The organism is Methylobacterium sp. GXS13, from assembly GCF_001455965.1.
Lineage (GTDB): Bacteria > Pseudomonadota > Alphaproteobacteria > Rhizobiales > Beijerinckiaceae > Methylobacterium.
On the sequence record NZ_LKKO01000019.1, the window covers coordinates 56,459 to 111,533 of the forward strand.

The following is a 55,075-nucleotide window of genomic DNA, read 5'->3' on the forward strand; positions in this document are numbered from 1 at the left end:
CTGGCCGCCCTCGTCACGCGCGACGCGATGATCGGCACGGGCCTGCCGGATTCCATGCCGCCGACCGCGCCCGAGATGCCGCTATGAATGGCGCCCAGGACCTCGGCGGCGCGCACGGCTTCGGGCCGGTGGTGCCCGAGCCGAATGAGCCGGTGTTCCATGCCGAATGGGAGCGTCGGGTCTTCGCGATGGCGATGGCCATGGGCTACACCGGCGCCTGGAACCTCGACGGCAGTCGTGCCACCCGGGAATCACTGCCGCCCGCCCAGTATCTCGGGTCTAGCTACTACGAAATCTGGCTGGCTGCCCTGGAGAAGCAGGTCGCCGCCACGGGTCTCGCGACGCCCGACGAACTCGCCGCAGGCCACGCTCTCGAGCCGTCCAAGCCAGTGATGCGGGTCCTGGCGCATGACGGTCTGGAGGCACGCTTCAGGGCCGGCTTCCCGAGCAGTCGCGAACCGGCCGCTGCGGCCCGCTTCGCGGTTGGCGATCCCGTCATCGCCAGGAATGTCCACCCGACCGGGCATACCCGACTGCCACGCTACGTCCGTGGGCGGCGGGGCCGGGTCGAGCGCGTTGATGGCACCTTCGTCTTTCCGGACACCAACGCCTACGGGGCGGGCGAGAACCCGACTTGGTTGTACACCGTCAGCTTCACGGCTCAGGAATTATGGGGCCCCAGCGGCGATCCGGGCGGGACCGTCACGGTGGCGGCCTTCGAACCCTATCTGGAGCCGGCGTGAGCACTCCATCACCCAAAGCCTTCGCGGCGCCCTGGGAGGCGCAGGTCTTCGCCCTCGTGGTGGCCCTGCAGGAGGCCGAGTTGTTCACCTGGTCCGAGTGGGCCGAGGCGCTCGGCCGGGAGATCCGGCCGGATGACGGGCCTGAGCGGGCGGCGGATTACGGCGCGTGGCTCGCGACGCTGGAGAAGATCCTCACCGAGCGTGGGGTTACGGCCACCGAAAGCGTCGCCACGCGAACCGACGCGTTTCTCCGCGCCGCGGCTGCGACGCCGCACGGCCAACCGATCCGCCTGGAAAACGATCCGCTCTACCGGGCCTGAACCCGGAGGCTGTCGAGCGGTACCGGGGCGGCGTGCGGGCGACCGCTCAGCAATTGTTCGAGCAGCGCCAGGACCTCGGGCCGGCCGCAATTGCGGGTGGGCTCGAACGGTGTCCAGGTCTGGGTAAAGTCGAGGCGCTCGAACACATCGCGGTAGCGGCGCAACTCGCTCGGGGTGAGTGGCACGCCGCGTACGAAGGCCTTGTGCGCCGAGATCGTGGTGGCCCGGCGCGGATCGGCCGGATCCAGTTCGAACTTCAATGCGTCGCCGCAGAAACAGATCTTTCGCCCTCGGTCGTACAGAACGGCATGACCGTCGAAATGCCCTGCGGTGCGGTGCAGCTCCAGGCCCGGCAGGGGTTCCAGGAAATCGTCGTAGGGCCAGCTCACTTGAAGCGCGGCGCTCCAGGTGAAGTCGGCGGCCGGCAAGCAGAGCTCCGGGTCGAACCGGTCCTGAAGTTGCGTCAACGCCCCGTAGGCGTGCGGGTGCGAGGACGAGAGGACCTGCATGCCGCCGAGCGCCGCGATCTGGTCGAGGGCGGCCTCGCTGAAGACCGGGCAGCCCTCGAAGCCCATATTGCCGTGCTCGGTCCGGATCAGATAGGCGGAGGGCCCGATGCCGGAGACCGGCTCGTTCCAGAACCGCCAGACGCCGGGTTCCAGCTCCTGCCAGTGGCACGGGAAGGCGTCCTGCGCCTCCCGGGTCGTGCGGAAGCGCCAGCCGTCCTGCGGGACCACGTGACGGGCGTCAAGGCACATCGGGCAGGACGGGGGCGCCTCGAAATGGCGCTGCCAGAACCCGCAATTGTCGCAGGTATAGGCCGGCAGCTTCAGGGCGCCCGCGAAGGGTAGATAGCCGGGCATCGTCTCGGATCCCTTTGTCTTGGATCTCTTTCGGGGAATGGTCCCCGAGGCTCCCAAAGGGCTCAGCCCCTTCGCAGAGTTCGGGGCAGAGCCCCTGAGACCTGCAGGACTTCTCTAGCGCATGCGATCGGGCAGCGCAGCGCGCCGCGGGCGGGTAGCCGCCACCGCAGCGGCGGCGAGCCCGAGAAGCGCGAGCCCGGCAAGGCCGCCGACCGCCACGTCGCGGGTCCGGCTGGTGACAAACTCGCCCCGTGTGGATTTCATCCGGTCGTTGAACCGCCCATCGATGCCGACCTCGCCGGGCACTGGATCGTACAGGTTGCCCTGCATCTCGGGGATGGTCGTGTCGGACAGCTGGGCCGACCACATCGAGGCCGCCTTACGGTCGGCCAGCGCGGGGGCGAGCGCCTGCGCGGCGGCCATCATCATCGACGAACGCCCGACCCAGACCTCCCGGCGCGGATGCTCGACGGCGTAGACGATCGCCTCGGCGCAGAGACGCGGATCGAAGACCGGGTCCGGGGCATACTGGCGATGGCCGGTGTGGTTGCGCGCCCAGTTGAATTGCGGCGTGTTCACCGCCGGCAGATAGACCACGCTGAGGCTGACGGCGACGTTGTCGTGGAGCAGCTCGCAGCGCAGGGCGTCGGTGAAGCCGGAGACGGCGAACTTGGCCGCGCAATAGGGCGCCTGGAGCGGCGCCGCCCGGATCGCCAGGCCGGAGGAGACCTGGATGATCGCACCGCGATTGCGCCGCTTCATGTAGCGGAGCGCCGCCAGGGTGCCGTAGACCTGGCTGAGATAGGTGGTCTCGGTGACCCGCCGGTACTCGTCCGGGGTGATCTGGTCGGCCGGGCTCACCACGGTCGACATGGCGTTGTTCACCCAGGCGCGGATCGGGCCGAGCGCGGCCTCGATCCGGGCGGCGGCGGCGTCTACGGCCTGAGGATCGGCGACGTCGGCGGCGATCGCCAGGACCGGCTGGCCGTAAGCGGCGAGCGCCCGCTCGGCCGCGGCGAGCCGTCCGGGATCGCGGGCCACCACAGCGACAGACCAGCCGCCGGCGGCGAAGCGGTGCGCGGTCGCGAGCCCGATTCCGGCGGTCCCTCCGGTAACGACTGCAACCCGTGCCATCCTGGCCTCACGCGAACGGTTAAGAATCGCTGCGGCAACGGGTGTGGCCGCCTCCGGTTGCGCCGCACCACCGTGCCGCAACGTCACGGCCGCCGCTCATTTTGGAACCGTTGCGCAACGACCAACGACGAACGCTGTTGATTCTGCGTAGTCGCGCGCCACCCAAACGCGGCCGGCCTCAAGGATCGCAGCCATGCGCTCTGGACGACGGTTCTCCCTGCCGATCGATCCCTGGCCGCAAGCCTCGCTGGGCGAGCGGATGTCGGTCGGCCTGGTTCTGACCCTGCTACTTGTCGTGCCGCTCTGCGCGGCCAGCGCGGTGATGGTCGTGAGCGCGGCGATCGGGGCCTACATCACCTGGTCGTACGATCTCGGCGCGTCCTTGCGGGACGCCCTCGAGCGCCGGATCGGCCGGATGGCCGGCGCGCACGGACGCACGTTCCGGAAGGTCTGAGGGGCGGCTCGCGTCCAAGCCGGACCGGCAAGCAACTGTTGAAATCGTTCGCTGAACCGTCACAGCGAGCGCAGCGAAGCAACCCAGGGTGACGCGCGATCCCCGAACCGTGGCGCGTCACTGGATTGCTTCGCTGCGCTCGCAATGACGCTGTCGTTCGAATGCAGGCTGAACCGGTGTATGGCGACCCCGCAGCCGCCGCCTGACGCAAGGCCGATTTGACCTCGAAGCATCGGCTGGGCCAGTCAGGTTCGGAACCGAGAGATCGCCATGTTCCGTTCCCTGATGAGTGCCCGGCGCTTCGCGCCACTGTTCTGGTGCCAGTTCTTCTCGGCGTTCAACGACAATTTCCTGAAGAACGCTCTGGCCTTCCTGATCCTGTTCGGGATCGGCGGGCAGGCGGATGCGCATGCGGGCGTGCTCGTCACCCTGGCGAGCGCGGTGTTCATCGGGCCGTTCTTCATCCTGTCGGGCCTGGGCGGCCAATGGGCCGACCGGTACGACAAGGCGCTGATGGCTCGGCGGCTCAAATTCGCAGAGATCTTCGCCGCCGGGACCGCGGTGCTCGGTTTCCTGCTGCATTCGGTGCCGGTGCTGTTCGTGGCGCTCGGCCTGTTCGGGACGATCGCGGCCCTGTTCGGCCCGATCAAGTATGGGATCCTGCCGGACCACCTGCGCCGCGAGGAACTGCCGGCCGGCAACGCGCTGGTCGAGGCCGCGACCTTCCTGGCGATCCTGCTGGGCACGATCGCGGCGGGCGCGGCCTCGGCGATGGGCGGCTCCGGTTTGGTGTTCGGCGCGCTGGTGATGGGCTTCGCGGTTTTGTGCTGGCTCTCGGCCCGGATGATCCCACCCACCGGGGAGGGAGCGCCGGACCTGAAGGTCGACCGCAACGTCGCGCGCTCCACCGCCTCCCTGCTGCGCGACCTCTGGGCCGACACACGGCTGTGGCGCGGCTCCCTGACGGTGAGCTGGTTCTGGCTTGTCGGCGTCGTCGTCCTCTCGCTTCTGCCAGTTCTGGTGCGCGACGCCTTCAACGGCACCGAGACCGTGATCACCCTGCTGCTCGCGCTATTCTCCATCGGCATCGCCGTGGGTTCGGGACTGGCCTCGTGGCTCGCCAGCGGCCGGATCGTGCTGCTGCCGACGCCGGTCGGGGCGGTGCTGATGGGTCTCTTCGGCCTCGACCTCGCCTGGACGATCGGACATCTGCCGCCGCCACCCGCTGAAGCGATCGGCCCGCTCGCATTCCTGCAGACCGCAGAGGGCCTGCGCACCGCCATCGGCTTCCTCGGCCTCGCCGTCTCGGGCGGACTCTATATCGTCCCGTCCTTTGCGGCCGTGCAAGCCTGGACCGACAAGGCGATGCGCGCCCGCATCATCGGCGCGGTCAACGTCGTGACCGCGGCCTTCATGGTCGCCGGCACCCTGGCGCTGGCGGCCCTGCAGGGCGCCGGCCTGTCGATCGCCAGCCTCCTCGCCCTGGTGGGGGTGCTGAACCTGATCGTCGGCGCCGTCGTGTTCGCGACCCTGCCGACCAGCCCGTTCCGGGACGCGCTCTCGATCCTGTTCCGGGCCTTCTACCGCTTGGAGGTCCGCGGGCTCGACAACGTCGCGGCGGCCGGGCCGAACTGCATCCTGGCGCTCAACCACGTCTCGTTCCTCGACGCGCCGCTGGCCCTGTCGCTGCTCGACCAGGAGCCGGTCTTCGCAGTCGACAGCGGCATCGCCCAGCGCTGGTGGGTGCGGCCGTTCCTGCGGGTCACCAAGGCGATGCCGCTCGACCCGACCCGTCCGCTCGCGACGCGGACGCTGATCAACGCGGTCAAGAGCGGCGAGACGCTGATCATCTTCCCCGAGGGCCGGCTCACCGTCACGGGCAGCCTGATGAAGGTCTATGACGGCGCCGGGCTCATCGCCGACAAGTCGGGCGCCATGGTGGTGCCCGTGAAGATCGACGGGCTGGAGCGCACCGCCTTCTCGCGCCTGTCCCGCGGGCAGGTCCGCCGCCGCTGGTGGCCCAAGGTGACCGTGACGGTGCTGCCGCCGGTGCGGCTGAGGGTGGACGACACCCTGCGGGGCAAGGCCCGGCGCCGCGCCGCCGGCGCGGCCCTCTACGGCATCATGTCGGACCTGCTGTTCCGCACCGCCGACACGAACCGCGGCCTGATGGCGGCGCTGATCGATGCCGGCGACCGCCACGGCTGGCGCCGCACCGCGCTCGAGGACCCGGTCACCGGTCGCATGAGCTACAGCCGGCTGGTGCTCGGCGCGAACGTGCTCGGCCGCAAGCTGATGCCGCTTGTGCCGGAGGGCGGCCGGATCGGTGTGATGCTGCCCAACGCCAACGGCGCGGCCGTGACCCTGTTCGCCCTCGCCTCGGCGGGCCGGGTGCCGGCGATGATCAACTTCTCCGCCGGGGCGGCCAACGTGCTTTCGGCGTGCCGGGCGGCGCAGGTCGACAGGATCCTGACTTCCCGGGCCTTCATCGAGAAGGGACGGCTCGGCACCCTGATCGAGGCCATCAAGGGATCGGTGGAGCTGGTCTACCTGGAGGACGTGCGCGCCACCGTCACGACGCCGGACAAGATCCGCGCCCTGCTGGCCGGGCGCAAACCCCTGGTGAAGCGCAAAGGTGAGGATCCGGCCGCGGTGCTGTTCACCTCGGGCAGCGAGGGCACGCCCAAGGGCGTGGTGCTCGCCAACCGCTGCATGCTCGCCAACGTGGCCCAGGTGGCGGCCCGGATCGATTTCGGCCCGACCGACAAGGTGTTCAACGTCCTGCCGGTCTTCCACGCCTTCGGGCTGACCGCCGGCCTGGTCCTGCCCTTGGTCTCGGGGGTGCCGGTCTATCTCTACCCGTCGCCGCTGCACTACCGGATCGTCCCGGAGCTGATCTACGGCTCAAACAGCACGGTCCTGTTCGGCACCGACACGTTCCTCACCGGCTATGCCCGGGCCGCGCATTCCTACGACCTGCGCTCGCTCCGCTACGTGGTGGCCGGCGCCGAAGCCGTGAAGGAATCCACCCGCAAGACCTGGGGCGAGAAATTCGGGCTGCGGATCCTCGAGGGCTACGGCGTGACCGAGTGCGGGCCCGTGGTGGCCCTGAACACGCCGATGTTCAACCGCTTCGGTACGGTCGGCCGGATCCTGCCCGGCATTGAGACCCGCCTGGAGCCGGTACCCGGGATCGCAGAGGGCGGACGCCTCTCCCTCCGGGGACCGAACATCATGCTGGGCTATCTGCGGGCGGAGAAGCCCGGCGTGCTGGAGCCGCCGCCGGACGGCTGGCACGACACCGGCGACATCGTGGCGATCGACGCCATGGACTTCGTCACGATCAAGGGCCGGGCCAAGCGCTTCGCCAAGATCGCCGGCGAAATGGTGTCGCTGGCCGGCATCGAAGCGCTCGCAGCCGAACTCTGGCCGAACCATCCGAGCGCGGTGGCGGCCGTGCCGGATGTGCGCAAGGGCGAGCGGCTGGTGCTGTTCACCCAGGAGACGGGCGCGACGCGCGCCGCCTACCAGAGTTTCGCCAAGGAGCGCGGCGCCTCGGACGTGGCGATCCCCGCCGAGGTGGTGGTGCTGGACGCGATCCCGATGCTCGGCAGCGGCAAGGTCGATCAGGTCTCCGTCGTCAAACTCGCGCTGGAGCGCGCTCGGGAATCGGCCGCCGCCTGAGCGGCCGTCTTGTCCGCCCGACCCGCGTCCCCCAAACAGGGGATGCGGGCGCCGGCGCGATCGCATGGTATCGGGAATACAGTCATGATTCGATCAATCCTCAGTGATTGAGATTCGTCGACTGGATTTCGCGATTCGTGCACGTGTCGACGAGGAGTTGAACATGCTCAAAGGCAGGCGATTTCCGATCTGGCTGACCCGGCGGGCCTATTTCAAGCGGATCGAGCGCTGGGCAAAACCCGTCAAGACCCGCAAGCCCGCGCCGCAGAACCTCGAAGCCGAGCCCGCAATTCTATCCTCCAACGTCGTCCCTTTCCCGATCCGGCTGGGGCCGGTGAGCCGGCCGACCTTCCCGGGCATGCGCGGCGTCGGCATCGGCTGAGCCGAAACCCCGGGACTTGCCGGCGCCGGCAGATCGGTGAATCTGTGGTCCCCGGGAGACTCCGGACCAGGAGGATGCGTGCCGGACCACAGGGTTGATCCGAGCGCCGCAGCATCGTCCCGGTGCCGCCAGCACCGCGTCACTGGGGTGAGCCTCGGGATCGCGGCGCTCGTGCTGGGGCTCCTGGCCGGCGGTGCCGGGATGCTCTGGCCCTACGCCGCGGCTTTGCCACCCCTCGACCTCGCGGCGGCCTCGGCGCGCTCGACCGTGGTGCTCGACCGGTCCGACACGCTGCTGCGCCCCTTCGCCACCGCGGACGGCCGATGGCGCCTGCCGGTCACCGCCGCGACCGTCGATCCACGCTACCGGGCGATGCTGCTCGCCTACGAGGACCGTCGCTTCGGATCCCATCCGGGCGTCGACCCGGTGGCGATTCTGCGCGCCGCCGGGCAATGGCTGGCCCATGGGCGGATCCTCTCCGGCGGCTCGACCCTGTCGATGCAGGTCGCCCGCCTGGTCGAGCCGCGCCACGGGCGCTCGCTGGAGGCCAAGCTCCGCCAGATCGTGCGGGCGCTGGCGCTGGAGCGCCAGCTCGGCAAGGCGGCGCTCCTCGATCTCTACCTGGCGCTCGCCCCCTATGGCGGCCCGCTCGAAGGCGTGCGGGCAGCGAGCCTTTCCTATTTCGGGCGGGAGCCGGCGCATCTCACGGCGGGGCAGGCGGCTCTGATGGTCGCCCTGCCGCAATCCCCAGAGACCCGCCGGCCGGACCGGTTCCCCGGCCGCGCCCGGGCCGCCCGCGACCGGGTGCTCGACCTGACGGCGCGCCGGGGCGTCCTCACCCCGGCGGAGGCCGCGGCCGCCAAGGCGGAGCCGGTGCCGACCGAACGCAAGCCGTTCCCGATGCTCGCCGCCCACGCCGCCGAGGAGGCGGTGGCAGCCGGGCCCGGGGCGCCGGTGATCCGCTTGTCCATCGACGGCCGCCTCCAGGCGCAGCTGGAGGCCCTGGCGGCCGAGCGCGCCGCCGTGGCGGGACCGGCCCTGTCGGCCGCGATCCTGGTGCTCGACAACCGCGACGGCCGGGTCCTCGCCCATGTCGGCAGCGCCGGCTACCTCGACCCGACCCGGCGCGGGGCGATCGACATGACCCTGGCGGTCCGCTCGCCGGGCTCGGCCCTGAAACCCTTCGTCTACGCCCTGGCCTTCGAGAGCGGCCTCGCCCATCCCGAGACGCTGCTGGAGGACCGCCCGGCGCGGTTCTCAGCGAGCTACGCGCCGGAGAATTTCGACTTGACCTTCCAGGGGACGGTCACCGCAAGGCGCGCCCTGCAACTCTCGCTCAACGTGCCCGCGGTAGCGCTGATGGAGGCGGTGGGGCCGGCGCGCTTCATCGCCCGGCTGCGGGCGGCAGGCGCCGCCATCCAGCTCCCCCGCGAGGCGGCGCCGGGCCTGCCGGTGGCCCTGGGCGGCCTCGGCATCACCCTGACCGACCTCGCCCGGCTCTATGCGGGGCTCGCCCGGGGCGGGACGGTCCCGGACATCCTGCGCCGGGCTGGGGATTCCACCGCGACCGGCCCAGAGCACCGGATCAGCGAGCCGGTGGCGGCCTGGTACATCGCCGATATCCTTCGCGGAACGCCGCCGCCCGAGAACGCGCTGCCGAACCGCATCGCCTACAAGACCGGGACCTCCTTCGGCTACCGTGACGCTTGGGCGGCGGGGTTCGACCGGCGCGTCACGATGGTGGCCTGGATCGGGCGTCCCGACGGCGCACCGGTGCCCGGCCTCGTCGGCCGCATGGCCGCCGCCCCGATCCTGTTCGATGCCTTCGCGCGGCTCGGCACCGAGCCCGAGCCGATTCCGCAGCCCGCCAACGTACTGAGCGCAGCCGCATCGCTTAGTCTGCCGCCGCCGCTGCGCCGCCTGCAGCGCGACGGCGTGGACATGCAGGGCCCGGCGCTCAAGATCGCCTATCCCCCGGACGGGGCCCGGATCGATCTCGGCCTCGCGGGCGAGCACGCGGAGGAGCGCGAGCCCGCAGGCCCCGGTCTCGCCCTCAAGGCGCTCGGCGGGGTGCCGCCGCTGACCTGGCTGGTCGACGGCCAGCCGGTGGCGCAGACGGCGCGGCGCCGGGCCGAGTGGGTCCCGGACGGAGCCGGATTCGTCCGGATCTCGGTTCTCGATGCAACGGGGGCGAGCGACAGCGTCTCCATCCGGCTGGAGTGACGTCGCGGATTAGAGATTTCGCGACGAACATGCCTGGGTGCGTCATTCTGCAGCCACCAATACGCTCGCGTGGCCCAATCTTTCTATTCGGATTCATCGGTCGTCAACGAATACCGGTCTAAAGCTCACCGGTGAGGTCGGTGATGGCTTGGAAGGTCGGCGCCGCGATCGCGGTGCTTCTCGGATTGGTCGGTGTAACGGCGGGACTCGGAAGCGGTGGCGATCCGCGCCGAGCCAGCTGGCGTGAGACCTATCGGCCGCCCGCCGAGATCCCGTTCCCCAGTGAGAACCCCTATTCCGCCGCCAAGGCCGAGTTGGGCCGGCGGCTATTCTTCGATCCGATCTTGTCCGGCGACGGCACCCGCGCCTGCGCAACCTGCCACATCCCAGATCTCGCCTGGGGCGACGGGCGTGCGCGCGCTGCGACCCGGATGCAGGGTGACATGGACCTGCGCACGCCGACCCTCATCAACGTCGCCTGGCAGGATGGCCCACTCGGGTGGGACGGGAAGTTCCGGACCCTCGAAACCGTCGCCGCCATGCCGATGACGTCGCCTGCCAACATGAATCTGCCGATGGCGGATGCGCTCGCCCGGCTCTCCGCCGATGCGAGCTACGCGGCCGCCTTCGCCACCGCCTTCAAAGATCCGGCCATCACCCGTGACCGGCTCGAGGCGGCGCTCGACGCGGTCGAGCGTCTGATCGTCGCCGGAACGACCCCGTTCGATCGCTGGATCGCCGGCGACGAGGCCGCCATCGCCGAGCCGGCCAAACGCGGGTTCGACCTGTTCAACGGCCGCGCCGACTGCGCCAGCTGCCATTCCGGCTGGTCGTTTACCGACAACTCGTTCCACGATATCGGCGTGGGCACCGGCACCGATATCGGCCGCGGCCGCCTCATGCCGACCTCGGTCGCCCTGCGCTACGCCTTTAAGACGCCGACGCTCCGGGAGATCGGCAAGCGCGGCCCCTACATGCATGACGGCTCGGTCGCGACCCTGGCGGCCGTCATCGACCTCTACGACCGCGGCGGGATCGACCGTCCGAGCCGCTCCCGGTCGATCAAGCCGCTCCATCTCAGCGCAGCTGAGCGGGCGGACCTGCTGGCGTTCCTGTCGACCCGGTCGACCGGGACGGGTCCCGACCTGACGACGGCCTCATTCCCGACGGCGGTTCCGGCGCCGTAAGAAGAATCGGATCGTCACCGCGTCAGCGCCGGCTGGGGCACGCTGGCCCCCCGACGCTCGCCCGTCTGCAGGGCGGCGGCGATGCGAGCCTCGCTGATCGCGTATTGGTGGGACAGACTCGCGAGGCTGAGGATGATCCACACGCTCCCGAGCACGCTGGCCACCACGACTCCGAGCAAGACGTAGACCGTCCGGGTGTTGCGCCGCACTTCCACCGACAGGTCGTGGACGAGTTCCCGGTTGCTCTGAGAGAGCGAGTCCCGAGCCGCAACCAGCTCGTTGTGCATCTCGCTGATGACGTGGGTCGCGTTGTACAGCAGCAGCAGGTGGACGACGAAATCGTCGTCCGTGGTGGTGTTGAGAGCGGCCGCGACGCGCACGGCAAGCTGCCGCTCCCAAGGCAGGAGCTCCCGGCCGTGAACCGTCCGGTAGAACCGCTCGAGGTTGTTCACGGACGGAAGGCCTCGCGCCAGGCCGTGTGGAAGTTGCGCCGCAGGCGCCGGCCCTCGACGCGCAGGCGCATCGGCGCGGTGGTCGCCAGTTCCAACCACGTCGTATGCTGGATCCGCAGCGCCTCGATCAAGCGCTCGCCGATCCGCTCGATCTCGGTGGCGCGGAAGTTCGGCTGCGCCCGCAGCTGCCGCACCACGTCGGAGGCTTCCAGATAGTCAAAGTTGGTCGCCTGAGCGGTGTTCTTGGCCAGGATCGCCCGGTCGCATTCGAGCAGCAGCGGCCGCAATTCCCGGAGCACGTCCAGGGCGGTCGGATCGACGGCGCCCGCGGCCACGACCACGCAGAGGCGGATCTTATCCTCGCGGCAGCTTTCGACGATGATCTCGGTGCTGCGCCGGGTCGTCTCGGTGTCGCCAGCTGGGAAATCGACCACCACGAAGCGCTCGGCGGCGTCGGACACGCGCTCGATCAGGTCCTGGACGAGGGTCGGGTCGACGCGGCCGGTGGAATCCTCCGCGCGCAGGCGCTGCCGGAAGCAGGACACGCCCGGACGGCGCGGCACGAAGTTCTTGCTGCCCGGCTCGGTCTCGCGCATCAGCGCCGTGTGGAAGTGGCGGTTGGCCGGGTCGGTGTCGACCGCCAGAACCGGGCCGACCTCGGCGGCGAGATCGGCGATCTGCAGGGCGATGGTCGTCTTGCCGACGCCACCCTTGCCGCCGAGGCACAGGATCAGGACCTTCGCATTGCCCGGCCCGAGGAGATCCTGCTGGATCTCCTGGATCTCGGAGGGGCTGTACCAGACCGAAGCCTTGAGCTGCGTGGTATCGGTCATCGATGGGTCTCCTTGGCTTGAAAGGCGCAGGGCGGCATCCGCGCGTGCGGTGCTGCAGCGCGCGGGCAGGGTCCTGCAGGGGTTTCAGGGTTGATCAGATCGATCCGCGGGGATCCGGCCCGGCGAGGGTGTCCGCAGGCCGACGACGCGGTTGGGCACAAGAGGGCAGGGGAACTTCAAGCAGCCGGTCCGATCGCGCGCGACGTGTCGAGGCTGCCAGCCGGCTTTATCCGAGCCCCGCTATGCGCAAGCGGGCCGATCCCGGACCGACGGGTGGCCGAGGCCGCATGACCCCGCGGGATGATGCCCAGTCCCGGCATCACGCCGGGCAGGCCTGGAACCGGAAACGTCGCCCATTTCACAGCTTGCACTCCGTTGCCGGCTCAGGGCCGCGATGGGCTCCGGTCCGGTCTTCGTCTCGCCAGCGTCGCGCAAGGCCGAGAGTTCGCCCAGACGAGGGCCAGAGGCAAGCCTACAATCAAAGACGTTGACAGCTTATCCTCTGCTATGATCGCAGACCCGGAGAGTTAACCGAGCAAAATAGCCCTCTTTTATAGCATTATTTGCCAACACATGCCCAAGCTGGATCAGCAAATGCCGATTATTGCTCCGTAAAGGCGACAAACGTCCAGCGCGGAAACGAATAATCATCGATTCGACTGAAATCGCAGCTCGGCCTTCTCGGCAGGCTCAGGCCGTCGGCTGTCGAGGCGCGTTCCGGACCGATCGGCGGCGATCCAACGGCAGGCGATCATAATCCGGGCCTGGACCGCAGAGGGGGCAACGCCGCCAGGCTCTTCTCTTGCCGCGGTGCCCATTCGTGTGGGCTTGCGCAGACCGTGATGGGATGCGGCCGGCCAATCCTGGCTTCGGGCCGCCGATCCACGGCGCAACTGGAATTCGGCAGGCTTGCCGGCAGAATCCACAGCGTTAACCTTCCACTCATATTCGTTAATAAACCATTGGCGGGACGCCTATTAATCTATCTAAATAGCCCAGTAACCACGGTGTGAACGTGCACCGGCGAGGCTCCGATGCTAGCATTCAAGACTAAGCACATATCAGCCAGGTACGCCCTCGCCGGGGCCGGGGTCGCAAGCCTCGCGGCCACCGGGGAGGCCCAGGCCCACGTCAAATGGTTCTGCGCCTATGACGTCGCCGGGCAGCCGCAGGGCCTGGAACAGGTGCTCTGCGCCAACTTCGAAGGGCTGACCGTGCTGGCCCTGGTGTGCCTGATGTTCGGGTGCCTGGCCGAGGGGACGCCGCTCGGCGGTGCCCTGCTCAACGCCCTCGACCGGGTGACCAGCCGGATCCGGACCGACACCGAGCTTCTGGTCCGCGCCACCCTCGGCTTCTTCTTCGTCTCGCTCTGGGAGCTGGGCGGCATCATTCTGACCCCGGAACTGAAGACCGACGTCGCCTGGATTCCGTGGTTCCAGCTGGCGCTGGCCACCTGCCTGATCTGGCGGCGGACCATGCCGCTCACCGGGCTCGGCATCGTGTTCCTGTTCAGCTTCGCCACCGCGCAATACGGCGTGTTCCACCTCGCCGACTATCCGATCTTCCTGGGCGTAGCCGTCTACCTGATCTGCCGCGGTCTCGACCTGTCGCCCTTCAACATCCGTCCGCTGGATATCGTGCGCTGGACCGCCGCGATCACGCTGATGTGGGCCTCCATCGAGAAGTGGGCCTATCCGGAATGGACCGCGCCGCTCCTGGCCGCCAAGCCGCAGATGACGCTCGGCGCCACCCCCGAACTGTTCATGCAGGCCGCTGGCGTCATCGAGTTCACCCTGGCCTTCGCACTAATCTGGACCCCGCTGGTCCGGCGCGTCGCGGCGATCATCCTGGCAGCGATCTTCGTCTCGGCGGTGTTCGAATTCGGCAAGGTCGACGCGATCGGCCATTCCGGGATCATCGTGGTGCTGCTCGGCATCGCCGCCGACGATGTCCGGATGGCGGTCCGCGCCCGGGACGTGGTGCTGGCACCGGCCTGGTACGGCGCAGCCCTGGCGATCTTCCTCTTCCTCTACTACGCCGGCCACGCGGCCCTGTTCGGCGGGCTCGGGACGCTGCCGGTGATCTGAGCGCCGCTCAACGCGCCGCGATGAGCGGCGCGAACACGTCGGTGAGCCCGGTGATCAGGATCTGGGTCCCGACGCAGAGCAGCAGGAAGGCGAACAGGCGCCCGGTGACCCGGGCACGGGCCGGGCCGATCAGCGCCACCACCCGGTCGGCCGAGGCGTAGATCAGCGCGACCGCCAGCGCTACGACCAGCGCCGCGAGGGTGACGCCGAGATAGAAGCCGAACCGGTCGGCATAGGCCGTGGGCCGGTTCGCCCCCAGGGTGATCGCCACCGCGATGGTACCGGGTCCGGTGGTGAACGGCAGGGTCAGGGGGAAGAACGCGATCTCAGCCAGTGGCCCCGGCGCAGGATCTCGGCTGGTCTCGATGAGGGTCGTCGAGCCCCGATCCTTCGAACCCGAAGCCTCCGCCTGCTTGCGCGCCTCGCGGGCCTCGGGGCGGTTCAGCTGGGTCCAGGCCGAGGACATCACCACCAGCCCGCCGGCGATCCGCAGGGCCGCCAGGGTCACGCCGAAGAAGTTGAGGATCGCGGTGCCGGCCCAGAGCGCACCGAGCATCACCAAGGCGGCGTAGACCCCGATCTTGCGGGACAACAGCACCCGCTCGGCGTGGCTGTAGGCGCTGGTCACCTGCGCGAAGATGAAGGCTCCGCCGATCGGGTTCACGATCGCGATCAGGCCCGAGAGGGCGAGCAGGAACTGCTGAATGGTGAAATCGATGCTCATGAGGGCCGCCGCCTAGAGCAAGCGGGCCGCCACGGCCAGCGTCGCGAGCGCGTCAGCCCGGGGAGGGTGCCGGCACCAGCACCCGGGCGGGGGCGAGGCGGCGGGCGCGGCGCACCTGCTGGACCGCCACCGGGCGGTACAGCTGCTTGGTCGCGTGGACCACGTGCAGGCCGGCGAACGGCAGGGCCAAGCCCGAGCCGAGGCGCTCCCAGGCGGGCCCCGTACGCAGCATCAGCCGCGAGCGCACCGGCGGCATGTACAGGGTCTCGGCCCAGCCCTCCGGAGAGAACAGCGTGTCGCGCATCAGCCGGCCCAGTTGCGAGCGGCTGTAGGGCTGGCCGTGGCCGAACGGCGTCGCCTCGCGCCGGGCCCAGACGCCGCGCCGGTTGGGCACCACCAGGATCATCCGGCCGCCGGGGGTGAGGGTGCGCCAGACCTCCTGTAGCAGCTCCGTCGGGCTCTCCACCGATTCGAGGGCGTGGACCAGCACGACCCGGTCGATGGCGGCCTCGGGCAGCGGCATCATGGTCGGGTCGGCCAGCGCCGTGCAGGACCGGCCGGTACCCGGCCAGTTCACCACACCCTGAGTGGCCGGCATGAAGGCGAGGGTCCGTTCCGCGATGCAGTGGATCGGCCCGAGATAGGGCGTCGCGTAACCGATCCCGAGGACGCTCAGTCCCGACACCGAGCCGAGAAACCCGTGGAGAACACGGGCGACGACGCGGTGCGTCTCGACCCCCAGGGGGCTGGCGTAGAAGGCGCGCAAACCGTTGACGTCGAGACGCATGGAAGAACAGGACCGAGTCCGGAACGACGATTCCGACTCAATGGTGGGCCGCGGTGCCCGCGGCAAGCATCTTGGGATGTTACACCAACGGAACCGGGCCTGATCGCCGCCGGTTCACGGCAGCAGATTCTGCGCTTCGCCGCATCTACAAATCTTCGCGTGCCCTGGAGAGGGAATCGGATGGCTGCCGAGACCGAGATCAAAACGTTCCTGTGCCGCAGCGACAATATCGGCGTCCTGATCCGCGATCCGGCAACCGGCGCCTGTGCGGCGATCGATGTACCGGAGGCCGGGCCGGTCCTGAAGGCCCTGGACGAGACCGGCTGGCGCCTCACCGACATCCTGGTCACCCACCGGCACGGCGACCATATCGATGGCATCCCTGACGTGAAGCGCGCCACCGGTGCCCGGGTGCAGGCCGCCGCCAAGGCCGGCAACGCCGTCCCGGACGTGGATGTCACGGTCGGGGAGGGCGATACCGTGCAGGTCGGCCGGCTGGAGGCCCAGGTCTGGGAGACCCCCGGCCATTGCGCCGACCACATCACCTACTGGTTCGCCGAGGCCGGGATCGTCTGCTCAGGGGACACGCTGTTCACCCTCGGCTGCGGCCGTGTGATGGAGAGCCCGCCCGAGACCCTATGGTGCTCCCTGCACCGATTCGAGCAGCTGACCGACGAGACCCGGGTGTTCAGCGGCCACGACTACGTCCTGTCCAATGCTCGCTTCGCCCTTGTGGCGGACCCGGAGAACCGCGACTTGATGGCGCGCAAGGCCGAGGCCGAGCGGGCCAAGGCCGAGGGGCGTTTCCTGATTCCATCGACTATGGGCGCAGAGCGCGCGACCAATCCGTTTCTGCGCAGCAACCTTCCAGCGCTGGCTAAATCAGTCGAATTTGCGCCCGGCACAGATCCGGAAGCGGTGTTTGTGGCACTGCGTGCGTGGAAGGACCGCTTCTAGAGCCGGTGATAACCAAGAAAATTTTGTTGCGTTCTCAAGCCGAACTGACACATACCCTTTGCAAGCGGTACCAATCCGCTCAGTCAACGGGCTCCCGGGGGGAAGCCGTAACGTCAACGCGAAGCGCCGGGACGCTTCCGCCGGTCTGATGGGGGTCCGTCTCGCCCTACCACCTGTCCACCTCCCGCCTTCCGCTCCCGTTCCTGAAGCCAGAGTCCGACGGGGCCAGGGAAGAGGCGATCTGCGCGAAGATCAAGGTTCCAGGAACCGACACGACGGCCGGTGACGCGCTGCGCGACACCGGCGAGGTCGCAACGAACGCCCGTCCCCGCGCGCCCGTCGCGGCCGATGTTCGGCTGCTCGGCATCGCTACCGAGCACCTCTCCCGCCTCGGGCCGAAACGCGTGACGGTGGTGGCCGTCGCAGCTGAAGCCGGCATGACGCATGCCAACGTCTACCGCTACTTCCCGTCGAAGGATGCGCTCCTCGACGCGGTGGCCGGGCGCTGGCTGCGCGAAGTCGAGGCCCGGCTCGCCGGCAACGCCGAGGCGCCCGACCCGGCCGACGACAAGATCGAGCGTCTGCTCACGGCCCTCGCCACGGTGCAGCGCGACGCCCTGTTCGACGAGCCGAACCTGTTCGCAGTGCATCTCGACGCCACGGTGTCGGCCCGACCCATAGCCAGGCGGCACCGCGTCCGCCTGCGCAGCCTGGTCGAGCGCGTGGTGGAGGAGGGCATCACGTCCGGCATCTTCTCCGCCCGGGACCGAGAGCGGGCCATCGCCTACATTTTCGATGCGAGCTACCGCTTCACCCATCCCCTTGCGATCCAGCACGACGCGGAGGTCCCGCGTGACCTGATCGAGGCCCGGTTCGGGGCGGTCATTCACGCGATCCAGCGCGTCCTGCGCTCCGGGATCCTCTGAGTTCGCGTAGCGCGCGGCCCGGCACTGGCTCATGCCTTTCAAGGCCCGGACCTCGCGTCCGGGCCTTTTGCGTTTCCTGCCGTCCGACGACGGTTCGATCCCCAGCACGAGAGCGTCGGAAACAACGAAATGACAAGCTCTCGAATCTGTCATCTTAGCGTTGCCGCTGCGACCGGGCAGAGTGCAGTGCACCTAATACCCTCGCTTCATTGAGGTTTCATCGCCTGAGCCTGCGACAACCGAGCGCTGGCGCGAGTCGAACCGCCACCGCTGCAACTACCCATCGGGTTGAAGCGACGAGGCTTTTCGGCCACACAGCCGCGCAGATTCCAGAGCGGCGAATCCCGTGTCGGAGCCGACCAGCGGACGGTCCCGGCACCTCGCCGATCCCACCGAAGACGATACGCAGCGGAGGTTGATCCGACATGGCTCGCAACAAGATCGCGCTCATCGGTGCCGGCCAGATCGGCGGCACCCTGGCCCTCCTGGCTGGCCTGAAGGATCTCGGCGACGTGGTGCTGTTCGACATCGTCGACGGCGTGCCGCAGGGCAAGGCGCTCGACATCGCCGAGGCCGCCCCGGTCGAGGGTTTTGACGCGACCTACGCGGGGGCGAGCGACTATGCCGCCATCAAGGGTGCCGACGTGGTGATCGTCACCGCCGGCGTGCCGCGCAAGCCCGGCATGAGCCGCGACGACCTGATCGGCATCAACCTCAAGGTCATGCAGGCGGTGGGCGAGGGCATCAAGAGCTACGCCCCGGACGCCTTCGTGATCTGCATCACCAACCCGCTCGACGCGATGGTCTGGGCGCTCCAGAAGTTCTCAGGCCTGCCGACCAACAAGATCGTCGGCATGGCCGGCGTGCTCGACTCGGCGCGCTTCCGCCACTTCCTGGCCGACGAGTTCAAGGTCTCCGTGGAGGACGTCACCGCCTTCGTGCTCGGCGGCCACGGCGACGACATGGTGCCGCTGACCCGCTACTCGACGGTGGCGGGCGTGCCGCTGACCGACCTGGTCAAGCTCGGCTGGACCACCCAGGAGAAGCTCGACGCCATGGTCGAGCGCACCCGCAAGGGCGGCGGCGAGATCGTCAACCTGCTCAAGACCGGCTCGGCCTTCTATGCGCCCGCCGCCTCCGCCATCGCCATGGCCGAGAGCTACCTGCGCGACAAGAAGCGGGTCCTGCCCTGCGCCGCCTATCTGGACGGCCAGTACGGTGTGACCGGCATGTTCATCGGCGTGCCGATCGTCATCGGCGCCGGCGGTGTGGAGCGCGTCCTTGAGGTGACCTTCGACCCGGCCGAGAAGGCGATGTTCGAGAAGTCCGTCGCTTCGGTGACCGGCCTGATCGAGGCCTGCAAGGGCGTCGACGGCTCGCTGGCGTAAGAATCAGGCGGATAGCGAGTAGGGAATAGCGAATAGGGCCTACTCAGGACTGCTTCGCGCTCAGAAACCTCCTCGCTCCTCGCCAATCCCTATTCGCTCCTCATCAAGAGGCTCCGATGAACATCCATGAATACCAGGCCAAGGCCGTGTTGAAGGAGTTCGGCCTGCCGATCTCCCGCGGTGTGGCGATCTTCGATCCGTCGGAGGCCGAGGCCGCCGCCAAGGAGCTCGGCGGCCCGGTCTGGGTCGTGAAGAGCCAGATCCACGCGGGCGGCCGCGGTAAGGGCACCTTCATGGGCGCCCCCGACGGCGCGAAGGGCGGCGTCCGGGTCACCAAGTCCATCGACGAGGTGAAGCAATACGCCAGCGAGATGCTCGGTCAGACGCTGGTGACGATCCAGACCGGGCCGGCCGGCAAGCAGGTCAACCGCCTCTACATCGAGGAAGGCGCCCAGATCGCCGAGGAATTCTACCTCTCGATGCTGGTCGACCGCGCCACCGGCGGCGTCGCCTTCGTGGTCTCCACCGAGGGCGGCATGGATATCGAGGCGGTCGCCCACGACACGCCCGAGAAGATCCACACGATCCCGGTCGATCCGGCCACGGGCGTGATGCCCCATCACGGCCGCGCGGTCGCCAAGGCCCTCGGGCTTACCGGCGCCCAGGCCAAGGAAGCGGCCTCGCTCACCGAGAAGCTCTATACCGCGTTCGTGTCCAAGGACATGAGCATGCTGGAGATCAACCCGCTGGTGCTCACCGGCGACGGCCATCTCAAGTGCCTCGACGCCAAGATCTCGTTCGACTCGAACGCGCTCTACAAGCACGCCGACATCGTCGCGCTGCGGGACGAGACCGAAGAGGACGCCAAGGAGATCGAGGCGTCCAAGTATGACCTCGCCTACATCGCGCTGGACGGCACGATCGGCTGCATGGTCAACGGCGCCGGCCTCGCCATGGCGACGCTCGACATCATCAAGCTCTACGGCGAGAGCCCGGCCAACTTCCTCGACGTCGGCGGCGGTGCCTCCGAGGAGAAGGTCACCGCGGCGTTCAAGATCATCACCGCCGACCCGCAGGTGAAGGGGATCCTCGTCAACATCTTCGGCGGGATCATGAAGTGCGACGTCATCGCCCGCGGCGTCATCGCCGCCGTCAAGGCGGTGGGCCTGCAGGTGCCGCTGGTGGTGCGCCTGGAAGGCACCAATGTCGAAGAGGGCAAGGACATCATCCGGGGCTCCGGCCTGAACGTGATCCCGGCGGACGACCTCGACGACGCCGCTCAGAAGATCGTCGCCGCCGTGAAGGGAGCCTGATCATGTCGGTGATGATCGACGCGAATACCAAGGTCATCTGCCAGGGCTTTACCGGCAAGAACGGGACCTTCCACTCCGAGCAGGCGATCGCGTACGGGACCAAGATGGTCGGCGGCACGAGCCCCGGCAAAGGCGGCGCGACCCATCTCGGCCTGCCGGTCTTCGACACGGTGGCGGAGGCCCGCGAGGCCACCGGCGCCGACGCCTCGGTGGTCTACGTGCCGCCGCCCGGCGCCGCCGACGCCATCTGCGAGGCGATCGCCGCGGAAATCCCGCTGATCGTCTGCATCACCGAAGGTATCCCGGTGCTCGACATGGTGCGGGTGAAGCGGGCGCTCGTCGGCTCGAAGTCGCGCCTCGTCGGCCCGAACTGCCCCGGCATCGTCACCGCCGGCCAGTCGAAGATCGGCATCATGCCGGCCAATATCTTCCGCCAGGGCTCGGTCGGCATCGTGTCCCGCTCGGGCACCCTGACTTACGAGGCGGTGTTCCAGACTTCGAATGCCGGGCTCGGCCAGACCACGGCCGTGGGCATCGGCGGCGACCCGGTGAAGGGCACCGAGTTCATCGACGTGCTGGAGCTGTTCCTGGCCGACCCGAAGACCGAGTCGATCGTGATGATCGGCGAGATCGGCGGCTCGGCCGAGGAGGAGGCCGCGCAGTTCCTGAAGGACGAGGCCAAGCGCGGGCGCAAGAAGCCGATGGTCGGATTCATCGCCGGCCGCACGGCGCCTCCGGGCCGCCGCATGGGCCATGCGGGCGCGATCATCTCGGGCGGCAAGGGCGGCGCAGAGGACAAGATCGCCGCCATGGAGGCCGCGGGCATCCGCGTTTCGCCATCCCCGGCCCGGCTCGGCTCGACCCTGGTTGAAGTCCTGAAGGGCTGAGGGCCGCGCGCCTGCGTCGCGGCCAGCGCAAGGCTGCGACCCCCATATCGACGGGACGGGGCGGTCTGCCGCCCCGGTTCAATTTCAGGGCGATCCGCCCCGCGAGCGGGTCGCCGGATGGGCAGCCAGCCTGCCCGCGCGACAGGATGAACGGACCATGGCACGCCAGGACGTGAACGAAGCGCTTCTCGAAACCTCGTTCCTCTACGGCGCCAACGCCGCCTATATCGAGGAGTTGCAGGCGGCCTACGCCCGCAACCCGGCCTCGGTCGACCCGGAGTGGCAGACCTTCTTCAAGGGTCTGGGCGAGGACGAGACCCTCGTCGAGAAGAACGCCGCGGGCGCGTCCTGGGAGAAGCCCAACTGGCCGGTGCCGCTCAACGGCGAGCTGGTCTCGGCGCTGGACGGCAATTGGGGCGCACTGGAGAAGGCGATCGGCGACAAGATCGTCGCCCGGGACGCCAAGGAGCCGAAGCCCGGCAAACCGGTCGACAGCGTCGCCGCCACCACCGGCGTGTCGGTGGAGCAGGCGACCAAGGATTCGGTGCGGGCGATCATGCTGATCCGCTCCTACCGCATGCGTGGCCACCTGCACGCCAAGCTCGACCCGCTGGGTCTGGCCCCGCGCGGCGACCACGAGGAGTTGCACCCGCAGCATTACGGCTTCACCGAGGAATCCGATTGGGACCGCCCGATCTTCCTCGACAACGTGCTCGGCCTCCAGTTCGGGACGATCCGCGAGATCGTCGACATCCTGGAGCGGACTTATTGCCAGACCCTCGGCGTCGAGTTCATGCACATCTCCGATCCCGCCGAGAAGGCGTGGATCCAGGAGCGCATCGAGGGCAAGGACAAGGAGATCTCTTTTACGCCTGAAGGCCGCAGGGCTATCCTGAACAAGCTGATCGAAGCCGAAGGTTTCGAAAAGTTCCTGGACCTCAAGTACACCGGCACCAAGCGCTTCGGCCTCGACGGCAGCGAGGCGATGATCCCGGCGCTCGAGCAGATCATCAAGCGTGGCGGCGCGCTGGGCGTGCGCGAGATCGTGCTGGGCATGGCCCATCGCGGCCGGCTCAACGTGCTCACCAACGTGATGGCCAAGCCGTTCCGGGCGGTGTTCCACGAGTTCAAGGGCGGCTCCGCCTCGCCGGCCGAGGTCGAGGGCTCGGGCGACGTGAAGTACCACCTGGGCGCTTCCTCGGACCGCGCCTTCGACGGCAACAACGTCCACCTGTCGCTCACCGCCAACCCGTCCCACCTCGAGATCGTCGATCCGGTGGTGCTGGGTAAGGTCCGGGCCAAGCAGGACCAGTGGGCCAAGCCCCACATCCAGCGCTCCAGCGTGCTGCCGCTGCTGATCCACGGCGACGCCGCCTTCGCGGGCCAGGGTGTGGTCGCGGAGTGCTTCGGCCTGTCAGGCCTGAAGGGCCACCGCACCGGCGGCTCGGTGCACTTCATCATCAACAACCAGATCGGCTTCACCACCGACCCGCGCTTCTCGCGCTCGTCGCCCTATCCGTCGGACGTGGCGAAGATGGTCGAGGCGCCGATCTTCCATTGCAACGGCGACGACCCGGAGGCCGTGACCTTTGCGGCCAAGGTCGCGGTCGAGTACCGCCAGAAATTCGGCAAGCCGGTCGTCATCGACATGCTGTGCTACCGCCGCTTCGGCCACAACGAGGGCGACGAGCCGGCCTTCACCCAGCCGAAGATGTACCAGCGGATTCGGAAGCATCCCTCGGTGTTGGAAACCTACGGCCGCCGGCTCGTGGAAAACGGCACCCTCGACCAAGAGGCGCTGGACGCGCGCAAGACCGAGTTCCGCCAGATGCTCGACAGCGAGCTCGACGTCGCCACCAATTACAAGGCCAACAAGGCCGATTGGCTTGACGGCCGCTGGTCCGGCTTCAAGGCCGTGCACGAGGATGTCGACGATCCGCGCCGCGGCCGCACGGCGGTGCCAGCCGAGACCCTGCAGGAGATCGGCCGCAAGATCACGCAGGCGCCCCCCGGCTTCCACCTGCATCGCACGATCCAGCGGTTCATGGACAACCGCGCGAAGGCCGGGGAGACCGGCGCCGGCATCGACTGGGCGACCGCCGAGGCCCTGGCTTTCGGGGCGACCCTGCTCGACGGCAACCGGGTCCGGCTCTCCGGCCAGGATGTCGAGCGCGGTACCTTTTCGCAGCGCCACGCCGTGGTGATCGATCAGGAGAACGAGCAGCGCTTCACGCCGCTCAACGCCATCCGCGACGGCCAAGCCTCGATCGAGATCATCAACTCGATGCTCTCTGAAGAGGCGGTGCTCGGCTTCGAGTACGGCTACTCGCTGGCCGAGCCGAACGCCCTGGTCCTGTGGGAGGCCCAGTTCGGTGACTTCGCCAACGGTGCCCAGGTGGTGATCGACCAGTTCATCGCGAGCGGCGAGCGCAAGTGGCTGCGCATGTCCGGCCTCGTGCTGCTGCTGCCGCACGGCTACGAGGGCCAGGGCCCCGAGCATTCCTCGGCTCGCCTGGAGCGCTACCTGCAGGCCTGCGCCGAGGACAACATGCAGGTGGCCAACGTCACCACGCCGGCCAACTACTTCCACATCCTGCGCCGGCAGCTGAAGCGGGACTTCCGCAAGCCGCTCGTGCTGATGACGCCCAAGTCACTGCTGCGCCACAAGCGGGCGGTCTCGACACTCGACGCCCTGGCCGAGGGCTCGACCTTCCACCGCGTCCTCTGGGACGATGCCGAGGAAGAGGGCGCACCCAACAAGCTGGTGCGCGACGACAAGATCCGCCGCGTCGTGCTGTGTTCCGGCAAGGTCTATTACGACCTGCTGGAGGAACGGGAGAAGCGTGGCCTCAACGACGTCTACCTGATGCGCGTCGAGCAGCTCTATCCGTTCCCGCTCAAGGCGCTCGCCACGGAGATGGGACGGTTCCGCAACGCCGACGTGGTGTGGTGCCAGGAAGAGCCCAAGAACATGGGGCCTTGGTCCTTCGTCGAGCCGTACCTCGAGTGGGTCCTCGGCCAAGCCGGCTCCGCGGTGAAGCGCGCCCGCTATGTCGGGCGACCGGCCTCCGCGTCCACGGCCGTTGGCCAGATGTCGAAGCACCAGGCCCAGCTCCAGGCGTTCCTCAACGAGGCGCTGGCGGTCTGATCCTCGAGACGCGGCGGCGACCCGAGCAGGTCGCCGCCCTCACCATTTCCAGGCCGTCCGGTACGGCCCAACCGATCCGGAAGTGCGAAAGACCATGGCTACCGACATCCTCGTCCCGACGCTCGGCGAATCCGTGACCGAGGCCACCATCGGCCGCTGGTTCAAGAAGCCCGGCGACACGGTCGCGGCCGACGAGCCGATCGTGGAGCTCGAGACCGACAAGGTCACCCTGGAGGTCAACGCCCCGGCGGCCGGTCAGCTCGGCGAAATCCTCGCTAAGGACGGCGAGACCGTCGAGCCTGGCGCGCTGCTCGGCTCGATCGTCGAGGTGGGGGCTGCGACCGGCGGCGGCAAGAAGGCGGCGGCCCCGAAAGCGGTCGCCGAGACCAAGGCCGAGAGCCGCAGCGAGGCTCCGGCGCCGGCCGCCGCCCCGAAGGCCGAGGCGCCGGCTCAGGAATCCTCAGCCGGTTACGGCAACCATGGCGAGGCGGGCGCCCCGGCGACCCAGCAGCGCCCGACCGGCGACAACGGCCCGGCCGTTGCCAAGCTCGCCCGCGAGAGTGGCGTCGACCCGTCCGGCATCAACGGCTCCGGCAAGGACGGCCGCGTCACCAAGGGCGACATGCTCGGCGCGATCTCCAAGGGGCCGGCCCCGGCCGCCGCCCCAGCCAGGGAGGCCCGCCCGACCCTGCCGCGTGCGCCCTCCGCGCCGGACGATGCCGCGCGCGAGGAGCGCGTACGCATGACGAAGCTGCGCCAGACCATCGCGCGCCGCCTCAAGGACGCGCAGGACACCGCCGCGATGCTGACGACGTTCAACGACGTCGACATGTCGGCCGTGATGGCGCTGCGCAGCCAGTACAAGGACATCTTCGAGAAGAAGCACGGCACCAAGCTCGGCTTCATGGGCTTCTTCACCAAGGCGGTGATCGGCGCCCTCAAGGACGTGCCGGCGGTCAATGCCGAGATCGACGGGCAGGACCTCGTCTACAAGAACTACTACCACATCGGCATCGCGGTCGGGACCGATAAGGGCCTGGTCGTTCCGGTGGTGCGGGACGCCGACAACCTGTCCATTGCGGGCATTGAGAAGACGATCTCCGGCTTTGGCAAGAAGGCGCGCGACGGTAAGCTGTCGATTGAAGACATGCAGGGCGGCACCTTCACGATCACCAACGGCGGCATCTACGGCTCGCTCATGTCGACCCCGATCCTCAACGCCCCGCAATCGGGTATCCTCGGCATGCACCGCATCGAGGAGCGCCCGGTGGTCCGGGCCGGCAAGATCGAGGCGCGGCCGATGATGTATCTCGCGCTGTCATACGATCACCGGATCGTCGACGGTAAGGAGGCAGTGACCTTCCTGGTGCGGGTCAAGGAAGCGCTGGAGGATCCGGCCCGGCTCGTGCTGGACCTCTAAGCTCCATCGGTATGGCTCGGCATCGATCGCAATAACGGGCTGATCGATGCCGACCATCGCCATCGTCGAGGGTGTTCGGATCACGATCTATCTCTACGATCATCTTCCGCCACATCTGCACGCGTTCTTTGCTGGCCAGGAGGCGAAGCTTTCGATCGTCACGGGCGAAGTCCTCAGCGGGACTTTGCCGCGTGCGAAACTCAAGGCCATCCGTGCGTGGCTGGCTGCCAATCGCGAACAGGTTTCCTATGTTTGGCGAGAGATTCGGGCCGGCCGCCACAGCGGGGGAATGATCGAATGAAGACGCATCGGATCGCCTCTGTTGAACCCCTGCAGTATCCGACGCTCCGCATCACGTTCGATGACGGTGTCGGCGGCATCCTCGACCTTTCGGATCTGATCGCCGACGGCGCGATATTCGCACCGCTGAAGGACCAAGCCTATTTCCGGACGGTGTCTGTCGGTGAAGACGGCTGGACCTTCGGCTGGAACCTCCACGCCCTCGGGCACGAGATCGATTTCTGCCCCGACGCGATGCGGATCCGGATCGAGACCCAGATCGTCGAAGATTTGGCCGATCGATACGCATCCACCCACGCCGCAGCCGCATGAGTGATCCCATGAACGGACCAAGCGTGGCCATCGTCACCGGCGGCAGCCGGGGCATCGGGCGGGCGGTGTCGCTGCTCTTGGCGGAGCGCGGCTACGCGATCTGCCTGAGCTACGTCTCCGACTCGGCCGCGGCCCAGGCGGTGGTGGATGCGATCACTGCCAGGGGCGGCACGGCGCTGGCGGTGCGCAGCGATGTCGGCGTCGAGGCCGACGTGATCGCCCTGTTCCAGGCCGCCGACGGCCTCGGCCGGCTCGCGGCGCTCGTGAACAACGCCGGCGTGGTCGATCTGAAGTCGGACGTCGCCGACATGAGCGCGGCCCGGCTCCAGCGCATGATGAACACCAACGTGGTCGGCAGCTTCCTGTGCGCCCGGGAGGCGGTTCGGCGCATGTCGACCAAGCGCGGCGGGGCAGGGGGCGCCATCGTCAACCTGTCCTCGGTGGCGGCTCGCCTCGGCGGCCCGGGCCAGTTCGTCGATTACGCCGCCTCGAAGGGCGCGATCGACTCGCTCACCATCGGGCTTGCCCGCGAAGTTGCCGGGGAGGGGATCCGCGTCAACGCGGTGGCGCCCGGGATCATCGCCACGGAGATCCATGCCAGCGGCGGCGAGCCCGACCGGGTCGAGCGCCTCGGGCCCGGCGTACCGATGGGCCGCGCCGGCACCGCCGAGGAGGTGGCCGCGCCGATCGTGTGGCTGCTTTCGGACGAGGCCGCCTACACCACGGGCGCCATCCTCGACGTCGGCGGCGGCCGCTGACCCCACTCTCTCAAACTCCCTTCTCTCCGACCGCCCCAGGCGGCATGACCGACCGGAAGCGAACTCCCATGTCCTACGATCTCGTCGTCATCGGCACCGGCCCCGGCGGCTATGTCTGCGCGATCCGCGCGGCGCAACTCGGCCTGCGGACCGCTGTGGTCGAGAAGCGCGCGACCCACGGCGGCACCTGCCTGAATGTCGGCTGCATCCCGTCGAAGGCGCTGCTCCACGCCTCCGAGGCCTATGAGGAGGCGACCAAGCACTTCGCCGATCTCGGCATCGAGGTTAGCGGCGTGAAGCTCGATCTCAAGAAGATGATGGGCTTCAAGGCTGAGGGCGTGGCCGGGAACACCAAGGGCGTCGAGTTCCTGCTCAAGAAGAACAAGGTCGACACCTTCCACGGCACTGGCAAGATCGCGGGCGCCGGCCGGGTCGAGGTCGTGTCCGAGGATGGCGGCAACCAGATGCTCGAGACCAAGAGCATCGTCATCGCCACTGGGTCGGACGTGACGCGCCTGCCGGGCGTGACCATCGACGAGAAGGTTGTGGTCTCCTCCACCGGTGCCCTCGAACTCGACCGGGTGCCGAAGAAGCTCCTGGTGATCGGCGCCGGCGTGATCGGGCTGGAGCTGGGCTCGGTCTGGCGCCGGCTCGGCGCCGAGGTCACCGTGGTGGAATATCTCGACCGGGTGCTGCCCGGCATGGATGGCGAGGTCGGCAAGCAGTTCCAGCGGATCCTGACCAAGCAGGGCATCCTGTTCAAGCTGTCGACCAAGGTGACCGGCGTCGAGGTCGGCAAGAAGGGCGCGACCGTCACCGTGGAGCCGGCAGCCGGCGGCGAGGCGGAGAGCCTGCAGGCGGACGTGGTCCTCGTGGCGATCGGCCGGGTGCCCTACACCGAGGGCCTCGGCCTCGAGACGGTGGGCGTGCAGCGCGACGACAAGGGCCGGATCCTCACGGATGCCCACTACGCCACCAACGTCACCGGCATCTACGCGATCGGCGACGTGATCGCCGGGCCGATGCTCGCCCACAAGGCCGAGGACGAGGGCGTCGCGATCGCCGAGATGCTGGCCGGCCAGTCCGGCCACGTCAATTACGGGGTGATCCCGAACGTGGTCTACACCTTCCCGGAGGTGGCTTCCGTCGGCAAGACCGAGGAGGAGCTGACCAAGGATGGCATCGCCTACAATGCCGGCAAGTTCCCGTTCACGGCGAACGGCCGGGCCAAGGCGAACGGCACCACCGACGGCTTCGTGAAGGTTCTGGCGGACGCCCAGACCGACCGGGTGCTCGGCGTGCACATCGTCGGCGCGGATGCCGGCAACCTGATCGCCGAGGTCGCGGTGGCGATGGAGTTCGGCGCCTCCTCCGAGGACATCGCCCGGACCTGCCACGCGCACCCGACGCTGACCGAGGCGGTCAAGGAAGCGGCGCTCGCCGTGTCCAAGCGCGCCATCCACGTGTGATGGGCAGTACCCGGCGCGGGATCAGGCGATCTTGCGCCGGGCGTTCGGCAGATCGGCGATCCGCAACGGCGGGGGCGGGGCCGGCGGGGCGGTGAGCGCGTTGAGGAGATACGGCCGGCGCAGCCCCAGCGCGTTGTGCAGCGCCAAGTCGATATCGCGGGCGTAGAACGGCATCCGCAGCACAGCATCGACCCCGAAATAGCGCCCCGCCTGGGCGATCGGCTCCAGATCCGAGGTGGTCAGCAAGGTGATCCGGGTCGGAAGGCCGAGGGGCTGGATCTGGCAGGCGAGTTCCATCCCTTCGATGCCGCTGAGCTTCACGTCGAGAAAGGCGAAGTCGTAGGCGCCGAGCTTGAGCTGGCTCAGCGCGTGGCGGCCGCAATTGGTCTCTTCGAGGGTGATCGCGAAGCCGCTGCGGGCCACCACCCGGCTGATCGCCGTGCGCCCGGCAGGCGAGGAGCAGGCGAGCAGTGCCCGGGTCGGGGTGCGGCGGCGGGCATCGGCGTGCAGGAGCTGCTCGATATGGCCCGGGTCGAGAGGCGTCTTCAGCACCTCGTAGGCGCCGAGGCTCTGGGCGATCTCCTGCCAGTGCGGCAGTACGCGGCTGGCGACCAGAACCAGGCAGGGCGGCTCGGCGCCGGCCCGGCGCGCCACCGCGACCGCCTCAGGCCCGCTCAGGTCGTCGAGCTGGAGGCCTACGAAGGCGAGGCTGGGGCGTCGTTGGAGAAGGATGTCGCACAAGGCCTGGCCGGACGTGGCCTCGTCGACCACGGCCTGAGGGTCGAAACGCTCGACGATCGCCCGCAGGGCGGTGCGGCGCCCGGCATCGCAATCCGCAATCACGACACGCGCTGGCGACTTCGCCTCCTCAAGCTTCATGGCCATGTCCCGGCAATCGCATCCCCCGATCCGGAGAATGGATGCAGATCATGACGAAGCTCTTAAAAGGCGGCCCAATAAGCCACTATAGGGGATATCCTGCTTAACTTAGCCCTGAAAACAGCTCCCGGAACTGGTATCCCGCCGTTAGATTAGCGACCGGCTCTTGGATGCGCCGCCGTATAGGCGCTCATCAGCCGGGCGGCGTCGACTTGGGTGTAGAGCTGCGTGGTCGACAGGGATGCGTGGCCGAGCAATTCCTGGATCGCCCGCAACTCGCCCTGGCGGGCGAGCAGATGGGTCGCGAAGGAATGGCGCAGGGCATGCGGCGTTGCGCTCTCGGGCAAGCCGAGGGCGCCCCGGGCGCGGGCCACGGTGTACTGGATGATGCGCGGGGACAGCGGGCCACCGCGGGCGCCCACGAAGAGCGGCCCCTCCGGCGGCAGCGGCAACGGGCAGGCGGCGATGTAATCGGCCACCGCCCGCGCCACGACGGGCAGGATCGGCACCATGCGCTGCTTGCCGCCCTTGCCGAGCACCGTGACCTGATCGCTGCCCGGCAGCGGCGCGTCGCGCCGGGTGAGGCCCAGAGCCTCGGAGATGCGCAGGCCAGCCCCGTAGAGGAGCGCCAGCACCGCGGCATCCCGGGCGAGCACCCAGGGCTCGCGCTCCTCGCCGGCTCGGATGGCCGTGTCGGTGAGCGCCACCGCGGCGGCGACCGGCAGCGGCCGGGGCAGGCGCCGCGGGACCTTGGGCGCCCGGACGCCGCCGAGCGCCGAGACGCTGCCGTAGCCCTCGCGCTCCAGGAAGCGCCCGAACGAGCGAAGCCCCGCCAGCATCCGCATCAGCGAGCGCCCGGACACCTCGTCGGCCCGGCGGGCCGCCATGAAGGCGCGGATGTCGCGGACCTTCAGCGCCACCAGCATCGGGATGGTCGGCAAGCCCTGGCGCGATGCGAGGTGGATCAGGAACTGGCGCAGGTCCCGGCTGTAGGCCTCGACGGTGTTGGGCGACATCCGCCGCTCCCGCGCCAGCCCGTCGACCCAGGCATGAACGACCTCACGCAGGCGCGCATCGCCCGGAAGCAGGATCAGGTCGTCGGCGGTCTCGCGTGCGCTCATGGGCTCACTCGACCGCTTTTTCGTTGTCGGGGGCTTAACGCGCCGACGCGCGGCCGATCAGCTGAGGATCCCGTCCTTGCCCTGGAACCCGGCCAGGGGCGCGGTGAGGACGCAGTGCAGCCCGGTCGTCTGGTAATCCAGGGCGACGTCCCCGGCCACTGTGCCGGCAAAGGCGCGCTCGATCAGGCGGGTGCCGAACCCCTTGCGTGAGGGCTGGACCACCGGGGGGCCATCGGATTCGACCCAGCTGAGCCGGAGCTGCGGGCCGCCCGCCAGCGTCTCGATCTGCCAGGTGACGGCCACATGGCCCGCGGCCGCAGAGAGGGCGCCGAACTTCGCTGCGTTGGTCGCGAGCTCATGGATCATCAATGCCAGGGCGAGGGCTGCCTTCGGGCCGATCTCGATGGGCGGCCCCTCGATCCGGAGGCGGCCGACGCGCGCATTGTCGTGGAGCGCAAGCGCGCCGCGGATCACCGCCTCCATACCGGCCCGCTCGGCGTTGCCGGCGAGCAGGATGTCATGCGCCTTGCCGAGGGCCAGGAGGCGCTGAAGCAGAGCATCGCGCGCCGAGGTGACGTCGGGTGCGTCGCGCAGCGTCTGCGAGGCGATCGCCTGGACCATCGCCAGGGTGTTCTTCAGCCGATGGCTCAGTTCCTGGCTGAGCATCTCGCGATGTGCGTCGGCCTCGGCCTGCTGGGTCGCATCCAGCATCACACCGGTCATCCGGGTGGCCGTGCCTTCCGCGGTGCGGACGATGATCGCCCTGTTGAGAACCGTGGCGTAGGTCCCGTCGGCACGACGAAAACGGTATCCTTCGCTCCAGCGCAGGGGCGCACCCTCGATGGCCGCTTGGACGCTGCGGCGGACGCGGTCGCGATCTTCGGGATGGATGTGCGCGTACCACCAGTCGTTGCTCGGCTCGATCTCCGCCGGCTGATACCCATAGAGAGCCGACAGCGCCTCGTCCCAGTGGATTCGACCCGTCTGCGGGTTCCAATCCCAGATCAGGTCCGTAGTCGCCCGCGACGAGAGGCGGTAGCGCTCCTCCGAGACCGCCAGAGCGACACGCGCTGCACGCTCGGCCGCCAGCGCCACCTCGCGCTCCCGGACCGCACGGCGCAATTCGAGCTGCGCGATCACTTGCTGCGCCAACGCCCGCAGCGCGAAAGCCTGATCCGGCCTCAGCCCGGCCGGTCGGGGCTCGGTGTCGATCACGCACAGGGTCCCGAACGCCACGCCGCCATCGGTCCGAAGCACCGCCCCGGCATAGAACCGGATGAACGGCGCCCCCGTCACCAGGGTGTTCTCGCGGGTACGCGGATCGGCGGTCAGGTCAGGGATCACCATCAGCCCGTCGGCGGCATCCAGGGCGTGGACGCAGACCGACTGGCTCAGGGGCGTCTCGCAGGCCGGGAAGCCGCGCAAGGCCTTGAACCATTGCCGGTCGGCCGCGACGAGGCTCACGAGGCCCACCGGCACGGCGCAGATCTGCGTCGCCAGCGTGACGATGTCGTCGAAGGCCGGCTCGCGTGGCGTATCGAGGATGCCGTAGCTGTGGAGGACCTGGAGGCGGGCGGTCTCGGTCGGATCTGACATGGCCGGGGGGCGGAGGATCGGGCGGCGGAAGCCGGAGAGAGCACGCGGAAGCAATCAGGATCGGTCTTAGCCCATCTTGAGCGTATGAGCATCTCGCACTTCCAGCTCATCCGTTCGGTTGACGCATATTCGACCGGTTTGTCCCTCACGGCTCGCCCGATATCGCTGCCCGTGCCAAATTCGTCCGATGACGCTCCTCGCCTATGCCGGTGCCGCCCTCGCGGAGATCGCCGGATGCTTCGCGTTCTGGGCCTGGCTCCGGCTCGGCCGCTCCGCCTGGTGGGCGCTGCCGGGGATCGCCTCGCTCGTGGCATTCGCCTTCCTGCTGACCCTGGTGGACAGCCCGGCGGCGGGGCGGACCTTCGCGGCCTATGGCGGGGTCTACGTCGCCGCCTCGATCCTGTGGCTGTGGCTCGCCGAAGGCCAGCGTCCTGACCGCTGGGATCTGGCCGGCGGCGCGGTCTGCCTGGCGGGCACGGCGATCATTCTGCTCGGGCGGCGGGGGTGAGGCGGCCTCACCGCCCCAGCGTGTAGAACTCGTCGTTCGGCCGCAGCTCGGCGACGCTGGCAAGCCGGTTCGACAGGGCGAACAGGGCGGTGATCGACGCGATGTCCCAGATGTCGTCCGGGCTGAACCCGTGGCCGGCCAATACGGCGTGGTCCTCGGCCTCGACCCGGTAGGCTTCCTGCGCGACCTTGAGCGCGAAGGCCAGCATCGCGCGCTGGCGCAGGGTGATGTCGGCCTTGGCGTAGGCGACGGCGATCTGGTCGGCCAGCAGCGGGTTCTTGGCCCGGACCCGCAGGATCGCGCCGTGTGCGATCACGCAGTAGAGGCAGTTGTTGGCCGCGCTGGTGGCGACCACGATCATTTCGCGCTCGGCCTTGGTGAGGCCGCCGGGCTTGTCCATCAGCGCGTCGTGATAGGCCATGAAGGCGCGGAACTCGTCCGGGCGATGCGCGAGCGCCAGGAAGATGTTGGGCACGAAGCCCGCCTTCTCCTGAACAAGCGCGATGCGGGCGCGCAGGTCCTCGGGCATCTCGGACAGCTTCGGCACCGGGAAGCGGCTGATCGGATTGTCCGCGCGCATGATCGTGCTCCCGTGATCCCGCGCCCTTGGTGAAACCGGTCGTTCACGATACGTACGGCACGCTCGGGCCGATCGTCGAGAGCTTCATCCCTACGGCGGTGGCCGGCTTTCGGGATGACGCAGAGCAAAACCCTGGAGCGTCATGAGCAGCAGCGTCCGCATTCTGGGGATCGATCCTGGGCTCCGCCGCACGGGCTGGGGCCTCATCACCGCCCAGGGCAGCAAACTGACCTATGGCGATTGCGGCGTCGTCACCTCGGACGGCGACCTGCCGCTGGCGCTGCGCCTGCGCGAGCTGTTCGAGGGGATCAGCCGCATCGTGGATGCGCAGAAACCCGACGAAGTCGCCGTGGAGGAGACCTTCGTCAACAAAGACGCCCAGGCGACGCTCAAGCTCGGCCATGCCCGAGCCATGGCGCTGGTGGTGCCGGCGCTGGCCGGGCTGCCGGTGTTCGAATACGCCGCCAACCTGATCAAGAAGACCGTGGCAGGCTCCGGCCACGCCGAGAAGGTCCAGATCCAGGCGATGGTGCGCTTCCTGCTGCCGAAGGCCGAGTTCCGCGTCGCCGACGCCGCCGACGCGCTGGCCATCGCGATCACCCATGCCAGCCACCGCGACGCGCACGCGCTCCGCAAGACACACCTGCCGGAGGGCAAACGGCGCAATCTCACCGGGCAGGCCGCCGCGGGACAGGGGTTGGCCGGGAAGGGATTTTCGGCTGCCGCCGCCGCGCGTATCGAGGCGGCCCTGGCGAAGCAGGGCTGATCGAGCTGGGCTAACGGGATCTATCGGGAAACTTGGTGGGGGAAGTAGGACTCGAACCTACGAAGCTTACGCAGCGGATTTACAGTCCGCCCCCTTTGCCGCTCGGGACATTCCCCCAAGGCAGGTTTTTCGCCCGCGGCGCCCTTATGGTGAGGGGCTGGCCGGGTGTCAACGCTTCTCATCGCCCGATCCGCAACCTGTGACGTTCGGGAGACCGCTTGCGCCACGAAGAATCGCGCCTGTGCCGCGGGCGCTTCGAACGAATCGCGTCGGTTGCGCGAAGAAAAGGCGAACACCGCGGTGGTCCGGGGGATTCACAAAGGAATCGGGATCGGCCACGGTGTGCGGATGTCCCCCTGCTTCGCCGGCCCTTGACCCGTCCCGCCCCGTCCCTGCGGTCCCACCAGCGTACGTTGATGGCCCTCGTGGCGGCCATGGCGAGCGGGCAGGCGGGGCATGTCCGAAAGATCCTGGCGGCGGTGACCCCGGGGGGCGGCAAGTCGCTCCTGCCGGTGATCGCGGCGCACACGCTGATCGCGGCGGGCCGGGTCGATCGCGTGGTCTGGGTGGTGCCGCGGGATTCCCTGCGCCTTCAGGCGGAGGAGGCCTTCGCCGATCCGCTCTGGCGCGCGGCCTTCGGCCATGCGTTGAGCGTGCGCGCCGCCGACAACGAGCGCGATCCGGCCAGGGGGCTCTCCGGCTACGTCACCACCTATCAGGCGGTGGCCGCCGCCCCCCCCCCCCCCCTCGCCGAGGCGCGGGCCCACCGGACCCTGCTGGTCGTCGACGAGGTCCATCACCTGCCGGTCCCGGGGCGGCCAGGGGCGGACGAGGCCTCGGCCGAGGAGGAGGCCGAGGCGGCGGCGTGGTCCCGGGCGATGCTGCCGGTGATGGAGGCGGCTGAGATCGGCCTATTCCTGTCCGGCACCCTGGAGCGGGCCGACGGGCGGCGCATCCTCGGCCTGCCCTACCGGCCGTCCGCCCTCGGCCGCGGCCCGGAGCTGGACCTCGACGCGCCGGGTCTGGCGGTGATCGGCTATTCCCGGTCGCAGGCCCTGGCCGAGCGGGCGGTGCTGCCGGTCACGTTCGGGGCGATCGACGGCGAGGCGAGCTGGCTGGAGGGCGGCCGGATCTCCGGCGACAGCCCTCGGCCGCGCCTCGACGGGCTGGGGGCCGGTTCGGTCCGGGTCACCACCCGGCCGGCTTTGTTCACGGCCCTGCGCACGGGATTCGCCCGTGATCTCCTGAGCGAGGCGTTCTTCGCGACCAAACGCCTGCGTGCCAGGCGCCGGCTCGAACGGGACCTTCCGCCCGGCGAGATGACCCGGGGCCTGGGCAAGCTTCTCGTAGTCGCCCCGGACCAGGCGAGCGCCCGCACCTATCTGACGACCCTGCGGAGCTGGATGCCGGCCGGCCAGGGGGAGCGCGATGTCCGTCTTGCGACCTCGGGCCAGGGCGACGCCCACGCGGCCCTGGCGGCGTTCCGCCTGACCGCGGAACCGGCGGTGCTGGTGACGGTAGCGATGGCCTATGAGGGGCTCGACGCCCCCGAAGTCGCCGTGGTGGCAGCCCTCACCCATATCCGCTCCCGGCCCTGGCTGGAGCAGATGCTGGCGCGAGCCACCCGGGTTGATCCGCATGCCGGCCCCTACGACACGCAGCAGGCCCTGGTCTTCCACCCGGACGACCCGCTCTTCGCCCGCTTCCGCCTGGAGCTCGAGACCGAACAGGGCAGCAGCGTGCGGCCCAAGCGCGAGCGGCCAGCGACCGCCATCGTGCCGGAGCGGACCCCGTGGCGCGACGAGGATCCCGGCGGCATCACGCCGCTGGAGAGTAACGCGATCGGACTGCGCTACGCCCTGCTGCGCCCACGGCTCGCCGAGCCCGCACCGGTGGCGCCGGCGCCGGAGCCACCGTCTGTCACCGAACGCACCCTGCGCCAACGGCTCGCGGTCGCGGTGGCGAGCCAGGCCGTCGAGGACGAGGCATCGCTGCGCGTGCCCCGCGGCGGCAATCTGGCTCATCGCTACAACGCGGTGCTCAAGCGCGTCCTTGGCAAGGGCCGCGCAACCATGACCTTGCCCGAGTTGGAGGCGGCGCTCGCTTGGCTTGAACGCAACCGGCTCTCGGACCATCTCGACCGCCTCGACGGCGATGCTCGCTACGCGTGGTCCGCCCGCCAGCGCCGCGGCCGCTGGCAACCGGTGCGCGCCGCCGGGCGCTGATCCGTCGCGGTTCAGGGATAAGACGCGATGACCGAGAAACTGCCGTCCGACTTTGCGGCCGCGCTGACCAAGCCCGAGCCGCCAGCCGCCTGGCCCGCGCCACTCGCGGCTCTCTGGTGGCTGGCCAAGGATGCAACGGAAACAGCGGACACCGCTGCCTGGGAACGGGCGCATGCCCTGGTCCAGGACGCCTCCGGGCCCGACGCCGCCTGGGTGCACGCGCACCTGCACCGGATCGAGGGCGATGCCGGCAATGCGCGTTACTGGTACGACCGCGCCGGCCGCTCCGTGCCGCGCGAGACGCTCGCCGAGGAGCGGGCAGCTCTCACCGCCGCCCTGTCGAACGCCGGCTGAGCGCCAGTTGCCGCGTGGGCGGTACCGCGTCAGCCTTAGCCGACATTCTTCGACGCTTCATGAACGGCCGATGCGACACGCTGCCTTATTACTTATACTGACAATGCCTAACGGCCAGGAATTCAATATCCTGCCGATATGCGGCTCGATTCCTACCCGACAGGATTGAGTTTTCGGTATGCTCCCCAATCCAGACGGGACGGAGCATGTCATTTTTTTACGCTTTGAAAATCCGAAGCCTGTGCATTGCGCATTGACTACGTGGTCTTCGATACCCCACAGCGGCCAAATCTGATTATGGCTGGGGCCGTTGATTTCGGACCACAGGAAACGTGCTGTTTATCGTGATGAGCCTGAGCTGTTTAGTCTGCAGTGTGGGTCTGGCGGGTCTTTCCCTGCGCAACCCCGCGCGCGCCGTCGTCCTTGAACGCTGGAGCGGGATCTGCCTGGTGCTGGGCCTGTCTCTGCTCGGGATCGCGCTGCACGGTGCCCGCCTGTAGTCTCTGTCCCGGCGAGACCGATTCTCGGAACGCCTGAGCCGACAACCGGTTGACAGCCCGCCCGGCGCGCAGGTCGGGCCTTGATTATCGGAGCGGACCTATGAGCCTCCTCGGCAGCATCGTCGGCAAGATCCTTCATCCGTTCGGCGGCGGTTCCGCGGACGCCGCGCCGGCGTCCACGTCTGGCTCCTCGGGCGGCTCGGCCGGCTCGGGCACCGCGTCGGCCCCCGGAAGCGCCGGTGGCGGCGAGACCGTGGATGTGGCTGCCGTGCTCACCGGCCTCGCCGAGAAGAACCCGCAGAAGTTGGATTGGCGCCACTCCATCGTCGACCTGATGAAGCTGGTCGGCTTGGATTCGGGCTTGGCGTCGCGCAAGCAGCTCGCCGATGAGTTGCACTATACCGGAGACAAGGAGGATTCGGCCTCCATGAACATCTGGCTGCACAAGCAGGTGATGCAGAAGCTCGCCGAGAACGGCGGCAAGGTGCCGGAAGACCTCAAGAACTAAGGCCTTGAATGGGCCCGGCGCCTGATCGCGCCGGGCCTCGCTCAGCGACCGGTGCGGACCCGGGTCCAGAGCCGGGTCACATAACGCTGGGTACGGTCGTCCCAGGCGGTGTTGATCGACAGGCGCTGCATCGTGGCCTCGTCCGGGTAGATCCCGGGATTGCTCAGGATGTCGGGCTTCACGAACTTCTTGGCCGCCACGTTGCCGCTGGCATAGGCGACGAAGTTGGTATTGGCGGCCGCCACCTCGGGCCGCAGCATGTAGTCGATGAAGGCCAGAGCCTCGGCCGGGTGAGCGGCATCCTTCGGAATCGCGAAGGTGTCGAACCACATCAGCGCGCCTTCCTTGGGCACGACGTAGGCGATTTCGATCCCGTTCTTGGCCTCCTCGGCCCGGCGCTTGGCCTGCATCACGTCGCCCGAATAGCCGACCGCTACGCAGATATCGCCGTTGGCCAGAGCCTGAATGTATTCCGAGGCGTGGAACTTCCGCACGCTGCCCCGGACCTTGTAGAGCGCGTCGGTGACCAGGGTCAGGTCGTCCCAGCGCTTGGAATCGGCCTTCGCGCCGAACACCGGCAACATGCTCGGTATCAGATCCTCGGGCGAGTCCAGCATCATGATCCCGCAATCCTTGAGCTTGTTCGCGGACGCGGGATTGAGGACGACGGTCCAGGAATTCAGCGCCGCGTTGGCGCCGAGGCGCTCGCGGACGGCGGCGACGTTGTAGCCGATGCCGGTGGTGCCCCACATGTAATCGACCGCGTAGGTGTTGCCGGGGTCGTACACGGCCAGCCGGTTGGAGATCTCCGGCCAGAGGTTGCCGAGGTTCTTCAGCTTCGCCTTATCCAGGGGCAGGAAGGCGCCGGCGCGGATCAGCCGCTGCAGATAGGGACCGGACGGAACGACGATGTCGTAGCCCGACCGGCCGGCCAGCAGCTTGGTCTCCAAGATTTCGTTGTTGTCGTAGGTGTCGTAGACGACCTTGATCCCGGTCTCCCGGGTGAAGGCGTCGAGCACCTTCGGGTCGATATAGTCCGACCAGTTGTAGATGTTGACGATCCGCTCCTCAGCGGCTCGCACGGGCGCGGCGAGGGGAAACAGGGCTGCGAGCAGCATCCCCACCGCCAGACGAAAACCGGTCCGCCCGCGCGACGCGAACCGGCACCGGGCCGGGACGAGGCGCCAGACCGATCGTTCGACCCGGCCCGTCCCGGCCCCGCTCACGCCTGCCTCGCGGCGACGACCACGATCTCGACCAGATATTGCGGATCGCACAGGCGCGCCTCGACGGTGGCGCGCGCCGGCGGGTGATCCTTCGATACCCAAGCATCCCAGGCTGCGTTCATTTCGGCGAAATGACCGATGTCGGCGAGGTAGATGGTTGCCGACAGGATGTGGTCCTTGTCGCTGCCGGCGACGGCGAGCAGCCGGTCGATCTGCACCAGGATGTTCTGGGTCTGGGCGGTCACCCCGGTGCCGACGGGATCGGACGCCACCTGGCCGGCAAGGTAGATGGTGTTTCCGTGAATGGCGCCCTGCGACATCCGCGTGCCCGGTTCGATCCGTTCGATGCTCATTCAAGTCTCCAGCCGGCGAAAGCCGGTATCTGCCGTGGCACCGGGCTGGCCGTAAAGGGCCGCGCGCCCACGCGTCGCGGGAACCACGGAAAATTCTCCCCTGCCTGCGCAGTTGCGAGCAACCGTGGCCGGCCGCCGTGCGTTCACACGGCATCGCTTGTCACGCCTTGGGGTTCGTCATGGGTATTCTCTGGACCATCATCATCGGGTTCCTCGCCGGAATCATCGCCAAGTTCCTCATGCCCGGACCGAACGAGCCGTCGGGCTTCATCCTGACGACCATTCTCGGCATCGTCGGCGCCTTCGTCGCGACCTTCCTGGGGCAGGCCATCGGCTGGTACGGACCGAACCAGGGCGCGGGCTTCATCGGGGCCGTCGTCGGTGCCGTGGTTGTGCTCTTCATCTACGGCATGATCGCCGGTCGCCGCCGCACCACGATCTGATCAGTTCCTGAGGTCTGGAACGAGAAGGGGCGCCCCGCGGGGCGCCCCTTTTTTGTGGCTTGATGACCGGCTGATGGCGACGAGCCCTCAGAGGTGATCCGCAGCCGCCTTCACGGCGCAGTGGCCTGTGGCGCCGCGTACGGCAAGCCCGACGCCGACGACCAGCGCCAGCAGGCTGAGAATCTTGTTCGGCCGGGGCTGCGCGGCCGCCGCGGCGATCCCAAGGCCCAGCGCCACCGACACCGCCCGCTCCGTGGTGGTGAGGTTCGGTTGCCCGCTGAAGATGTCGTGGATCATTTCGTTGGCCATGAACGCTTTCCCGTTGTGAGGTCGCGGGGCGAACGCAGGGGCAGGACCGGCGTTCCCGCGGTCGCGCGCGGCCGAGGCGCGCGCGCCGCGCAGGAGATTCGAAGAGCGCCTGCTGCTGCCGGGCCACGGCCGCCCCATGGGGAGGCCCCATCCGTATCGAGAGCCTGAGCGGGACGGACCGAACAGCCACTCGCTCAGGACTCAGACCGAAGGGGCTCGGCCCGGGATACGAAAAAGGCGCGGCCCTGATAGGGCCGCGCCTCTCGCATCGCACCCGCACAGGCCGAGGCCTATGCTGGGTTCTGGTCTCGCTTATTCGCCAGCGGATTCGCGGCGGCGCTCACCACGATGGCGGCCGCCGTTATCCTCACGCCGGGGCTCACCGTCCCGGTCGCTGCGGCCGCTCGAATCCCGCTCGGCCTTCACCTTCTCGGTGATGTCCTCGCCGGTCTGCTGGTCGACGACGCGCATGGACAGGCGGATCTTGCCGCGATCGTCCTGACCAAGGAACTTCACCTTGACCTTGTCGCCTTCCTTGACGACGTCCGTCACCTTGGCGACCCGCTGAGCAGCGAGTTCCGAGATGTGGACGAGGCCATCCTTGGCGCCGAAGAAGTTCACGAAGGCGCCGAACTCCATGCACTTCACGATCGTGCCGTCGTAGATCATGCCGGTCTCGGGCTCGGCGACGATCGAGCGGATCCAGTTATAGGCCGCCTTGATCGCCTTGCCGTCGGCCGAGGCGATCTTCACGATGCCGGTGTCCTCGATGTTGATCTTGGCACCGGTCTTCTCGACGATCTCGCGGATCACCTTGCCGCCGGTGCCGATCACGTCGCGGATCTTGTCGGTCGGGATCTGCATCGTCTCGATGCGCGGCGCGTACTCGCCGAGCTCCGGACGGGCATCGGTGAGGGCCTTGGCCATCTCCTGGAGGATGTGGGCACGCCCGTCCTTCGCCTGGTCGAGGGCGACCCGCATGATCTCCTCGGTGATGCCGGCGATCTTGATGTCCATCTGGAGCGAGGTCACGCCTTCGTCCGTACCGGCCACCTTGAAGTCCATGTCGCCGAGGTGATCCTCGTCGCCCAGGATGTCGGACAGGACCGCGAAGCGCTCACCCTCGAGGATGAGGCCCATGGCGATGCCGGCCACCGGACGGCGCAGGGGCACGCCGGCATCCATCAGCGACAGCGAGCCGCCGCAGACGGAAGCCATCGAGGACGAGCCGTTGGACTCGGTGATCTCGGACACGACGCGGATCGTGTACGGGAACTCATGCGCCGGCGGCAGAACCGGCCGGATCGCCCGCCACGCCAGCTTGCCGTGGCCGATCTCGCGACGACCCGGGGAGCCCATGCGGCCGGTCTCGCCCACCGAATAGGGAGGGAAGTTGTAGTGGAGCAGGAAGCGCTCCTTGTAGGTGCCATCGAGCGAGTCGATGAACTGCTCGTCCTCACCGGTGCCCAGCGTGGCGACCACGAGGGCCTGGGTCTCACCGCGGGTGAACAGCGACGAACCGTGGGCGCGGGGCAGCACGCCGACCTCGGACACGATCGGGCGGACCGTCTTCAAGTCGCGGCCGTCGATGCGCGAGCCGGTATCGAGCACGTTCCAGCGCACGACCTTGGACTGCGCCTCCTTGAAAGCGGCCTTGACCTTCTCGGCCGGGAACTTCTCGGCACCCTCGGAGCACAGAGCGGCCATCACCTTCGCCTTCACGGCGTCGACGGCGGCGTAGCGCTCCTGCTTGACGGTCTTTGTGTAGGCGGCGCGCAGCTCGGTCTCGCAGACCTCGAGGACGGCCTTCTCGACGTCGGCGTTCTCAGGGGCCTGGAAGTCGCGGGGCTCCTTGGCAGCCTTCTCGGCCAGGCGAATGATCGCCTCGATGACCGGCTGGAAATGCTTGTGGCCGAACATCACGGCACCGAGCATCACGTCCTCGGAAAGCTCCTTGGCCTCCGACTCGACCATCAGCACGGCGTCCTGGGTGCCGGCGACGACGAGGTCGAGGGACGATTCATCCTTGGTCTCGGTGACCAGCGGGTTCAGCCGGTAGCCGCCGTTGATGTAACCGACGCGAGCGGCGCCGATCGGGCCCATGAACGGCACGCCCGACAGGGTCAGGGCGGCGGAGGCCGCGACCATCGACACGATGTCGGGATCGTTCTCGAGGTCGTGGGTCAGGACCGTGATGACGACCTGGGTGTCATTGCGCCAGCCATTGATGAACAGCGGGCGGATCGGGCGGTCGATCAGGCGGGAGACCAGGGTCTCCTTCTCGGAGGGACGGCCCTCGCGCTTGAAGTAGCCACCCGGGATGCGGCCGGCGGCGTAGGCACGCTCCTGGTAGTTCACGGTGAGCGGGAGGAAGTCGATGCCGGGCTTCGGCTCCTTGGTGGCGACCACCGTGGCGAGCACGGAGGTCTCGCCGTAAGTGGCGAGCACCGCGCCGTCAGCCTGACGGGCGACCTTGCCGGTCTCGAGGACGAGCTTGCGGTCGCCCCACATCAGCTCTTCGCGTTGAACGTCGAACATTCTTGTCTCTTCCTTGCCTTCGGCGGGCCCGGCCCGGCGCCGTCGGGGGCAAGACGGCGAGACACTTCATCCGGCGAAGTGTCTCGCGATCCTGCCCCGACGCTGGCGCCTCGAAGCGGCCCGTTTTTCGAGCGGCCGGACCCATTCCGGCAGCCCGAGATCGTGAAACGCGGCTCCGAGCCGGGCTCGGAACCGCGCGTGGTCGGCCTTAGCGGCGGATACCGAGACGCTCGATGAGCGCGCGGTACCGGGCCTCGTCCTTGCGCTTGACGTAGTCGAGCAGCGAGCGGCGCTGCGAGACCATCTTCAGCAGGCCGCGGCGGGAATGGTTATCCTTGCCGTGAGTCTTGAAGTGGCCGGTGAGGTTGGTGATCCGCTCGGTGAGGATCGCGACCTGGACCTCGGGGGACCCGGTGTCCTTGGCGTCCTTGCGGTGTTCCTTGATGAGCGCGGTCTTGCGCTCTGCCGTGATCGACATCGCATGCCTTTCGGGTTGTGCTGGTCAGATGCGGCGCCCCGATCGGGGCGCTCGAGCTCGGCGTTCGGCCGGTGCCGGGATGTCGTCCAGCACGGTCACAGCGCCAAGCGGCTCAAGCCCCGCCCGGTAACCCGAGCCGAGGCTGCGTGATCCATACACGAAACCGCCGGATACACCAGCCCCGGGCCCCAGAGCCGCCCGAGGGAACGGGCAAGACCCGCATGCTGGCCGGCGTCGCGGCGCCCCAGGCGTCGGTTGAGCCGATCTTACACGTCGTCATCCACGCCGACGAGGCGTACCGTCGGGCAACTGCGCCGGACTCGGCCGCATCTGGGGTCTACGCCGCCGCGAGGCCCTCGGTGCCTGCGTGCTATCGCTTGCCCTGAACCTGAGTGCCTCGTGGTTGTCCCGGTGACGGTCGACCGCTCGATCAGCGAATTCCTGCTCGGGCAGCTGGCGGCTCATCCCGAAGAGCGCTTCAGCGCCGTACGGGCGCGGGCCGTGTTCGAGTCGGCCTATCCCGGAGAGTTCCGTCAGATCGCGCAGCGCCCGGCGGAACAGACCGCCTCCGCTACGTCGGTCTCGATGACGACGGCTACGTCGTCCCCCCGCAAGGCCACACCTTTATGAAGTTGTCAGAAATCGTAGCCAAGATCTTCCGAACCGATCCCAGAATGATCGAGAGCGAGCTGCGAACGCCGATGCCTTGAACGTAGCATCAGCCAGCTCGTCTGGGCAGGTTCGTGCCAACCCGTGGATGGCGATCCGACGTGAACGTCCCACGCCATCGCAACCATACCCGCGTTGCTGGCGATCAAGTCTTTTAACAAACGCATTGGATAAAGTATCCTCTGCACAGGTCGGCGAATCGCCCTGCCGCGCCATGCTCCGGACTTGAGGCACTGTGACGAGATGCAAGGCATGCGACGTTGATCCACGATGTGTACCTGCGTGTTCCTCCGACCAGGCCGGACCGCATAGACGATGCATTACCCAAGCCTGACGCCCGTGGGGTCGAATGGGCTCTCGGAGGGGTCGGCTGCCTGATCGTCCTCCTGACTCCATTGGCTGTCCTGGCGTTGCCCCAATCGGACGTGGTGGCGGTCGTCGGTACGCCCGGCGGCGGCGCAGCAGATTCAATCCGGATCATCGCGAACGCGGGCGGGACGGTCCTGAACCGCGGCGGCCCGGACAACGTCCTCCTGGCCCACTCGGACCAGGCCGGCTTCGCCGGTCGCCTCTACGCAGCAGGAGCGCGCCTCGTCATCGACGGCCGCCTCTCCGACGGTTGCAGCCCCTCCACCACCTCGACGTCTTCGCCGACCGCCGTCACGGCCACGGCCCGGAACCCGACTCGATGAACCATCTCGACATCCTGCAGCGCCGCTTCGGCCGGTTTCTGATCCCGCTCCTGTGGGCCCATGTCCTGTTGATCGGCGTCGTCGATGCCGTGCTGACGGCGAACTTTCCGGCTCTGGGGCCCGTGGTCGGCGCCATCGGCATTGCGGGCGTCACGACCACCCTGTGGCTGCGCGACCCGGTGAGCGCGGCGACCCGCATCGTGAGCGGCGTGGCCCTGGTGGGCATGGCCGCGCTGCTCCTGATCACGTTCGCCGGCCATCCCTGGCAAATCGACCTGCACATGTATTTCTTCGCCTGCCTGGCAATGCTGGCCGGGTGGTGCGACTGGCGCGTGATTCTGGCGGCGGCGGCCGCGACGGCCGTCCATCATCTCGCACTCGACCTGGCGATGCCGGCCCTGATCTTTCCGGGCGGGGCGAGCGATCTTGGCCGGGTGATCCTGCATGCCGCGATCGTGCTCATCGAAACCGGTATCCTGATCTGGGTTTGCCGGACCGTGGAAGAGTCCTTCCTGGCCCTCGCGGCCTCCGACGCGCAGACGCAGGCCCAACTCGCACGGGCGCTCGATCTGGAAAGCGAGGCCGCCACGACCCGGTCGGCGCTCGAACTGGAGCGCAAATCCGAGATGGAGCAGCTCGCGCGCGCATTCGAGACGTCTGTCGGCAGCATCCTCGATCACGTCGCCGCAGCGGCCGGCACCGTCGAGGCCGCTGCGGCTGGAATGGCGACGACGGCGACCACGACGGCGGATCGATCGCTGACGGTGGCGGCGGCCGTCGGAGAGACTGCCGTCAAGGTCCAGGGTGCGGCGGCGGCGGCCGAGGAACTGGGTTCGTCGATCGGCGAGATCGGCCGACAGGTCGACGTGTCGGCCGAGATGGCGCGCGAGGCCGCCGCACAGGCCGCCGCGGCGACGCCCCTGGTCAGCGAACTGCGCACGGCGGCCGAACGTATCGGCGACGTCGTGGCGCTGATCTCGAACATCGCCGGCCAGACCAACCTGCTCGCCCTCAATGCCACGATCGAGGCCGCACGAGCCGGGGAGGCGGGCCGCGGCTTCGCGGTGGTGGCTGCCGAGGTCAAGGAACTCGCCGAGCAGACGGCGCGCGCCACACAGGACATCGCCGCGCAGGTCCATCACATCCAGACCTCGACCGGACAGGCGGCCGCCGCCGTGGACGGCATCACCGTCCGGATCCGCGACATGAGCGGCGTCGCCACGGCGATCAATGCCGCGGTCGAGGAGCAGGGCGCCGCCACCCGGGAGATCCTGCGGAACGTCTCGGAAGCCGCCACGGATGCACGTGACATCACCGCCACGCTCACGGACGTCACCGGCGACGTGCAGGTCACGGGGTCCGAGGCCGGCCGCGTCCTCGCCTCGGTCTCGGACCTGTCGCGGGAATTCGCCACCCTGCGCACCGAGGTCGGGCGCTTCCTGGCGTCCGTGCGCGCGGCCTGAAGCACCGGCTCGGATCTTGCTCGCTGGATCCCATCCGCATTATCCGGGGACCAAAGGCCGAGAACCACGACATGTCCGACACCGCCGCCATCGCCCGGATCGAGGATCCGGCGACCGGCAATCCCAGTCTCGCCCGGAGCCTCACCGCCCCGGGCCTGGTCGCCATCGGGCTCGGCGCCACGATCGGCGCGGGCATCTTCGTTCTGACCGGAACCGCAGCGGCACAATATGCGGGGCCGGCACTCAGCCTGTCCTTCGTGATCGGCGGCATCGCCTGTGGCTTCGTCGGCCTGTGCTACGCCGAGCTCGCCGCCATGATCCCGGAGGCGGGCTCGACCTACACCTACACGCGGGCGTGCCTCGGCCTGCTCCCGGCCTGGATCATCGGCTGGGACCTCGTGCTCGAATTCGCCATGGCGGCGGCCACGGTGGCGGTGGGCTGGTCAGGCTACGCGCAGTCGCTCGCAGCGGATTTCGGCCTTAAGTTGCCTGCAGTTCTATCGGGAGCGCCGGGGGACGGCGGCCTGGTGAACCTGCCCGCCGTCGGCATCGTACTGTTGCTGACGGCGCTCCTGACCCGCTCGACCCGGGACGCCTCCCTGATCAACGGCCTGCTGGTCGCCTGCAAGGTTGCGATCATCCTGGCCTTCGTGGGCGTCGGCGTGGTCCATCTGCATCCGGAGCTGTGGCATCCGTTCGTCCCCGAGAATGCCGGCGCGTTCGGCACCTACGGCTGGAGCGGCGTGTTCCGCGGAGCCGCGGTGGTGTTCTTCGCCTTCATCGGCTTCGAGACCGTAGCGACCGCGGCGGGCGAGTGCCGGGCGCCCCAGCGCGACGCGCCAATCGGGCTGATCGGATCGCTGACGATCAGCACGGTCCTGTACGTGGCGGTGGCGGCGGTGCTTACCGGCCTCGTGCCCTATCGGGAGCTGGACGTCGCCGATCCGATCGCCAAGGCGATCGACCGCCTCGCGATGCCCGGGCTGGCGATCGTGATCAAGATCGGGGCCCTGATCGGGCTGACCACCTCGGCACTCACGGCGCTCTACGGGCAGGGCCGGATCTTCTTCGCCATGGCCCGGGACGGGCTGCTGCCGCCCCTGTTCTGCCGGGTCGATCCGGCGACCCGGGCACCGGTAGCGAGCCAAGTGGTGATCGGTCTGTTCACCGCGGCCGTAGCCGGGCTGGTGCCGATCGACATCCTGGGCGAACTCGTCAGCATCGGCACGCTGCTGGCGTTCTGCCTGGTCTGCGGAATCGTGTTGATCCTGCGCCGGACGGAACCCGACCGGCCCCGGCCGTTCCGCGTACCGGCGGCGATCCCGATGGCCACGCTCGGCATCCTGTCATGCCTGGTTCTGATGGCCGCGTTGCCGGCCGATACCTGGATCCGGCTCGCGGTCTGGCTGGTGATCGGGTTGGCGATCTATGGCGGCTACGGAAGGCGCAACGCGCGGCTCACCCAAGCAGGTTGAGCGTGGCCCGGCTCACCGCGTCGATCGAAGCCTCGGCGCTGAGGTTCAGTTCGTAGTTCCGGATCACGCGCTGCAGGTCGGCCGATTCCAGCGCGACGTTGACGTTCGGCAGGCGGATATAGCCCTGGCGATCAGCCGCCACATTCGATGGATCGTAGCGCCGGCGGAAATCGCTCCCGTCGTGCACGATGCGGCCGACCGGTTCGCGCCCTCGGTCGACATCAACCGGCTGGAACACCGCGATCTTCCGGGCATAGGGCGTGCCGCCCGGATCAGCCGGGGCGGAATCGGCGTTCGCGATATTCTCGGAGATCGCCCGGATCTGCCCGCTCTGGATCCGACGGCCGTAGGCCAAAGCGTCGGTGGCCGCCTTGAGGGGGCTGGTATCCGGCATGCGGGGCGGGCTCGGTCGGCGCGGGGAGAGGCTGAACGATCCTCTACGAAACAGCCTTAAGCGAAGGTTAAGCCGCCCGGCCTGATAGGCTCACCGCCTCACGCAGGTCGCGGCTATCGGTGAGCCGCAGGCCCCTCCGGCGCAGAGAGGCCAGCAGCGCGCGGTCCGGAAACGAGCAATACGGCAGAACCTCGGTGCTCCGGCCCTCAGGGATTCGGTCCGTGCGGGCGATCTCGTCGAGCAACCGGTCGAGCATGCCGCGCCCGTGCGCATGCAGCGCCACGGCCGCCCGGGTGGCGGTGGTGTCGGCCGGGAGCGGTACAGCCTCCTGAGCGAGGATCGCCCCGGTATCGATCGTGGCCGCAAGCCGGTGCAGGGTCATGCCGAAGCTGCCGGGTCCGTCTGCCAGCGCATGGATCGTCGGCACCGGGCCACGATGGCGCGGCAGCAGCCCGGGATGACCATTGATGCCGCCGAGACGTGCCAGTCCGATGGTCTCGGCCTTCAGGATCTGGTCGAAATGATAGGTCAGGATCAGGTCTGGCGCGGTCGCACGTAATCTCTGCGCGACCTCGGCGCCGTTCACATCGTCGACCGTCAGGGTCGGGATACCCAAGCGCCGGCACAGGGTCTTCAGCGGTGTCGATTCCGGCGCAGCGCCGCTGCCGGCTACAGCCTGGGTGAGGGGCGCCAGCGGCCGCAGCAAATCCGGCAGCCCAAAATTCACCGCGAGATACGGCAGGATCCCGGCGCCGGAGCGCGCGAGATGCCCGCGGACCTGGCCAGTCAGCCCCCCGCTCGACGGCCGTTCAGCGTTCGACAGCCCGACGAAGGCGATATCGGCCCGGTGATCGGCCACGAACCGGCGCACCACCCGGGCATTGGGCAGCGCCTCCAGGACGAACAGCGCGATCCGGGCGCGGGCCATCAGCGGCGCGGCCGGCGCTGGAAGCGGAAGGCGTAGAGGCCGGCCCGGCGGATGCTCTCCGGCAGGAGCAGCACGGTCCGCGCGAGCGCCGCCAGGACGAACGGGAAGGCGATCACGTCGCGATCCTTGGCAATACCCTTGACGATGTGCTGGGCTGCTTCCTCGGCGCTCATCTCCAGGGGCCGCCAGCCCTTCAGCTCGCCGCCCATCGGGGTCTTCACGTAGCCTGGGGCCACGACGTTGACCTTCACGCCGCGCGGCCCGACCTTCTGCCGGAGTGCCAGCCCGTGGGCGACCAGGGCGGCTTTGGCGCCGCTATAGGCTGGGGCATCCTGAAGCGGCGCGTAGGCCGCCAGCGAGGACATCAGCACGATCTGCCCGCGTCCGCGCTTGAGCATCAGGCTCAGGGTCGGCAGCACGATGTTGAGCGAGCCGGTATAGTTGATATCGGCGGTCTCGAACGCCGTCTCCTCGGGCTCGACTTCGCCCTTCTGATTTCCGCCGTTCACCGCGGCATTGGCGATGACGAGGTCGAGGGGCTGGGCGGCGTCGGCTTTGTGGATCAGATCGATCGCGGCGGCCCGGTCCCGGGTATCGAGGCGCACGGCCTCGACGGTGGCACCGCTGGCCCGGCAATCCCGGGCCACGGCTTCCAGGCGATCGGTATTGCGTCCGATGAGGACGAGGCTCACGTCGGCACGTGCGTAATGGCGTGCGAGTGCAGCGCCGATACCGCTCGACGCGCCAGTGATCAGAATGCGGGGCATGACGCGGGTGCTACGCCGCGGAGCACGCAAAGATCAAGACCGGGAAGGGCTCAACGGCGACTTAAAGGCTCGCGCGACGCCCGAAACTGTCAGCAGAACGCGACAGGTTTCCTGTCACGCTTCAATAGACAGGCGCGAGCTGCCCGTCACTCTCGCCACCCTCGCGGATCGCCCGCGCGGCAGCCAGCATCGCGTCGGGGACGGCCGATTCCATCCGCGGCACCGAGCCGGCCACGGCGCGCTCGATCGCCCCCTTCGAGAAGAAGCCGCCGTTAACCTGCGTCCGGTGCAGCACGACCCGGCGGAAGTCAGCCATCAGGCCCATGTCCGGCGGGGTCGGGTTCGTCCAGAACCCGTCGAGGTCGCCTTGATGGGTCAAACCGGCCATGTTGTAGATCGCGGTGCCGACCGCATGGGTCGGGCGGCCCATCTCGAGGGATAGCATCCCCACCGTCGAATTCACGATGACGACGCCGCGGGCGCCCTTGATCAGGGCCGGGAGGTCGCCGCCGTCGATGAAATCGAGGCGGTCGCTGACGCCATGCCGCCGGGCCGAGGCTCGGGCGAACTTGCGCCAGTTGATCAGGCCGCTATCCAGCGGATGCAGCTTCACCAGAAGCCGCGTCGGCGCCGAGGAGGCATCCGCGAAGGACTTGATCACCCGGTCCATGAATCCCTCGACCCCGAGGAACGGCGAGTGGACCCGGATCTGGTAGTCGCTGTCGAGCTGGAGCGGCAGCAGGAAGTAGTCGCAGCCGACCGCGCGGTAGATTTCGTCGCAGCGGGCAGCCTCCCGGCGGGTATGGGCGCGCCGGGTGAACTTCTTGATCCAGCCGGCATACTCGGCCGCGATGTGGGTCGGCCGGTGGCTGCGGAAATGCGGGAAGAGATACGGGAACGCGATGTTGGCGATGTTGTAGCTGACGTCCCAAACGCTGCGGCGGGCCATGTCGCCCGTGGAGGGCATCGCCCGGCCCGGCTGGGGCAGGCGTCGCGCCAGGGCGCGGACTTCGGCGGCCGTACGCGGAAGCGACGAAAAACCGTTTACCCCGCCGAGTTCACAGGTGATCCAGTTGGGTCGGATATAGCCTTCCTCGAACACGTGAACCCGGAGGCCTCGAACCTCAGCGATCATCCGGGCCGCCCGGTGAAACGGCCGGCAATCGCCGAACAGCACGATGTCGGTGACGGCTTCACGGTCGAGATAGGATTCGAGATACGTGCCCCAGGCCTCGCGGCGACCGCGGTAATTGTCGGCCTTGCCGTTCCAGAACAGCCGGTCGCCGGGGCACAGGTTGATACGCCGGACCTCGTGTCCCCGCGCACGCAGGGCCTTGCCGAGATCGGAGAAGAACGGGGAAGCGATGCCCTGCAGGAACAGAAAGGTCGCGGGGCGGTCGCGGAGGGCGTCGGGGGCGGTCTTTTGCATTCCGCGGCGCTTCTATCCTTGACCCTCGGCCGGACGGAGCCGCACCGGAAAGACTGACCTGAGGTGGCACGCCTCGGCGCGAGCCGGCAATCCGAAGCTACGTCGCAGGACGGCGTTTCCGCTCCGGCGTGGCCCGTCTGCAACGGTCGCACTTTCGCGGCCACCAGACGGATTGAAGGGGCAATCACGGCGACGATATGTCCAAATCCTTTCCATGACGTGACGCTTTGACGAAACCGCAGCGCTTGTCCCCGCGTCGCCGGCCATCCCATGCCGGGTAAAATGCGCTACACGGCGACCCGAACGACTCAGACGAGCGGAGTTAGGCGCCCCATCATGTCCCTTGAACCGACCCCGTCGCTCTACGCGACCGGCCGGACGATCCGCCGCCTGCAGGTGGAGATCGAGGCCGCGACGGGCTTCGCCTTCGGTCGAGCGCGGCCAGGCGCAGTCGGTGCCGTGTGGGGATCGGGAAGCCTGCCCGCGCGCCTGCTTGCGCTGGCCGGAAGGCGTCGGCTCACGGTCACGCCGGGTCCGCTGCTCAGCCCGTACGACAGGCCGGAGACCGGGTTCGCGTCCCTGCGGCTCGCGCTCGACGGCAAGCCGCTCGGCGGAGAGCGCGGCATCCACTATCTCGATCCCTGGACACGTCAGCCGATCGGTCGCGAGGCCTGCGCCGCGCACGTGGCTTGGCTCGCCGCGCGGTTCGCTGAGAACGACCGGCGCGTTGTCTATGTGGGTATGTCGCGCTGGAAGCGGCCGGCCCTCGACGTACTCGGCACCGGCCCGGCCGGCCCCCCGGTCCATACCATGACGGCCGAGGCCGCGGTCGCGGCCGGACAGCGCCATCAAGGGCGGATCCTCGCCTGGGCGACCCGGGCGCCGGGCAAGCTGGAAGACGCCTGCACGCGGGCCGGCCTGCCGCTCGCCCGGGTGGAGGACGGCTTCCTGCGCTCGGTCGGTCTCGGGGCGAGTCTGCAGCCCGGCGCCTCCATCGTGGTCGACGATCTCGGCATCTACTACGACCCGCGCCGGGAGAGCCGCCTGCAGCGGCTGCTGGCCGAGGCCGCATTCCCGCCCGAGCTGGTGAGCCGGGCCAAGCGCCTGCGCGAGGAGGTCGTGGCGCGCCGCCTCAGCAAGTACAATGTCGGCCTCGATGCCACCGCTCTCGACTGGCCGTCCGGCCGGAGGATCGTGCTGGTGCCGGGACAGGTGGAGGACGATGCCTCGGTGCAGCACGGCTCGCCGCTGGTCCGCTCGAACCGGGCGCTGCTGGAGGCCGCCCGGCGGCGCAACCCCGACGCCTTCCTGCTCTACAAGCCCCACCCCGATGTCGAAGCCGGGTTCCGCCCCGGCATCATCCCGGAGGCGGAGGCATTGACTCTCGCCGACCGGATCGTGGGCGGCCTCAGCATCGTCGATCTGCTCGACAGGGTGCACCACGTCGAGACCATGACATCGCTCGCAGGCTTCGAGGCGCTGATCCGCGGGCTGAGCGTGGCGACCCACGGACGCCCGTTCTACTCGGGCTGGGGCCTGTCGGAGGATCTGGCGCCCGGGGCCGACCGTGGCCGCAGGCTCACGCTCGACGAGTTGGTGGCCGGCGCGATGATCCTCTATTCGCGCTACCTCGATCCCGTGGCGATGAAGCCATGCAGTCCGGAGCAACTCTTGGATCGGCTCAGCGCCGCCCGGGAAGCCGCCCCACGCAACGCGCTCTCGCTCGGCCGCACTGCGCATCTCGTCATGCGGGCGCGCTACGGCCTGTTCAACCCGATCGTGCGGGCGCTCCGCAACCGCCGCGGCGTCGGCCGCGAGACCGGGCCGCGCTAGGGCAGGGGCGCAATCGTGGCATCTGGTCTCTCGGGCTTTTCGCGCACCGCCCAAGGTAGGGAGCCCGCTCCCGTCGCCGTGGGCGAGGCGAGGAGCCAGCAGCCTGCGCTCCGGAAAACGCCGCGAGGCCTCTGTACGACCCTCGTTTTCCGTGCCGGGTCACAGCTCGTATCGACCGCCCGCACGCGCAAGCCACATCGAGTTCTCGCATTGTGACCACGTTCCTCACCGCCGCCAGCCTCGCGCTCGCCATCTGCCTCGCCCTTGAATTCTTCGTCAGCGATTCGCTCACCCGGGCGAGCTTGGCCGCGCGCGATCTCGCCCTGCGGCTGCTCGGCTACCTGCTGATCCTGCTGTTCTGGTTCGTCTTCTCGTGGCGGCCCTGGCTCGCCGGCCTGACCTGCGTCGTCTCGGTCGCGGCGCTGATCTATGTCAGCCGGGCCAAGCGCTCGGTAATCGGCGAGCCGCTCCTGTTCAGTGATTTCGTCCTGCTGCCGCAGGTGCCGCGCCATCCACAGCTCTACTACATCCCGCCGCTCTGGGATCCGCGCATTTCGGTCCCCGTGATTCTGACGCTGATCGCGACGGTAATCTGGTACCGGACCGAGCCCAGCGTCCTGCCGGATGCGCCGATCCCGCGCGTTGCGGCGATGCTCGGCTTGCCGCTGGCCCTTTGGCTTCTGTTCCGCGCTGCGTCCCGGCCGCAGTTGGCGGGGCTGATCGCGCGCTGGTTCCCCGAACCCGATCTGGAGGCGGATGTCGCGCGGGTCGGCCTGCCGGCGAGCCTGCTCGGCTACACGGCCCGGGCGCTGGCGGGCAGCGCACCGGTGCCGGAGGTGCCGACGCTGCCCTCCGGCCCGGGCGACGACGTGGTCGTGGTGATCCAGCTCGAATCGTTCATCGACCCGGAGCGCCTCAATGGCCCGGCGCTGCCCGCAATGGAGCTTTTCCGCACCCGGGCTGCGCAATACGGCCGCCTCAGGGTCCCGGCCCACGGCGCCTACACGATGCGCAGCGAGCACGCCGTGCTCACCGGTCGGCCCTCGGACAGTCTCGGCTTCGGTCGTTACGATCCCTACACGTCCCGGAGCGGCGACGAGCCGACCAGCCTGGCCCGGCTGGCCCGGAGCCGGGGCTACGAGACCCTCTTCCTGCACCCGTTCCACCGGGATTTCTTCCGCCGGGCAAAGGTGATGCAGGCCTTCGGCTTCACCGACCTGGTGATGGGCGAATCGTTCGAGGCAGCCCCCCGGGTTGGCCCTTATGTCGGCGACGTGGCGCTGGGCGAGCGCCTGCTCGACGAGGTGCGAGGCCGACGCACGCCGCTGTTCCTGTTCTGCGTCACGATGGAGAATCACGGGCCGTGGAAGCCCGGGCGCCTGCCTGGGATCGATGCCCCGGAGGCGCAGTATCTCCATCACGTCGTCAATACCGGACGTATGGTCCAGAATCTGGTCGCCGGACTCGACGGCTTGGCCCGCGACCGCGGCCAGTCCATCACCCTCTGCGTGTTCGGCGACCACGCACCTTCACTGCCGACCTGCAAGCCGGGCTTCGGTGGCCAAGCGACCGATTATGCCGTGTTCCGATTCGGCGGAGAGCCGGTGCTGCCGCGGCGCCTGGACATCACCGCCGACGCCCTGGGACGCGATCTGCGCTCCGCCCTGGCCAGCACACTTGCGGACATGCCGGCAACGACGCGATAAGGTTAAGCTTGACCGTATCAAGCTCGGCAGTGCCACGCTGGTGACGCATTGCGACCGGATAGCAATGCTGTCCGAGAAGCGGGTTCCGCGAGGAGTCCGCACGTTTGACGCGGCCGTTAAAGCGATCGCAGCGTTTGGCGGTCACCATGGATGTCCCGGTCCGAGCCAGCGATGGCGCGGAGGCCGGCGAGGAGAAGTCTCTGTGATGCTGCGTAACACGGCGCGTTCGGCGCTGATGGCCGCCCTCGCGGCAGGGTCCATCGGCGGCTGCACATATCTGCCCGCGGCGGGTCCGACGGCGAGCGCGATCGAGGCGGGCGCGGAAGTCGCCACCGCCGACGGGGGCGTGCTCGCCCGCTACGAGATCATCGACGTCACCCCATCCGTGATCGAGGCCCTGCGCGGACGCCCCCTCGACAGCCTGCTCGCCTCCTTCGGCGACCACCGCCCGTCCACCGAGCCGGTGATCGGCATCGGCGACATGGTCTCGGTCTCGGTCTGGGAAGCCGGATCCGGTGGCCTGTTCTCCGGGCCGCTGGTCGCCGACCGGTTCTCCGCCGGCTCCAAATCCGCCCTCATCCCCG

52 protein-coding genes, 1 tRNA gene and 1 pseudogene (1 of these 54 only partly in view) are annotated in these 55,075 nt (G+C 68.7%); 34 read left to right on the top strand and 20 right to left on the bottom strand.

The annotated features are described in order from the left end of the window. The 3 genes in view from nthA to AO398_RS05870 are tightly spaced (each overlapping or abutting the next) and all read left to right on the top strand, a layout consistent with a single transcriptional unit that may run on beyond the window. A protein-coding gene (gene nthA, locus AO398_RS05860) for a nitrile hydratase subunit alpha (RefSeq protein ID WP_058191088.1) crosses the window boundary here: on the top strand, positions 1 to 87 show its 3' end. It extends 561 nt beyond the left edge of the window; the window shows 87 of its 648 coding nt (coding positions 562–648); its start codon lies beyond the left edge, outside the window; its stop codon occupies positions 85 to 87. After that, the gene (nthB, locus tag AO398_RS05865; RefSeq protein ID WP_058191089.1) at positions 84 to 743 is read left to right on the top strand and encodes a nitrile hydratase subunit beta; all 660 of its coding nucleotides are present in this window, start codon (positions 84 to 86) and stop codon (positions 741 to 743) included. The genes nthA and nthB overlap by 4 nt, the downstream gene beginning before the upstream one ends. Continuing rightward, on the top strand, positions 740 to 1,063 hold the full coding sequence (locus AO398_RS05870) for a nitrile hydratase accessory protein (protein WP_058191090.1): 324 nt from the start codon (positions 740 to 742) through the stop codon (positions 1,061 to 1,063). Before nthB ends, AO398_RS05870 begins: the two co-directional genes overlap by 4 nt. Here AO398_RS05870 and AO398_RS05875 read toward each other — a convergent pair. Both AO398_RS05875 and AO398_RS05880 read right to left on the bottom strand, forming a co-directional pair. Beyond that, complete coding sequence (locus tag AO398_RS05875; protein WP_058191091.1) at positions 1,051 to 1,926, bottom strand: MBL fold metallo-hydrolase; 876 nt, start codon at positions 1,924 to 1,926, stop codon at positions 1,051 to 1,053. The genes AO398_RS05870 and AO398_RS05875 overlap by 13 nt on opposite strands. 114 nt (positions 1,927 to 2,040) lie before the next feature. After that, on the bottom strand, positions 2,041 to 3,060 hold the full coding sequence (locus AO398_RS05880) for an SDR family oxidoreductase (protein ID WP_058191092.1): 1,020 nt from the start codon (positions 3,058 to 3,060) through the stop codon (positions 2,041 to 2,043). Between the two features lie 193 nt (positions 3,061 to 3,253). Here AO398_RS05880 and AO398_RS05885 point away from each other — a divergent pair, with 193 nt between their 5' ends. The 5 genes from AO398_RS05885 (at position 3,254) to AO398_RS05905 (ending at position 10,990) form a co-directional block, all read left to right on the top strand. Next, positions 3,254 to 3,514, top strand: a complete 261-nt coding sequence (locus AO398_RS05885) for a hypothetical protein (protein WP_058191093.1) — start codon at positions 3,254 to 3,256, stop codon at positions 3,512 to 3,514. 270 nt (positions 3,515 to 3,784) lie between these two features. Then, on the top strand, positions 3,785 to 7,198 hold the full coding sequence (locus AO398_RS05890) for an acyl-[ACP]--phospholipid O-acyltransferase (RefSeq protein ID WP_058191094.1): 3,414 nt from the start codon (positions 3,785 to 3,787) through the stop codon (positions 7,196 to 7,198). A gap of 103 nt (positions 7,199 to 7,301) precedes the next feature. Then, positions 7,302 to 7,580, top strand: a complete 279-nt coding sequence (locus tag AO398_RS05895; protein WP_244498675.1) for a hypothetical protein — start codon at positions 7,302 to 7,304, stop codon at positions 7,578 to 7,580. Positions 7,581 to 7,781: 201 nt separating this feature from the next. Next, positions 7,782 to 9,803, top strand: coding sequence for a penicillin-binding protein 1C (pbpC, locus tag AO398_RS05900; protein ID WP_244498679.1), 2,022 nt, complete (start codon positions 7,782 to 7,784; stop codon positions 9,801 to 9,803). Between the two features lie 143 nt (positions 9,804 to 9,946). Further along, positions 9,947 to 10,990: a cytochrome c peroxidase gene (locus tag AO398_RS05905; RefSeq protein WP_058191097.1), complete on the top strand. Its 1,044-nt coding sequence runs from the start codon at positions 9,947 to 9,949 to the stop codon at positions 10,988 to 10,990. A 14-nt stretch (positions 10,991 to 11,004) separates the two neighbouring features. Here AO398_RS05905 and AO398_RS05910 read toward each other — a convergent pair whose 3' ends face one another. Together AO398_RS05910 and AO398_RS05915 are read right to left on the bottom strand one after the other, a co-directional pair. Further along, positions 11,005 to 11,442, bottom strand: coding sequence for a hypothetical protein (locus AO398_RS05910; protein WP_058191098.1), 438 nt, complete (start codon positions 11,440 to 11,442; stop codon positions 11,005 to 11,007). Beyond that, positions 11,439 to 12,275: an ArsA-related P-loop ATPase gene (locus AO398_RS05915; RefSeq protein ID WP_058191099.1), complete on the bottom strand. Its 837-nt coding sequence runs from the start codon at positions 12,273 to 12,275 to the stop codon at positions 11,439 to 11,441. Before AO398_RS05915 ends, AO398_RS05910 begins: the two co-directional genes overlap by 4 nt. A gap of 1,034 nt (positions 12,276 to 13,309) precedes the next feature. Between AO398_RS05915 and AO398_RS05920 the strand changes: the two genes are divergently transcribed. Beyond that, positions 13,310 to 14,362 (top strand): hypothetical protein, encoded by a 1,053-nt coding sequence (locus tag AO398_RS05920; protein ID WP_058191100.1) that lies wholly within the window; start codon positions 13,310 to 13,312, stop codon positions 14,360 to 14,362. A gap of 7 nt (positions 14,363 to 14,369) precedes the next feature. On the opposite strand, the gene AO398_RS05925 is transcribed toward AO398_RS05920, so the two are convergent. After that, positions 14,370 to 15,086 carry a MarC family protein gene (locus AO398_RS05925; protein ID WP_058191101.1) on the bottom strand — a complete coding sequence of 239 codons (717 nt, stop codon included), beginning with the start codon at positions 15,084 to 15,086 and terminating at the stop codon, positions 14,370 to 14,372. 52 nt (positions 15,087 to 15,138) lie between these two features. Continuing rightward, complete coding sequence (locus AO398_RS05930; protein ID WP_058191102.1) at positions 15,139 to 15,873, bottom strand: methyltransferase domain-containing protein; 735 nt, start codon at positions 15,871 to 15,873, stop codon at positions 15,139 to 15,141. A 180-nt stretch (positions 15,874 to 16,053) separates the two neighbouring features. Here AO398_RS05930 and gloB point away from each other — a divergent pair, with 180 nt between their 5' ends. The 11 genes from gloB (at position 16,054) to lpdA (ending at position 28,751) form a co-directional block, all read left to right on the top strand. Next, entirely contained in the window at positions 16,054 to 16,830 is a 777-nt protein-coding gene (gene gloB, locus AO398_RS05935) for a hydroxyacylglutathione hydrolase (protein WP_058191103.1), read from the top strand. Between the two features lie 356 nt (positions 16,831 to 17,186). Then, the gene (locus tag AO398_RS05940; RefSeq protein WP_082643145.1) at positions 17,187 to 17,756 is read left to right on the top strand and encodes a TetR family transcriptional regulator; all 570 of its coding nucleotides are present in this window, start codon (positions 17,187 to 17,189) and stop codon (positions 17,754 to 17,756) included. A 425-nt stretch (positions 17,757 to 18,181) separates the two neighbouring features. Further along, a complete protein-coding gene (gene mdh, locus AO398_RS05945; protein ID WP_058191105.1) occupies positions 18,182 to 19,144 on the top strand; it encodes a malate dehydrogenase in 963 nt (320 codons plus the stop codon). A gap of 116 nt (positions 19,145 to 19,260) precedes the next feature. Then, complete coding sequence (gene sucC / locus AO398_RS05950; protein ID WP_058191106.1) at positions 19,261 to 20,457, top strand: ADP-forming succinate--CoA ligase subunit beta; 1,197 nt, start codon at positions 19,261 to 19,263, stop codon at positions 20,455 to 20,457. Between the two features lie 2 nt (positions 20,458 to 20,459). Further along, a complete protein-coding gene (gene sucD / locus AO398_RS05955) occupies positions 20,460 to 21,344 on the top strand; it encodes a succinate--CoA ligase subunit alpha (RefSeq protein WP_058191107.1) in 885 nt (294 codons plus the stop codon). 157 nt (positions 21,345 to 21,501) lie between these two features. Beyond that, entirely contained in the window at positions 21,502 to 24,492 is a 2,991-nt protein-coding gene (locus tag AO398_RS05960) for a 2-oxoglutarate dehydrogenase E1 component (RefSeq protein WP_058191108.1), read from the top strand. A 94-nt stretch (positions 24,493 to 24,586) separates the two neighbouring features. After that, the gene (gene odhB / locus AO398_RS05965) at positions 24,587 to 25,912 is read left to right on the top strand and encodes a 2-oxoglutarate dehydrogenase complex dihydrolipoyllysine-residue succinyltransferase (RefSeq protein WP_058191109.1); all 1,326 of its coding nucleotides are present in this window, start codon (positions 24,587 to 24,589) and stop codon (positions 25,910 to 25,912) included. A gap of 46 nt (positions 25,913 to 25,958) precedes the next feature. Further along, positions 25,959 to 26,213: a DUF4160 domain-containing protein gene (locus AO398_RS05970; RefSeq protein ID WP_058191110.1), complete on the top strand. Its 255-nt coding sequence runs from the start codon at positions 25,959 to 25,961 to the stop codon at positions 26,211 to 26,213. Further along, positions 26,210 to 26,524, top strand: a complete 315-nt coding sequence (locus tag AO398_RS05975; protein ID WP_058191111.1) for a DUF2442 domain-containing protein — start codon at positions 26,210 to 26,212, stop codon at positions 26,522 to 26,524. The genes AO398_RS05970 and AO398_RS05975 overlap by 4 nt, the downstream gene beginning before the upstream one ends. Positions 26,525 to 26,532: 8 nt before the next feature. Continuing rightward, positions 26,533 to 27,282, top strand: a complete 750-nt coding sequence (locus AO398_RS05980; RefSeq protein ID WP_058191112.1) for an SDR family oxidoreductase — start codon at positions 26,533 to 26,535, stop codon at positions 27,280 to 27,282. 68 nt (positions 27,283 to 27,350) lie between these two features. Further along, complete coding sequence (gene lpdA, locus AO398_RS05985; RefSeq protein WP_058191113.1) at positions 27,351 to 28,751, top strand: dihydrolipoyl dehydrogenase; 1,401 nt, start codon at positions 27,351 to 27,353, stop codon at positions 28,749 to 28,751. Positions 28,752 to 28,772: 21 nt separating this feature from the next. On the opposite strand, the gene AO398_RS05990 is transcribed toward lpdA, so the two are convergent. From AO398_RS05990 to AO398_RS06000, 3 genes are all read right to left on the bottom strand, one after another. Continuing rightward, a complete protein-coding gene (locus AO398_RS05990) occupies positions 28,773 to 29,636 on the bottom strand; it encodes a response regulator (protein ID WP_244498677.1) in 864 nt (287 codons plus the stop codon). Positions 29,637 to 29,782: 146 nt separating this feature from the next. Next, positions 29,783 to 30,751: a tyrosine recombinase XerC gene (locus AO398_RS05995; RefSeq protein WP_058191114.1), complete on the bottom strand. Its 969-nt coding sequence runs from the start codon at positions 30,749 to 30,751 to the stop codon at positions 29,783 to 29,785. 57 nt (positions 30,752 to 30,808) lie between these two features. After that, a complete protein-coding gene (locus AO398_RS06000) occupies positions 30,809 to 32,347 on the bottom strand; it encodes a PAS domain-containing protein (RefSeq protein WP_058191115.1) in 1,539 nt (512 codons plus the stop codon). Between the two features lie 187 nt (positions 32,348 to 32,534). Between AO398_RS06000 and AO398_RS06005 the strand changes: the two genes are divergently transcribed. Beyond that, positions 32,535 to 32,855 (top strand): YnfA family protein, encoded by a 321-nt coding sequence (locus AO398_RS06005; RefSeq protein ID WP_058191116.1) that lies wholly within the window; start codon positions 32,535 to 32,537, stop codon positions 32,853 to 32,855. Positions 32,856 to 32,862: 7 nt separating this feature from the next. Here the strand turns inward: AO398_RS06005 and AO398_RS06010 are convergent, their stop codons facing one another. Next, on the bottom strand, positions 32,863 to 33,435 hold the full coding sequence (locus AO398_RS06010) for a peroxidase-related enzyme (protein ID WP_058191117.1): 573 nt from the start codon (positions 33,433 to 33,435) through the stop codon (positions 32,863 to 32,865). A 142-nt stretch (positions 33,436 to 33,577) separates the two neighbouring features. Here AO398_RS06010 and ruvC point away from each other — a divergent pair, with 142 nt between their 5' ends. Beyond that, positions 33,578 to 34,201: a crossover junction endodeoxyribonuclease RuvC gene (gene ruvC, locus AO398_RS06015; RefSeq protein ID WP_058191118.1), complete on the top strand. Its 624-nt coding sequence runs from the start codon at positions 33,578 to 33,580 to the stop codon at positions 34,199 to 34,201. 33 nt (positions 34,202 to 34,234) lie between these two features. On the opposite strand, the gene AO398_RS06020 is transcribed toward ruvC, so the two are convergent. After that, a tRNA-Tyr gene (locus AO398_RS06020) sits at positions 34,235 to 34,318 on the bottom strand. A 254-nt stretch (positions 34,319 to 34,572) separates the two neighbouring features. Here AO398_RS06020 and AO398_RS06025 point away from each other — a divergent pair. From AO398_RS06025 to AO398_RS06035, 4 genes are all read left to right on the top strand, one after another. Then, on the top strand, positions 34,573 to 36,426 hold the full coding sequence (locus tag AO398_RS06025) for a DEAD/DEAH box helicase family protein (protein ID WP_082643146.1): 1,854 nt from the start codon (positions 34,573 to 34,575) through the stop codon (positions 36,424 to 36,426). Between the two features lie 27 nt (positions 36,427 to 36,453). After that, positions 36,454 to 36,780, top strand: coding sequence for a hypothetical protein (locus tag AO398_RS06030; protein ID WP_058191120.1), 327 nt, complete (start codon positions 36,454 to 36,456; stop codon positions 36,778 to 36,780). 332 nt (positions 36,781 to 37,112) lie between these two features. Continuing rightward, the gene (locus AO398_RS28760) at positions 37,113 to 37,280 is read left to right on the top strand and encodes a hypothetical protein (RefSeq protein ID WP_160329310.1); all 168 of its coding nucleotides are present in this window, start codon (positions 37,113 to 37,115) and stop codon (positions 37,278 to 37,280) included. Positions 37,281 to 37,380: 100 nt separating this feature from the next. Then, positions 37,381 to 37,788, top strand: coding sequence for a DUF3597 domain-containing protein (locus AO398_RS06035; protein ID WP_058191121.1), 408 nt, complete (start codon positions 37,381 to 37,383; stop codon positions 37,786 to 37,788). Positions 37,789 to 37,829: 41 nt separating this feature from the next. Here the strand turns inward: AO398_RS06035 and AO398_RS06040 are convergent, their stop codons facing one another. Together AO398_RS06040 and AO398_RS06045 are read right to left on the bottom strand one after the other, a co-directional pair. Then, positions 37,830 to 38,906 carry a polyamine ABC transporter substrate-binding protein gene (locus tag AO398_RS06040; protein ID WP_058191143.1) on the bottom strand — a complete coding sequence of 359 codons (1,077 nt, stop codon included), beginning with the start codon at positions 38,904 to 38,906 and terminating at the stop codon, positions 37,830 to 37,832. Positions 38,907 to 39,010: 104 nt separating this feature from the next. Continuing rightward, positions 39,011 to 39,367 carry a RidA family protein gene (locus AO398_RS06045; RefSeq protein ID WP_058191122.1) on the bottom strand — a complete coding sequence of 119 codons (357 nt, stop codon included), beginning with the start codon at positions 39,365 to 39,367 and terminating at the stop codon, positions 39,011 to 39,013. 179 nt (positions 39,368 to 39,546) lie between these two features. Between AO398_RS06045 and AO398_RS06050 the strand changes: the two genes are divergently transcribed. Beyond that, positions 39,547 to 39,810 carry a GlsB/YeaQ/YmgE family stress response membrane protein gene (locus AO398_RS06050; RefSeq protein ID WP_058191123.1) on the top strand — a complete coding sequence of 88 codons (264 nt, stop codon included), beginning with the start codon at positions 39,547 to 39,549 and terminating at the stop codon, positions 39,808 to 39,810. Between the two features lie 87 nt (positions 39,811 to 39,897). On the opposite strand, the gene AO398_RS06055 is transcribed toward AO398_RS06050, so the two are convergent. The 3 genes from AO398_RS06055 to rpsO all read right to left on the bottom strand — a co-directional run bounded on the left by AO398_RS06055 (position 39,898) and on the right by rpsO (position 43,135). After that, positions 39,898 to 40,119 carry a YgaP-like transmembrane domain gene (locus AO398_RS06055; RefSeq protein WP_007560132.1) on the bottom strand — a complete coding sequence of 74 codons (222 nt, stop codon included), beginning with the start codon at positions 40,117 to 40,119 and terminating at the stop codon, positions 39,898 to 39,900. A gap of 312 nt (positions 40,120 to 40,431) precedes the next feature. Further along, a complete protein-coding gene (gene pnp, locus AO398_RS06060; protein WP_058191124.1) occupies positions 40,432 to 42,657 on the bottom strand; it encodes a polyribonucleotide nucleotidyltransferase in 2,226 nt (741 codons plus the stop codon). A 208-nt stretch (positions 42,658 to 42,865) separates the two neighbouring features. After that, on the bottom strand, positions 42,866 to 43,135 hold the full coding sequence (rpsO, locus tag AO398_RS06065) for a 30S ribosomal protein S15 (RefSeq protein WP_007560136.1): 270 nt from the start codon (positions 43,133 to 43,135) through the stop codon (positions 42,866 to 42,868). Positions 43,136 to 43,546: 411 nt separating this feature from the next. Here rpsO and AO398_RS28970 point away from each other — a divergent pair, with 411 nt between their 5' ends. From AO398_RS28970 to AO398_RS06085, 4 genes are all read left to right on the top strand, one after another. Continuing rightward, a complete protein-coding gene (locus AO398_RS28970) occupies positions 43,547 to 43,765 on the top strand; it encodes a hypothetical protein (protein ID WP_201025717.1) in 219 nt (72 codons plus the stop codon). 449 nt (positions 43,766 to 44,214) lie between these two features. Continuing rightward, positions 44,215 to 44,496, top strand: a complete 282-nt coding sequence (locus AO398_RS06075; RefSeq protein ID WP_152997428.1) for a hypothetical protein — start codon at positions 44,215 to 44,217, stop codon at positions 44,494 to 44,496. Further along, complete coding sequence (locus AO398_RS06080; protein ID WP_058191127.1) at positions 44,493 to 45,959, top strand: methyl-accepting chemotaxis protein; 1,467 nt, start codon at positions 44,493 to 44,495, stop codon at positions 45,957 to 45,959. Before AO398_RS06075 ends, AO398_RS06080 begins: the two co-directional genes overlap by 4 nt. A gap of 71 nt (positions 45,960 to 46,030) precedes the next feature. Beyond that, positions 46,031 to 47,434: an amino acid permease gene (locus tag AO398_RS06085; protein ID WP_058191128.1), complete on the top strand. Its 1,404-nt coding sequence runs from the start codon at positions 46,031 to 46,033 to the stop codon at positions 47,432 to 47,434. Here the strand turns inward: AO398_RS06085 and AO398_RS06090 are convergent. From AO398_RS06090 to AO398_RS06105, 4 genes are all read right to left on the bottom strand, one after another. Continuing rightward, positions 47,418 to 47,828, bottom strand: a complete 411-nt coding sequence (locus tag AO398_RS06090; RefSeq protein ID WP_058191129.1) for a hypothetical protein — start codon at positions 47,826 to 47,828, stop codon at positions 47,418 to 47,420. The two genes, AO398_RS06085 and AO398_RS06090, sit on opposite strands and share 17 nt — an antisense overlap. Before the next feature lie 67 nt (positions 47,829 to 47,895). Beyond that, on the bottom strand, positions 47,896 to 48,756 hold the full coding sequence (locus AO398_RS06095; RefSeq protein ID WP_058191130.1) for a formyltransferase family protein: 861 nt from the start codon (positions 48,754 to 48,756) through the stop codon (positions 47,896 to 47,898). Further along, positions 48,756 to 49,523 (bottom strand): SDR family NAD(P)-dependent oxidoreductase, encoded by a 768-nt coding sequence (locus tag AO398_RS06100; RefSeq protein WP_058191131.1) that lies wholly within the window; start codon positions 49,521 to 49,523, stop codon positions 48,756 to 48,758. The genes AO398_RS06095 and AO398_RS06100 overlap by 1 nt, the downstream gene beginning before the upstream one ends. A 121-nt stretch (positions 49,524 to 49,644) precedes the next feature. Beyond that, entirely contained in the window at positions 49,645 to 50,952 is a 1,308-nt protein-coding gene (locus AO398_RS06105; protein ID WP_058191132.1) for a capsular biosynthesis protein, read from the bottom strand. A 336-nt stretch (positions 50,953 to 51,288) separates the two neighbouring features. Between AO398_RS06105 and AO398_RS06110 the strand changes: the two genes are divergently transcribed. The 3 genes and pseudogenes from AO398_RS06110 to AO398_RS06120 all read left to right on the top strand — a co-directional run. Further along, a complete protein-coding gene (locus AO398_RS06110) occupies positions 51,289 to 52,785 on the top strand; it encodes a capsular biosynthesis protein (RefSeq protein ID WP_058191133.1) in 1,497 nt (498 codons plus the stop codon). 212 nt (positions 52,786 to 52,997) lie between these two features. Further along, complete coding sequence (locus AO398_RS06115) at positions 52,998 to 54,491, top strand: LTA synthase family protein (RefSeq protein WP_058191134.1); 1,494 nt, start codon at positions 52,998 to 53,000, stop codon at positions 54,489 to 54,491. A gap of 205 nt (positions 54,492 to 54,696) precedes the next feature. Then, positions 54,697 to 55,075: pseudogene (locus tag AO398_RS06120) on the top strand (sugar transporter); the annotation flags it as partial.

Bases quoted from the DNA above. Each gene is read 5' to 3' on its own strand.
- rpsO (WP_007560136.1), bottom strand. From the start codon at position 43,135: ATGTCGATCACGGCAGAGCGCAAGACCGCGCTCATCAAGGAACACCGC.
- AO398_RS05960 (WP_058191108.1), top strand. From the start codon at position 21,502: ATGGCACGCCAGGACGTGAACGAAGCGCTTCTCGAAACCTCGTTCCTC.
- AO398_RS06110 (WP_058191133.1), top strand. From the start codon at position 51,289: ATGTCCCTTGAACCGACCCCGTCGCTCTACGCGACCGGCCGGACGATC.
- AO398_RS05875 (WP_058191091.1), bottom strand. From the start codon at position 1,926: ATGCCCGGCTATCTACCCTTCGCGGGCGCCCTGAAGCTGCCGGCCTAT.
- AO398_RS05980 (WP_058191112.1), top strand. From the start codon at position 26,533: ATGAACGGACCAAGCGTGGCCATCGTCACCGGCGGCAGCCGGGGCATC.
- AO398_RS06040 (WP_058191143.1), bottom strand. From the start codon at position 38,906: ATGCTGCTCGCAGCCCTGTTTCCCCTCGCCGCGCCCGTGCGAGCCGCT.
- pnp (WP_058191124.1), bottom strand. From the start codon at position 42,657: ATGTTCGACGTTCAACGCGAAGAGCTGATGTGGGGCGACCGCAAGCTC.
- odhB (WP_058191109.1), top strand. From the start codon at position 24,587: ATGGCTACCGACATCCTCGTCCCGACGCTCGGCGAATCCGTGACCGAG.
- gloB (WP_058191103.1), top strand. From the start codon at position 16,054: ATGGCTGCCGAGACCGAGATCAAAACGTTCCTGTGCCGCAGCGACAAT.
- AO398_RS06055 (WP_007560132.1), bottom strand. From the start codon at position 40,119: ATGGCCAACGAAATGATCCACGACATCTTCAGCGGGCAACCGAACCTC.
- AO398_RS06035 (WP_058191121.1), top strand. From the start codon at position 37,381: ATGAGCCTCCTCGGCAGCATCGTCGGCAAGATCCTTCATCCGTTCGGC.
- AO398_RS05990 (WP_244498677.1), bottom strand. From the start codon at position 29,636: ATGGCCATGAAGCTTGAGGAGGCGAAGTCGCCAGCGCGTGTCGTGATT.
- AO398_RS05885 (WP_058191093.1), top strand. From the start codon at position 3,254: ATGCGCTCTGGACGACGGTTCTCCCTGCCGATCGATCCCTGGCCGCAA.
- AO398_RS06085 (WP_058191128.1), top strand. From the start codon at position 46,031: ATGTCCGACACCGCCGCCATCGCCCGGATCGAGGATCCGGCGACCGGC.
- AO398_RS05920 (WP_058191100.1), top strand. From the start codon at position 13,310: ATGCTAGCATTCAAGACTAAGCACATATCAGCCAGGTACGCCCTCGCC.
- AO398_RS05890 (WP_058191094.1), top strand. From the start codon at position 3,785: ATGTTCCGTTCCCTGATGAGTGCCCGGCGCTTCGCGCCACTGTTCTGG.
- AO398_RS05925 (WP_058191101.1), bottom strand. From the start codon at position 15,086: ATGAGCATCGATTTCACCATTCAGCAGTTCCTGCTCGCCCTCTCGGGC.
- AO398_RS05995 (WP_058191114.1), bottom strand. From the start codon at position 30,751: ATGAGCGCACGCGAGACCGCCGACGACCTGATCCTGCTTCCGGGCGAT.
- AO398_RS05975 (WP_058191111.1), top strand. From the start codon at position 26,210: ATGAAGACGCATCGGATCGCCTCTGTTGAACCCCTGCAGTATCCGACG.
- AO398_RS06005 (WP_058191116.1), top strand. From the start codon at position 32,535: ATGACGCTCCTCGCCTATGCCGGTGCCGCCCTCGCGGAGATCGCCGGA.
- pbpC (WP_244498679.1), top strand. From the start codon at position 7,782: ATGCTCTGGCCCTACGCCGCGGCTTTGCCACCCCTCGACCTCGCGGCG.
- AO398_RS05880 (WP_058191092.1), bottom strand. From the start codon at position 3,060: ATGGCACGGGTTGCAGTCGTTACCGGAGGGACCGCCGGAATCGGGCTC.
- AO398_RS06090 (WP_058191129.1), bottom strand. From the start codon at position 47,828: ATGCCGGATACCAGCCCCCTCAAGGCGGCCACCGACGCTTTGGCCTAC.
- AO398_RS05915 (WP_058191099.1), bottom strand. From the start codon at position 12,275: ATGACCGATACCACGCAGCTCAAGGCTTCGGTCTGGTACAGCCCCTCC.
- AO398_RS05970 (WP_058191110.1), top strand. From the start codon at position 25,959: ATGCCGACCATCGCCATCGTCGAGGGTGTTCGGATCACGATCTATCTC.
- AO398_RS06080 (WP_058191127.1), top strand. From the start codon at position 44,493: ATGAACCATCTCGACATCCTGCAGCGCCGCTTCGGCCGGTTTCTGATC.
- AO398_RS05905 (WP_058191097.1), top strand. From the start codon at position 9,947: ATGGCTTGGAAGGTCGGCGCCGCGATCGCGGTGCTTCTCGGATTGGTC.
- AO398_RS06050 (WP_058191123.1), top strand. From the start codon at position 39,547: ATGGGTATTCTCTGGACCATCATCATCGGGTTCCTCGCCGGAATCATC.
- AO398_RS06045 (WP_058191122.1), bottom strand. From the start codon at position 39,367: ATGAGCATCGAACGGATCGAACCGGGCACGCGGATGTCGCAGGGCGCC.
- AO398_RS06010 (WP_058191117.1), bottom strand. From the start codon at position 33,435: ATGCGCGCGGACAATCCGATCAGCCGCTTCCCGGTGCCGAAGCTGTCC.
- sucD (WP_058191107.1), top strand. From the start codon at position 20,460: ATGTCGGTGATGATCGACGCGAATACCAAGGTCATCTGCCAGGGCTTT.
- AO398_RS06030 (WP_058191120.1), top strand. From the start codon at position 36,454: ATGACCGAGAAACTGCCGTCCGACTTTGCGGCCGCGCTGACCAAGCCC.
- lpdA (WP_058191113.1), top strand. From the start codon at position 27,351: ATGTCCTACGATCTCGTCGTCATCGGCACCGGCCCCGGCGGCTATGTC.
- AO398_RS06100 (WP_058191131.1), bottom strand. From the start codon at position 49,523: ATGCCCCGCATTCTGATCACTGGCGCGTCGAGCGGTATCGGCGCTGCA.
- mdh (WP_058191105.1), top strand. From the start codon at position 18,182: ATGGCTCGCAACAAGATCGCGCTCATCGGTGCCGGCCAGATCGGCGGC.
- AO398_RS06000 (WP_058191115.1), bottom strand. From the start codon at position 32,347: ATGTCAGATCCGACCGAGACCGCCCGCCTCCAGGTCCTCCACAGCTAC.
- sucC (WP_058191106.1), top strand. From the start codon at position 19,261: ATGAACATCCATGAATACCAGGCCAAGGCCGTGTTGAAGGAGTTCGGC.
- AO398_RS05930 (WP_058191102.1), bottom strand. From the start codon at position 15,873: ATGCGTCTCGACGTCAACGGTTTGCGCGCCTTCTACGCCAGCCCCCTG.
- AO398_RS06095 (WP_058191130.1), bottom strand. From the start codon at position 48,756: ATGGCCCGCGCCCGGATCGCGCTGTTCGTCCTGGAGGCGCTGCCCAAT.
- ruvC (WP_058191118.1), top strand. From the start codon at position 33,578: ATGAGCAGCAGCGTCCGCATTCTGGGGATCGATCCTGGGCTCCGCCGC.
- nthB (WP_058191089.1), top strand. From the start codon at position 84: ATGAATGGCGCCCAGGACCTCGGCGGCGCGCACGGCTTCGGGCCGGTG.
- AO398_RS06105 (WP_058191132.1), bottom strand. From the start codon at position 50,952: ATGCAAAAGACCGCCCCCGACGCCCTCCGCGACCGCCCCGCGACCTTT.